General features: G+C 71.5%; 43 protein-coding genes, 1 tRNA gene and 1 pseudogene (1 of these 45 only partly in view). 25 read left to right on the top strand and 20 right to left on the bottom strand.

Annotated elements, in window-relative coordinates; translation table 11 throughout:
- The 4 genes from ACIBK6_RS02000 to ACIBK6_RS01985 form a co-directional block, all read left to right on the top strand.
- On the top strand, positions 1-118 hold the 3' portion of the coding sequence (locus ACIBK6_RS02000) for a CoA-acylating methylmalonate-semialdehyde dehydrogenase (protein ID WP_399047912.1). It extends 1,385 nt beyond the left edge of the window; 118 of the gene's 1,503 nt are visible here — the last part of the coding sequence; its start codon lies off the left edge, out of view; it ends in the stop codon at positions 116-118.
- A gap of 153 nt (positions 119-271) precedes the next feature.
- Entirely contained in the window at positions 272-1,018 is a 747-nt protein-coding gene (locus ACIBK6_RS01995) for a dienelactone hydrolase family protein (RefSeq protein WP_399048451.1), read from the top strand.
- A 787-nt stretch (positions 1,019-1,805) separates the two neighbouring features.
- Positions 1,806-3,203 carry an APC family permease gene (locus ACIBK6_RS01990; protein WP_399047911.1) on the top strand — a complete coding sequence of 466 codons (1,398 nt, stop codon included), beginning with the start codon at positions 1,806-1,808 and terminating at the stop codon, positions 3,201-3,203.
- A 22-nt stretch (positions 3,204-3,225) separates the two neighbouring features.
- Positions 3,226-4,023 (top strand): maleylpyruvate isomerase family mycothiol-dependent enzyme, encoded by a 798-nt coding sequence (locus ACIBK6_RS01985; protein ID WP_399047909.1) that lies wholly within the window; start codon positions 3,226-3,228, stop codon positions 4,021-4,023.
- Between the two features lie 22 nt (positions 4,024-4,045).
- Here ACIBK6_RS01985 and ACIBK6_RS01980 read toward each other — a convergent pair whose 3' ends face one another.
- The gene (locus tag ACIBK6_RS01980) at positions 4,046-4,468 is read right to left on the bottom strand and encodes a GNAT family N-acetyltransferase (RefSeq protein WP_399047907.1); all 423 of its coding nucleotides are present in this window, start codon (positions 4,466-4,468) and stop codon (positions 4,046-4,048) included.
- Between the two features lie 119 nt (positions 4,469-4,587).
- Between ACIBK6_RS01980 and ACIBK6_RS01975 the strand changes: the two genes are divergently transcribed.
- Together ACIBK6_RS01975 and ACIBK6_RS01970 are read left to right on the top strand one after the other, a co-directional pair.
- Complete coding sequence (locus ACIBK6_RS01975) at positions 4,588-7,209, top strand: alpha/beta fold hydrolase (protein ID WP_399047905.1); 2,622 nt, start codon at positions 4,588-4,590, stop codon at positions 7,207-7,209.
- A complete protein-coding gene (locus ACIBK6_RS01970; protein WP_399047904.1) occupies positions 7,206-8,075 on the top strand; it encodes an ABC transporter permease in 870 nt (289 codons plus the stop codon). The genes ACIBK6_RS01975 and ACIBK6_RS01970 overlap by 4 nt, the downstream gene beginning before the upstream one ends.
- 113 nt (positions 8,076-8,188) lie before the next feature.
- Here the strand turns inward: ACIBK6_RS01970 and ACIBK6_RS01965 are convergent, their stop codons facing one another.
- On the bottom strand, positions 8,189-9,460 hold the full coding sequence (locus ACIBK6_RS01965) for an aminotransferase class I/II-fold pyridoxal phosphate-dependent enzyme (protein ID WP_399047902.1): 1,272 nt from the start codon (positions 9,458-9,460) through the stop codon (positions 8,189-8,191).
- Positions 9,461-9,707: 247 nt separating this feature from the next.
- On the opposite strand from ACIBK6_RS01965, the pseudogene ACIBK6_RS01960 reads away from it, so the two are divergent.
- Positions 9,708-9,941 (top strand): annotated as a pseudogene (locus tag ACIBK6_RS01960) (aldo/keto reductase); the annotation flags it as partial.
- 215 nt (positions 9,942-10,156) lie between these two features.
- Here the strand turns inward: ACIBK6_RS01960 and ACIBK6_RS01955 are convergent.
- A complete protein-coding gene (locus tag ACIBK6_RS01955) occupies positions 10,157-10,708 on the bottom strand; it encodes a hypothetical protein (RefSeq protein ID WP_399047901.1) in 552 nt (183 codons plus the stop codon).
- Between the two features lie 190 nt (positions 10,709-10,898).
- Positions 10,899-12,467 (bottom strand): Na+/H+ antiporter, encoded by a 1,569-nt coding sequence (locus ACIBK6_RS01950; RefSeq protein WP_399047900.1) that lies wholly within the window; start codon positions 12,465-12,467, stop codon positions 10,899-10,901.
- Between the two features lie 241 nt (positions 12,468-12,708).
- Between ACIBK6_RS01950 and kdpF (ACIBK6_RS01945) the strand changes: the two genes are divergently transcribed.
- From kdpF (ACIBK6_RS01945) to ACIBK6_RS01930, 4 genes are all read left to right on the top strand, one after another.
- Complete coding sequence (gene kdpF / locus ACIBK6_RS01945) at positions 12,709-12,798, top strand: K(+)-transporting ATPase subunit F (protein ID WP_399047899.1); 90 nt, start codon at positions 12,709-12,711, stop codon at positions 12,796-12,798.
- A 173-nt stretch (positions 12,799-12,971) separates the two neighbouring features.
- Positions 12,972-15,551, top strand: coding sequence for an ATP-binding protein (locus ACIBK6_RS01940; protein ID WP_399047897.1), 2,580 nt, complete (start codon positions 12,972-12,974; stop codon positions 15,549-15,551).
- An 82-nt stretch (positions 15,552-15,633) separates the two neighbouring features.
- The gene (locus ACIBK6_RS01935) at positions 15,634-16,446 is read left to right on the top strand and encodes a DUF4118 domain-containing protein (protein WP_399047896.1); all 813 of its coding nucleotides are present in this window, start codon (positions 15,634-15,636) and stop codon (positions 16,444-16,446) included.
- Positions 16,447-16,866: 420 nt separating this feature from the next.
- The gene (locus ACIBK6_RS01930; protein ID WP_399047895.1) at positions 16,867-18,213 is read left to right on the top strand and encodes a hypothetical protein; all 1,347 of its coding nucleotides are present in this window, start codon (positions 16,867-16,869) and stop codon (positions 18,211-18,213) included.
- Between the two features lie 249 nt (positions 18,214-18,462).
- On the opposite strand, the gene kdpB (ACIBK6_RS01925) is transcribed toward ACIBK6_RS01930, so the two are convergent.
- Entirely contained in the window at positions 18,463-20,643 is a 2,181-nt protein-coding gene (kdpB, locus tag ACIBK6_RS01925; protein ID WP_399047893.1) for a potassium-transporting ATPase subunit KdpB, read from the bottom strand.
- 573 nt (positions 20,644-21,216) lie between these two features.
- On the opposite strand from kdpB (ACIBK6_RS01925), the gene kdpF (ACIBK6_RS01920) reads away from it, so the two are divergent.
- From kdpF (ACIBK6_RS01920) to ACIBK6_RS01895, 6 genes are all read left to right on the top strand, one after another.
- Positions 21,217-21,306, top strand: coding sequence for a K(+)-transporting ATPase subunit F (gene kdpF, locus ACIBK6_RS01920; protein ID WP_063801986.1), 90 nt, complete (start codon positions 21,217-21,219; stop codon positions 21,304-21,306).
- An 8-nt stretch (positions 21,307-21,314) separates the two neighbouring features.
- Positions 21,315-22,979: a potassium-transporting ATPase subunit KdpA gene (gene kdpA / locus ACIBK6_RS01915; protein WP_399047891.1), complete on the top strand. Its 1,665-nt coding sequence runs from the start codon at positions 21,315-21,317 to the stop codon at positions 22,977-22,979.
- Entirely contained in the window at positions 22,976-25,102 is a 2,127-nt protein-coding gene (gene kdpB / locus ACIBK6_RS01910; RefSeq protein WP_399047889.1) for a potassium-transporting ATPase subunit KdpB, read from the top strand. The genes kdpA and kdpB (ACIBK6_RS01910) overlap by 4 nt, the downstream gene beginning before the upstream one ends.
- Before the next feature lie 6 nt (positions 25,103-25,108).
- Positions 25,109-25,783: a potassium-transporting ATPase subunit C gene (locus tag ACIBK6_RS01905; RefSeq protein WP_399047888.1), complete on the top strand. Its 675-nt coding sequence runs from the start codon at positions 25,109-25,111 to the stop codon at positions 25,781-25,783.
- A gap of 130 nt (positions 25,784-25,913) precedes the next feature.
- On the top strand, positions 25,914-26,600 hold the full coding sequence (locus tag ACIBK6_RS01900) for a response regulator (protein WP_399048450.1): 687 nt from the start codon (positions 25,914-25,916) through the stop codon (positions 26,598-26,600).
- A gap of 86 nt (positions 26,601-26,686) precedes the next feature.
- On the top strand, positions 26,687-29,230 hold the full coding sequence (locus tag ACIBK6_RS01895) for an ATP-binding protein (protein WP_399047886.1): 2,544 nt from the start codon (positions 26,687-26,689) through the stop codon (positions 29,228-29,230).
- Positions 29,231-29,360: 130 nt separating this feature from the next.
- Here ACIBK6_RS01895 and ACIBK6_RS01890 read toward each other — a convergent pair.
- Positions 29,361-29,433 (bottom strand) — tRNA-Arg (locus ACIBK6_RS01890).
- 366 nt (positions 29,434-29,799) lie between these two features.
- On the opposite strand from ACIBK6_RS01890, the gene ACIBK6_RS01885 reads away from it, so the two are divergent.
- The 7 genes from ACIBK6_RS01885 (at position 29,800) to ACIBK6_RS01855 (ending at position 38,651) form a co-directional block, all read left to right on the top strand.
- The gene (locus tag ACIBK6_RS01885) at positions 29,800-31,404 is read left to right on the top strand and encodes a dynamin family protein (protein WP_399048449.1); all 1,605 of its coding nucleotides are present in this window, start codon (positions 29,800-29,802) and stop codon (positions 31,402-31,404) included.
- Complete coding sequence (locus tag ACIBK6_RS01880; RefSeq protein WP_399047885.1) at positions 31,401-33,143, top strand: GTPase; 1,743 nt, start codon at positions 31,401-31,403, stop codon at positions 33,141-33,143. The genes ACIBK6_RS01885 and ACIBK6_RS01880 overlap by 4 nt, the downstream gene beginning before the upstream one ends.
- A 326-nt stretch (positions 33,144-33,469) precedes the next feature.
- Complete coding sequence (locus ACIBK6_RS01875; protein ID WP_399047882.1) at positions 33,470-33,982, top strand: single-stranded DNA-binding protein; 513 nt, start codon at positions 33,470-33,472, stop codon at positions 33,980-33,982.
- 304 nt (positions 33,983-34,286) lie between these two features.
- Positions 34,287-35,693: an LAETG motif-containing sortase-dependent surface protein gene (locus ACIBK6_RS01870; protein WP_399047880.1), complete on the top strand. Its 1,407-nt coding sequence runs from the start codon at positions 34,287-34,289 to the stop codon at positions 35,691-35,693.
- 145 nt (positions 35,694-35,838) lie between these two features.
- Complete coding sequence (gene ettA / locus ACIBK6_RS01865) at positions 35,839-37,503, top strand: energy-dependent translational throttle protein EttA (RefSeq protein WP_399047878.1); 1,665 nt, start codon at positions 35,839-35,841, stop codon at positions 37,501-37,503.
- Positions 37,504-37,509: 6 nt separating this feature from the next.
- The gene (locus tag ACIBK6_RS01860; RefSeq protein ID WP_399047876.1) at positions 37,510-37,962 is read left to right on the top strand and encodes an acyl-CoA thioesterase; all 453 of its coding nucleotides are present in this window, start codon (positions 37,510-37,512) and stop codon (positions 37,960-37,962) included.
- Complete coding sequence (locus ACIBK6_RS01855; protein WP_399047874.1) at positions 37,959-38,651, top strand: hypothetical protein; 693 nt, start codon at positions 37,959-37,961, stop codon at positions 38,649-38,651. The genes ACIBK6_RS01860 and ACIBK6_RS01855 overlap by 4 nt, the downstream gene beginning before the upstream one ends.
- A gap of 23 nt (positions 38,652-38,674) precedes the next feature.
- Here the strand turns inward: ACIBK6_RS01855 and ACIBK6_RS01850 are convergent, their stop codons facing one another.
- The gene (locus ACIBK6_RS01850; protein ID WP_399047872.1) at positions 38,675-39,082 is read right to left on the bottom strand and encodes a globin; all 408 of its coding nucleotides are present in this window, start codon (positions 39,080-39,082) and stop codon (positions 38,675-38,677) included.
- A gap of 141 nt (positions 39,083-39,223) precedes the next feature.
- Here ACIBK6_RS01850 and ACIBK6_RS01845 point away from each other — a divergent pair, with 141 nt between their 5' ends.
- On the top strand, positions 39,224-40,207 hold the full coding sequence (locus tag ACIBK6_RS01845) for a methyltransferase domain-containing protein (protein WP_399047871.1): 984 nt from the start codon (positions 39,224-39,226) through the stop codon (positions 40,205-40,207).
- Here ACIBK6_RS01845 and ACIBK6_RS01840 read toward each other — a convergent pair.
- The 13 genes from ACIBK6_RS01840 to ACIBK6_RS01780 form a co-directional block, all read right to left on the bottom strand.
- Positions 40,188-41,384, bottom strand: coding sequence for an FHA domain-containing protein (locus tag ACIBK6_RS01840; RefSeq protein WP_399047869.1), 1,197 nt, complete (start codon positions 41,382-41,384; stop codon positions 40,188-40,190). The two genes, ACIBK6_RS01845 and ACIBK6_RS01840, sit on opposite strands and share 20 nt — an antisense overlap.
- A gap of 120 nt (positions 41,385-41,504) precedes the next feature.
- On the bottom strand, positions 41,505-42,860 hold the full coding sequence (locus ACIBK6_RS01835; protein WP_399047868.1) for a VWA domain-containing protein: 1,356 nt from the start codon (positions 42,858-42,860) through the stop codon (positions 41,505-41,507).
- A gap of 77 nt (positions 42,861-42,937) precedes the next feature.
- Positions 42,938-44,248 (bottom strand): protein phosphatase 2C domain-containing protein, encoded by a 1,311-nt coding sequence (locus ACIBK6_RS01830; protein WP_399047866.1) that lies wholly within the window; start codon positions 44,246-44,248, stop codon positions 42,938-42,940.
- 2 nt (positions 44,249-44,250) lie between these two features.
- Positions 44,251-46,800 carry a tetratricopeptide repeat protein gene (locus ACIBK6_RS01825; protein WP_399048448.1) on the bottom strand — a complete coding sequence of 850 codons (2,550 nt, stop codon included), beginning with the start codon at positions 46,798-46,800 and terminating at the stop codon, positions 44,251-44,253.
- Between the two features lie 50 nt (positions 46,801-46,850).
- A complete protein-coding gene (locus tag ACIBK6_RS01820; protein ID WP_399047864.1) occupies positions 46,851-48,128 on the bottom strand; it encodes a hypothetical protein in 1,278 nt (425 codons plus the stop codon).
- Positions 48,129-48,220: 92 nt separating this feature from the next.
- Positions 48,221-49,156, bottom strand: a complete 936-nt coding sequence (locus ACIBK6_RS01815) for a glutamate ABC transporter substrate-binding protein (RefSeq protein WP_399048447.1) — start codon at positions 49,154-49,156, stop codon at positions 48,221-48,223.
- Between the two features lie 191 nt (positions 49,157-49,347).
- Entirely contained in the window at positions 49,348-50,769 is a 1,422-nt protein-coding gene (locus ACIBK6_RS01810) for a hypothetical protein (protein WP_399047863.1), read from the bottom strand.
- 195 nt (positions 50,770-50,964) lie between these two features.
- The gene (locus tag ACIBK6_RS01805; RefSeq protein WP_399047862.1) at positions 50,965-51,939 is read right to left on the bottom strand and encodes an N-acetylglucosamine kinase; all 975 of its coding nucleotides are present in this window, start codon (positions 51,937-51,939) and stop codon (positions 50,965-50,967) included.
- On the bottom strand, positions 51,936-53,243 hold the full coding sequence (locus ACIBK6_RS01800) for a 6-phospho-beta-glucosidase (RefSeq protein ID WP_399047861.1): 1,308 nt from the start codon (positions 53,241-53,243) through the stop codon (positions 51,936-51,938). Before ACIBK6_RS01800 ends, ACIBK6_RS01805 begins: the two co-directional genes overlap by 4 nt.
- A 5-nt stretch (positions 53,244-53,248) precedes the next feature.
- Positions 53,249-54,127 carry a carbohydrate ABC transporter permease gene (locus ACIBK6_RS01795; RefSeq protein ID WP_399047859.1) on the bottom strand — a complete coding sequence of 293 codons (879 nt, stop codon included), beginning with the start codon at positions 54,125-54,127 and terminating at the stop codon, positions 53,249-53,251.
- A 1-nt stretch (position 54,128) separates the two neighbouring features.
- On the bottom strand, positions 54,129-55,073 hold the full coding sequence (locus ACIBK6_RS01790) for a carbohydrate ABC transporter permease (protein ID WP_399047857.1): 945 nt from the start codon (positions 55,071-55,073) through the stop codon (positions 54,129-54,131).
- A 7-nt stretch (positions 55,074-55,080) separates the two neighbouring features.
- Entirely contained in the window at positions 55,081-56,418 is a 1,338-nt protein-coding gene (locus ACIBK6_RS01785) for an ABC transporter substrate-binding protein (protein ID WP_399047856.1), read from the bottom strand.
- A 47-nt stretch (positions 56,419-56,465) separates the two neighbouring features.
- Positions 56,466-57,668 (bottom strand): ROK family protein, encoded by a 1,203-nt coding sequence (locus ACIBK6_RS01780; protein WP_399047855.1) that lies wholly within the window; start codon positions 57,666-57,668, stop codon positions 56,466-56,468.
- Positions 57,669-57,671 lie beyond the last annotated feature (3 nt).

Raw genomic sequence — 57,671 nt, 5'->3', positions numbered from 1 at the left:
CATCTACGGCAACGACGGCACGCACTTCTACACCCGCGGCAAGGTCGTCACCACCCGCTGGCCGGACCCCGCCGACGCCCCGAGCGGCGTGGACCTCGGCTTCCCGCGCAACCACTGACACGGTGCGTGCTGGACCCCCGCAGGCTTCGGCCGGCGGGGGTCTTCGGTTTCCCGCCCCCGGCGATGCTCATTGGCGAGGAATGTGGTTGACCTCAACTCGTAGAGGCTGTGCACTGGCGTCACTTCAAGATCCAAGGAAGGAAGATCCGCCATTCCCACCAAGACGCTGCAGATTCCCACCGCCGACGGCCGGGCCGACGCCTTCGCCGCCTTCCCCGACGACGGTGAGCGGCACCCAGGGGTGCTCATGTACGGGGACGCCTTCGGCATCCGGCCCGTGCTGCGGGAGATGGCCCGCGAACTGGCCGGGCACGGGTACTACGTGCTCGTCCCCAACTTCTTCTACCGGCACGGCCCGGCACCGGTGATCGAACTTCCCGAGTACATCGGAGAAGAGGCCCGGCCCGCGGTCATCGCCCAGGTGATGCCCTTGATCAAGGCGCACACCGCCGAACGCATCCTGAGCGACGCCGAGGCCTACCTCGGGTTCCTCACCACCCAGCCCGAGGTGAGCGACGGACCGGTCGCGGTGACCGGCTACTGCATCGGCGGCCTCCTGGCGATGCGCACCGCCGCGGCCCACCCCGGCCAGGTGGCCGCCGTCGCCGGATTCCACGGCCCGGTGGGCGCCGACGGGCCCGAGAGCCTGCACCACCTGCTCTCCACGCTCACCGCCGAGGTCCACCTCGGCCACGCCGAAACCGATCTGACGCCCGAGGCCCTCGGCGAGCTCAACAAGGCCCTGGATGCCGCGGGTGTCGACCACACCTCCGAGATCTACCCCGGTACCGTCCACGGCTTCACCATGTCCGACACCGACGCCTTCAACCCCGCCGGACTGCAACGCCACTGGGACCGCCTGCTCCCCCTCCTCGCCCGCACCCTGGCCAACGGCTGAGCCTTCTAGCCACGACCTGCGCGAGCCAACGGGCTCGCCGTCCGCGCGTTCGGCATCGTGCACGCGGGGACGTAGGCCGCGAGCAGGCGTCTCACCGGGACTCCGCGTGGTGGGCCGCCGTCGTGGCCAGGCCCCGGATCAGGGGGTGCGGGCCCGCCGCGCTGACCCGCCCTCGCCGACGCCCTCACGGTGGTGCGCAGGTCCGCCCCCGGACTCGCGGCGACCGTGCGGGTGCTCGGGCACGAGGAGGTGGTCCGGGCCGTCGTGACGGGCGGGCCGACCTGGGTCTGGTGTCCGGCGCCGCCGCCCCCAGGGACCCCCTGCCCCTGCCCGACGCGGGACCGATGGCCACCCTGGGGATCGCCGAGGAGCCCCTCGCGGTGCTGCTTCCCGCGGGCCACCCCCTCGCGGACCGCCCCGCCCTGCGCCTGGCCGACCTCGCCGACGCCCGCTGGATCGACGCTGGGCTGCCGAGCGCCCGCGGCCGAGCGGGGCGGAACCGTCCGCACTGCGGGAAGTCGCGGAAAGTTAAGGACAAACTTCGGCGCGGGCGCTGCGATTCCCGCACCGCCCGATCCTGGTGCCTTGTCGCGCCCTTAACGCCGAAAACCGGGGTTTACGCGTGCCGGATCTTCGGATTCCGCAGGAGAACAGCTATTGACCTGCGGTTCTCCGGAGGCTTCCATGACGTCCACCCGGGAGCCACCGAACCACTTTCACCAGCCGCCTATGGAGGCGATACCGCTCCCGCGCATCGGACACCGCACCAGTCGATCGGAACCGCACGATGACGGAAACGCTCAGCGCCCCCCAGGCGCTCGCCCCCGCGACCGGCCCCACCCCGCAGAAGCTCAAGCGTTCCATCGGCGTCGTGGGCGGTACCCTCCTCACGCTGTCCTGCGTGACGCCCGCCTCCACCCTGTTCGTCGTCGTGCCCGACCTCTTCGCCACCCTCGGCACCTACACCGCCCTCACCATCGCGATCGGCTCGCTGCTCTGTATCGCCGTCGCCTTCTGCTACTCGGAGCTGGGCACCCTCATCCCCAGCGCGGGCGGCGAGTACGCCATGGTGTCCACGATGGCCGGGCGGCTCGCCGGATGGCTGGTATTCGTCCTCTCACTGCTCGTCGTGATGATCGTGCCGCCCGTCATCGCGATGGGCACCGCCGACTACCTCGCACCGATCGTCCACATCCCGGCGCCCGTCGCGGGCGCCGGGGTGATGCTGCTCGCCACCCTGGCCGGCCTGCTCGACCTGCGCGCCAACGCCTGGATCACCGGCATCTTCCTGGTCCTCGAAGTCATCGCCGCCGGTGTCGTCGCGGTGCTCGGCTTCTCCCACAGCGAGCGCGGCGCCTCGGCCCTGGTCCACGGCTCGGTGGCCGGTTCGGGCGGCGCCCCCTCGACGGTGACCACGATGATGGTGATCTCCGGACTCGCCATCGCCCTCTTCATCACCCAGGGCTTCTCGACCGCCGTGTACCTGTCGGAGGAGCTGGAGCACCCCCGGCGCAACGTCGCCCGCACCGTGCTGGCCACCCTCGCCATCTCAACCGCCGTGATCCTGGTGCCCGTTGTGGCGATCACCCTGGGCGCCCCCGACCTCGCCGCCCTCACCGGCGGCGACCTCAGCGGCATGGTCGCCGCCTGGTCGAACTCCGCGGTCGGAACCTTCGTCAGCCTCTGCGTCGCCCTCGCGATCATCAACGCGGGCATCGTCATGGTCATCCAGAACTCCCGCGTCCTGTTCGCCTCGGCCCGCGACAAGGCCTGGCCCGAGCCGGTCAACCGGGGCCTGTCCCGGCTCGGCCGGTTCGGCTCCCCGTGGGTGGCCACCCTCCTCGTCGGCGTCCCCGGCGCGGGCCTGTGCTTCGTCAAGCTCGACACCCTGTACGGCGTCACCGGCGTCTCCGTCACCGGCATGTACCTGCTCGTCGCCGTCGCCGCCCTGCTCTGCCGGCGCGGCTCCCACAAGGACGTCGCGGCCTGGCGCATGCCGCTGTGGCCCGCGGTGCCGGTGCTGCTCATCGCCGTACTCGCCTACATCCTGACCCAGCAGGAGACCCAGTACCTGCTGTGGACCGGCGGCATCACCGCGGTCGCCACCCTGTACTGGGCGCTGTACCTGCGGCCGCGGCGCGCAACCCGGTGGCTGGTCAGCATCCCGGAGGATGCACGGGCCTGAGGCGTTGCCTAGGGTGGCGTTCATGACTGAACTGGATGCCACCGGATACCTGGACCACGCCGTCTACTGCGATGAAATCCTGCGCCAGACCGATGAGTTGAGGTCCCACCTGGCCGGTGCGGACCTCGACGCCACGGTGCCGACCTGTCCCGACTGGAGCCTGCGGGAGCTCGCCGTCCACGTGAGCGGCGCCCATCGCTGGGTCGCCGAGATCGTACGGACCAGGGCCCTGGCCAACATCCCGCCGGAGCAGGTGCCGGGGGGCGGCGGGCCGGCGAGCGCCGAACCGGCCGCGCTGGACGCCTGGTTGGCCGAGGGCGCCGAACTGTGCGCCGGTGCCCTGCGGGACGCGGGCGCCGAGGTGCCGATCTGGACCTGGGTGGGGGACACGACCACGGCGTTCTGGGCGCGGCGGATGGTCCACGAGACCGCCGTCCACCGCGCCGACGTCGCGGGCCTCACCGGCGCCGAGTACCGGCTGGCGCCCGAGCTGGCGGCCGACGCCATCGACGAATGGCTCGGCATCATCGCCTTCATCCAGACCGCCCGGGGCGGCGAGAAGGCGGACGCGCTGCGCCGCGGCGGCCGGACCATCCACCTGCACGCCACGGACGCCCCCGGCGCCGAGTGGCTCATCGAGCTCGCGGACGAGGGCGTCAGCTGGCGCCGCGCGCACGAGAAGGCGACGGTCGCCGTGCGCGGCCCGCTCACCGATGTGATGCGCGTCTTCTACCGCAGGCTGCCCGTCGACACCCCGGCCGTCGAGGTCCTCGGCGACGCGGACGTCCTCGACCAGTGGCTGGCCGCGACGGCGTTCTGAGCCCCTTCACGGCCTGGCGCGGTCACTCGAATGGCCAGGTCAGCATCGCGAACCGGCCCTCGTCGCGCGCGCCCGCCGAGCGGTACGTGGCGAGGGCCGGGTCGTTGTCGGTGTCCACGCCCACCCACATGTCGTAGCAGCCGCGGGCCCGCGCGACCGCCGCCAGCGCGGCGGCCAGGGCCCTGCCGATGCCCCGGCGGCGGTGCCGCTCGGCCACGGCCAGTTCGTACAGGCACATCTCGGTGCCCTTGTCGGGATGGAGCATCTCGATGCCGGAGACGAACCCCGCCGCCTCGGCGCCGACGTACGCGATGAGCATCAGATGGCCCGGCGCGGCCAGGAAGCGGGCCGCCCACTCCTGGCGCGCCGGGCCGTCGAACAGGTGCTGGGCGGCGGTCAGCTCGGCCGCGGTGGTGGCGCGGCGGATCTCGTACGGGGTGTCCACCTCGGGTTCTCCCTACTCCCGCTGCGGTACGGGACAGGGCGACCGTACTCCCCGGGTACAGCACGCACTTCCACCCACCGGCAGGTTCGGTTGTCGTACCCGGCGCATACGGTTGGGGGATGGAGATCAGCATCCGCAGACGCCGTTGGCGGGTGGCCGCGGCGGCGGCCGCCGCCGCAGTCCTGGCCGGCGTCGGCGTCTGGAGTGCCACCGGTGCCTCGGGCGCACCCGCCGTGCACCGCGAGGACCAGGTGCTCGACATGCCCGGCGCGAAGATCGACACCTCGTTCTTCACGGCGGGCGGCGCAGCGGACAAGCGGCCCGCCGTGCTGATCGGGCACGGCTTCGGCGGCAGCAAGAACGAGGTGAAGGGCCAGGCCGAGCAGCTCGCGCGGGACGGGTACGCGGTGCTGACGTGGTCGGCGCGCGGCTTCGGTAAGTCGACCGGGCAGATCGGGCTCAACGATCCGCAGCTGGAGGTCAAGGACGTCTCGCGGCTGATCGACTGGCTGGCGAAACGCCCCGAGGTGCGGCTCGACGCGCCCGGCGACCCGCGCGTCGGCGTGACCGGCGTGTCCTACGGCGGGGCGATCTCGCTGCTCGCCGCCGGGTACGACAAGCGGGTCGACGCGATCGCGCCGGAGATGACGTACTGGAACCTGTCCGACGTCTTCTTCCCCGACGGGGTCTACAAGAAGCTCTGGGCGGGGATCTTCGTCTCCACGGCCGGCGGCTGCAAGGCGTTCGAGCCGCAGCTCTGCGCGATGTACGAGCGGGTCGCGACCGCCGGGAAGCCGGACGAGGCGGCACAGCAGCTGCTTGCGGCCAAGAGCCCGTCGGCCGTGGGCGACCGCATCAAGGTGCCCGCGCTGATCATGCAGGGCCAGACCGACTCGCTGTTCCCGCTCGGCCAGGCCGACGCCATGGCGAAGCGGATCGCCGCCAACGGCGCGCCGGTCTCCGTCGACTGGATCGCGGGCGGCCACGACGGCGGCGACCGCGAGACCGGCCGCACCCAGGCCCGCGTCACCCAGTGGTTCGACCGGTATCTGAAGGGCGACAAGAGCGCCGACACCGGGCCCGCGTTCCGCGTGACCCGCACCGGAGGCGTCAACTCCACTGATGGCGCTGCCCAGTTGAGGGGCGCGAGCAGCGGCAGCTACCCCGGCCTGGAGAGCGGGCGCCGCACGATCGCGCTCACCGGCCGCGAGCAGAGCTTCGACAACCCGCCGGGCGGCGCGCCACCCGCCATCTCCGCGGTGCCCGGCCTCGGTTCGGGCCTGTCGGGCCTGTCCTCGCTGGGCGTCGGCATCTCCCTCGACTTCCCCGGCCAGTACGCGAAGTTCGACTCCGCGCCCCTGACGACCGGCGTCGCCATCACCGGCTCGCCGACCGTCAAGGTCAACGTGAAGTCGAGCGGCGACGACGCCGTGCTGTTCGGGAAGGTGTACGACGTCGGCCCCGACGGCAAGCAGCAGGTGCTGCCCGCCCAGCTCGTCGCCCCGGTCCGGGTCGACGGCGCCAAGGACGGCAGGACCGTCGAGCTGACGCTGCCCGCCGTCGACCACACCGTCGAAGCGGGTCACCGGCTGCGCCTCGTGCTCGCCGCCACCGACCTCGGCTTCGCCTCCCCGGCCGCGCCCGCCACGTACACCGTGTCCCTGGCCGGCGGCGGGCTCGGCGTGCCGACCGTGCCCGCGGCGCGGACCGCGTCGGCGGCGCTGCCCTGGTGGGTGTGGGGCCTGCCGCTCGCCGGGGCCGTCATCGGCGCTGCCCTCCTGGTCACCCGGCGCACCCGCACCCCCGAGCCCGATGCCGAGCTGGCCGAAGTGCCGCTCCAGATCACCGACTTGACCAAGAAGTACGCCAAGTCCGGCGAACGGTACGCCGTCCGCGACCTGTCCTTCACCGTCGAGAAGGGCCAGGTGCTCGGCCTGCTCGGGCCCAACGGCGCGGGCAAGACCACCACGCTGCGCATGCTCATGGGCCTGATCCGGCCCGACGGCGGCGAGATCCGCGTGTTCGGCCACGCGATCAGGCCGGGCTCGCCCGTCCTGTCGAGGGTCGGCGCGTTCGTCGAGGGCGCGGGCTTCCTGCCGCACCTGTCGGGCCGCGAGAACCTGGAGCTGTACTGGCGGGCCACCGGCCGCCCCGACGGGGACTCCCGCATCGAGGAGGCCCTGGAGATCGCGGGCCTCGGCGACGCACTCCAGCGTGCGGTACGGACGTACTCCCAGGGCATGCGGCAGCGGCTCGCCATCGCCCAGGCCATGCTCGGCATGCCGGACCTGCTGATCCTGGACGAGCCGACCAACGGGCTCGACCCGCCGCAGATCCGCGAGATGCGGGACGTGATGATCCGGTACGCGGCGGGCGGGCGCACCGTGATCGTCTCCAGCCACCTGCTGTCCGAGGTCGAGCAGTCCTGTACGCATCTGGTGGTGATGGACCGGGGCCGGCTCGTCCAGGCGGGACCGGTCGCCGAGATCACCGGTGAGAGCGACACCCTGCTCGTCACCACCGCCGAACCGGTCGCCGAGGTGGTCGCGGACAAGGTGGCCGCGCTGCCCGGCATCGGCTCCGCGCTCCGCACCGACGAGGGCCTGCTGGTCCGCCTCGACGGGGCGAGTCCGGCGGCGCTCATCGCCGAACTGGTGCGCCTGGACGTGCCGTTGACCGGCGTCGGCCCGCACCGCCGCCTGGAGGACGCGTTCCTCACCCTGATCGGAGGGTCCGCATGACCACGCTGTTGGAGTCCCCGGCGGGCGAGACGGCCCCCGGCTACCGGGCCCGGCGCACCCTGCCGCTGCGCGTCGAGGCCGTACGGCAGCTGAAGCGGCGGCGCACGCTGGTGATGGGGGCGGTGCTCGGCGCGCTGCCGTTCGTCCTGGTCGTCGCGTTCGCGATCGGCGGCAGCCCGAGCAGCCGCAACGGCCGGATCACCCTGATGGACACGGCGACCGCGTCCGGCGCCAACTACGCGGCGACCTGCCTGTTCGTCTCGGCGGGCTTCCTGCTCGTGGTGCCGGTGGCACTGTTCTGCGGGGACACCGTGGCCTCCGAGGCGAGCTGGTCCTCGCTGCGGTACCTGCTCGCGGCGCCGGTGCCCAGAGCCCGGCTGCTGTGGTCCAAGCTGGCGGTGGCGCTCGGGTTCAGCGCGGCGGCGATCGTGCTGCTGCCGCTGGTCGCGCTCGCGGTCGGCACGGCGGCCTACGGCTGGGGCCCGCTGCAGATCCCGACCGGCGGACAGCTCGGCTCGGGTGACGCGCTGCCGAGGCTCGCCATCGCGGTGGCCTTCGTCATCGTGTCCCAACTGGTCACCGCGGGGCTCGCGTTCTGGCTCTCCACCCGGACGGACGCGCCGCTGGGCGCGGTCGGCGGCGCGGTCGGCCTGACCATCGTCGGCAACGTACTGGACGCGGTGACCGCGCTCGGCGGCTGGCGGGACTTCCTGCCCGCGCACTGGCAGTTCGCCTGGGCCGACGCGCTCCAGCCGCACCTGGAGTGGGGCGGCATGCTGAAGGGCTCGGCGGTGTCGGTGGCGTACGCGCTGGTGCTGTTCGCGCTGGCGTTCCGGGGTTTCGCGCGCAAGGACATCGTGTCGTAGCGGGGACGGTTCGCGGCGACGACGACGGCCGCCTTCGAGACCGCCGAGCCGGTGGCAAGCGGCTCGTACGGTGTGCTCGAAGGCGGCCGCCGTCCTGGCGGGTGCGGAACGGATCAGGCGGCGAGGAGCTTCTCGTACCCCACGAGCCGCACGCAGGCCGTCAGGCCCAGGATCGCCTGCTCCAGCTCGGCGACGCCCGGGTAGCTGGGCGCGATGCGGATGGTGGCGTCACGCGGGTCGCTGCCGTACGGGTGCGTGGCACCGGCCGGGGTCAGGGCGATGCCCGCCTCGGCGGCCCGCGCCACGACGTCCTTGGCGCAGCCCTCCGGGACCTCCAGGGTGATGAAGTAGCCGCCCGCGGGGGCGGTCCAGGTGGCGAGACCGGTGCCGCCGAGCTCGCTGTCGAAGATCCGCCGGACGGTCTCGAACTTCGGCTGGAGCAGGGCGCGCTGGCGCTCCATGTGGGCCCGTACGCCGTCCGTGTCGCGCAGGAACAGGACGTGGCGCAGCTGGTTGACCTTGTCCGGGCCGATCGAGCGCTTGGAGTTGTTGGCGAGCAGCCACCGCACGTTGGCGGGCGAGGAACCGAAGAAGGCGACACCGGCGCCCGCCGCCGTGATCTTGGAGGTGGAGCCGAAGACGAAGGTCCGGTCGGGGTGGCCGGCCGTGGCGCAGGCGCCGAGCAGGTCGGCGATCTCGACGGGCTCGTCGGTCAGGTGGTGGACGGCGTAGGCGTTGTCCCAGAAGATCCGGAAGTCGGGGGCGGCGGTCTCCATCCGGGCCAGCCGCGCCACGGTCTCGTCGCTGTAGCTGACACCGCTCGGGTTGCTGTACTTCGGCACGCACCAGATGCCCTTGATGCCCGCGTCCTCGGCGACGAGCCGCTCCACGACGTCCATGTCCGGGCCCGCGTCGGTCATCGGCACCTGGATCATCTCGATGCCGAACCGCTCGCAGAGCGCGAAGTGCCGGTCGTAGCCGGGCACCGGGCACAGGAACGCGATGCGCTCCTGGTCCACCCAGTGGGACTCGGCACCCGGCAGCACGCTCAGCATCGCGTGCACGAGGCAGTCGTGCATGAGCTCCAGACTGGAGTTCCCGGCGGCCAGCAGCTGCGGGACCGGTACCTGGAGGACCTCCGAGAAGATCTCCCGAAGCTCGACCAGACCGTGCAGACCCCCGTAGTTCCGTACGTCCGTGCCGTCGGCGGAGGTGTGGCGTCCGCCGGGCAAGCTGAGCAGGTCCTCCGAGAGGTCGAGCTGCTCGGGCGACGGCTTGCCCCGGGTGAGATCGAGCCCCAGGCCGCGGGCCGCCAGCGCCGCGTAGTCCTGCCGGGCCTGATCGAGCAGTCCGGCCAGGGCGTCGGAGCTCAGCTCGGTGGTCATGGTGTTTCCTCTCGCGGGGCCGCGCGTGCGGGAACGGCATGGGTGGGGGTGCCCTGCCGAGCTTACAAACCGGCACCTGAGCGGTGGACGACGGGCTTCCGGGGCGGTGCGGAGGCGACATGATCAGGCAGAACGTTCATCGCGGTAAAGGGAGCTGAACGCAACGTGAGGTATCGCGAGCTGGGCACCGGAGGTCCGACGGTTTCGGCCGTTCGGGGTGGTGGCGTACAGCCCGCTCGGCCGCGGCATGCTGACCGGGGGCATCGCCTCCACGGCGGACCTGGACGGCGCGGACAACCGCAGGCGCTGGCCGCGGTTCGCCGAGGAGAACATCGGGCGCAACCTCGCCCTCGTGGCCGCCGTGCGGAACATCGCGGCCGAGATCGGCTGCACACCGGCGCAGGCCGCCCTTGCCTGGCTGCTCGCCCGGGGCGAGGACATCGTCCCGATCCCCGGCACGAAGAAGCGCCGCTACGTGGCGGAGAACGCGGGGGCGGCCGAGCTGTCCTTGACGCCGGAGCAGGTGGCCTCGCTGACCCGGGCGGTCCCGGAGGGGGGCGGTGGCCGGGGGCCGGTACCCGGAGGGGGCGCTGGGGAGGCTGGGGCACTGAGCACGCGGTCGGCTTCCCGCTGCGCGGCTCCCACCCGGGTGGGGACTGTCGGGGCGGCAGCGGACGGCTGCCAGCCCGGAGGCCGTCATTCCAGCCCGGAGACCTTGAACACCGTGTGGGCCGTCTCCTTGTCGACACGGGCCGCGATCTGGCGCAGGGCCGTCTCGCCGCAGCGGAGGGTGCCCCGGCCGGCGCTGGTGCGGGCATCCTCGTCCAGTACGTGCCACAGCGGGGGATTGGCGACGAGCACGTTCGGGTCGAGCTCGGCCCGGTTGCCTTCGATGTCCCGCAGCACCAGTCGCTGGGCGACGCCGTCGGACCAGCGGACCGACACGAGCCGGTCGGTGCGGACCTCGGCCCGCCGCAGCAGCCCGCGCGAGACCAGGCGGCCGGGGCCCGCCGACACCCGGGCGGGCCAGAGCACGACGAGCAGCAGGAGGGCGAGGCCGAGCCACAACAGCGTGCGGAGGCCGCTGAGCGTGCCGGACACGGCGTCGACCGCCAGCAGCAGGGCGAGCAGCAGCGCGGCACAGCCCACCGCCGAGCGTGCCTCGCCGGCCCAGCGGGTGTCGTGCACGGCGTCGTCGGCCGCCGGCGAAGGCCGCCCCGGCGCGCCCTGGATGGTCCGTCGTCCCATGGTTGGGGACGGTAAGGGGGCACAAGCCCCGGAGCGCGGACCTTGATGGAGCGTTGATGGATCGCTAACGGGATGGGTGCGCGGCGACGCCCATCCGGCACGGGAGTCGTCAGACGCCACTCCGGCACAAGCGTGGTCAGGTGCCACTCCGGCTCACGCGTGGTCAGGTGCCCATCCGGCACATGCGTGGTCAGGCGCCCGTCAGCCGCGCCTCCTCCAGGTCCAGGGAGCGCTGGAGCCTGCGGCGGGTGGTGTCGCTTATGCGGTGGCCGTCATAGAGGCGCTGGAGTTCGGCCGCCTCCTCCGCTATCAGGTCGCGGCGCAGCTGGCGGTAGACGTGGTCGGCGGACTCGGACTGGCTGTTGTCGGTGTCGTCGAGGCGCTCGCGGGCGTGCTCCTGGCGCGCCAGCAGAGCGCGGCGCAGCCGGTCGGCCACCACCTCGGGGACGGCTTCCAGCTCGGCGATCTCGTCCAGGCGGCGCAGCCCCGCGTCGGCCAGGCTCAGCCGGGCGCGGGCCTCCTCGCGTTCGGTGCGGTCGGGTTCGAGGGCGATGCCGGAGCGGCGTACGACGGGGGCCAGCGAGAAGCCCTGGACGACGAGGGTGACCACGACCACGGACGTGGTGAGGACCAGGACCAGGGGGCGGCCGGGGAGCAGGGTGCCGTCGGCGGCGGCGACCGGGATGGAGAGCGCGGCCGCCAGCGGCATCACGCCCCGGGTGCCGGCCCAGGACAGCACCACCGGGACCCGCCAGTTCGTCTTGCGCTGGCCGCCCTTCCACTGGAGCAGCGCGGACAGCGGGAAGATCCACAGCATCCGGACCGCGATCAGGGTCCCGGAGAGTGCGAGGGCGTACAGCGGCCAGAGCCGGTCGGCGTCGCCCAGTTCCCGGATCAGGCCGGGCAGGGAGAGGCCGATGAGGCTGAAGACCACGCTCTCCAGGAGGAAGACGACCGTGCCGTAGACGGCGTGCAGTTGGAGGCGGATGCGGGCGCTGGTCAGCCGGTCGGCGTTGCCGCCGAGGACCACGCCCGCCACCACCACGGAGGTGACGCCGGAGGTGTGGGCCGCTTCGGCGAGTACGTACGCCGCGTACGGGGTGACCAGCGCTATCACGGTTTCCAGGACCGGTTCCTCGGTGCGCCGCCGGATCACCACGACCAGTCCGGCGACGGCCGCGCCGATCAGGGTGCCGCCGCCCGCCAGGAGGGCGAACTCGCCGCCCGCGCCCGCCCAGGAGACCGCCGACGCGGCGACGGCGATGCTCACCGCGACCTTGAACAGGACCAGCGAGGTGGCGTCGTTGAACAGGCTCTCGGCCTGCACCAGGACCTGCACCTTGGGCGGCAGCGCCAGGCGCCGCCCGAGCGCGGTGACCGCCACGGGATCGGTGCTGGCCAGCACCGCGCCGAGGACCAGCGCCAGCTGCCAGGGCAGCGGGGTCAGCACCGAGGCGACGTATCCGACGGCCGCGGCCGAGGCGAGGACCAGGCCGATGGCGAGGATGCTCACCGGCTTCCACACGACGCGCAGTTCGCGCCAGGAGATCTCCTCGGCGCTGGCGTACAGGAGCGGCGGCAGGACGACGAGGCCGATGATCTCGGGGGTTATGTGTATCGCGGGGGTGCCCGGCAGCATCGCGACGGCCAGACCCGCGACGACCAGGAGCGAGGGCGCGGGGATCCGCCAGCGCCGGGCGCCCGTGGCCACCACCGTGGCGAGCACCACGAGGAACAAGACCGTACCGACGCCGCGCATGCCGCCCCCTGGACCGAATGCGGGCCCGTATGGCCCACAACGCCGACCAGACTTCCCGGCACACCGCCTTCACCCTATCGATACGTGCATCGTCAAGGCGACGTCAATGAAGTGCGGGCCCGCGACAGAAAGGTGTCAAGACGCATGCCGCGCGACCGCCGGAAGGAGTTCGGTGGGAGGGCGCCCATCGCCGCGCCGCCAGTCGTGGCCGCCCCACATGGCCCCAGGGAGTTGAACGACCGTGAGCTTCGAGAACATCGTCGGACTCTGTGTCGCCGGATGCCTGCTCGGCTATCTGGTGTTCGCGCTGATCCACCCGGACCGGTTCTGACGAACACCGGCCTCCGGCACCAAAGTTGGATCAGGAACACATCAAGGTCGGCCGCCTCGGTCGTGCTGCCCGGCGACGGCCGGTGATGATCAGGAGCACACATCGCGCCCCCGGTCGCGCAGGGCCCCTGCCCGGCGACCGGGGCGCGCGTTCTGCGCGAGGAGGCGTGTGCTGTGGTGCTGGAGCCGGATGTCCCGCCCGGACGGCGGGGTCGGCTGAAGGTCTTTCTCGGGGCGGCTCCCGGGGTGGGCAAGACATACCGGATGCTGGACGAGGCCCGGCGGCGGGCCGGGCGCGGCACGGACGTGGTGGTGGCGTACGTCGAGTGCCACAAGCGGCGGAACACGCTGGCGGGGCTCGACGGTCTGGAAGTGATTCCCCGTTCCCAACGCACGTACCGGGGCGGGAAGTTCGAGGAGATGGACCTGGACGCGGTGCTGGCACGGCGCCCGCGGGTGGCCCTCGTCGACGAGCTGGCGCACTCCAATATCCCGGGCGGCCGCAATGCCAAGCGGTGGCAGGACATCGAGGAACTCCTCGCCGTCGGCATCGACGTGGTGACCGCGGTCAACATCCAGCACGTCGAGTCGTTGAACGACGTGGTCGAGAAGATCACCAAGGTGCCTCAGCAGGAGACCGTCCCCGACGAAGTGGTGCGCCGCGCCCACGAGATCGAACTGGTCGACATGCCCGCCGAGGCGCTGCGCCGCCGCATGGCGCACGGCAACATCTACGCGCCCGAGAAGGTGGACGCGGCGCTGGCCAACTACTTCCGGGTGGGGAACCTGACCGCGCTGCGGGAACTGGCGCTGCGATGGGTGGCCGACAGCGTGGACGAGGCGCTCCAGAAGTACCGCTCGGACCACGGCATCGGCGGCGTGTGGGAGACCCGCGAGCGGGTGGTCGTCGCCCTGACCGGCGGGCCCGAGGGCGAGACCATCATCCGGCGGGCGGCCCGGATCGCCGACCTCTCCCGAGCGCTCAACTCCTCCCCCAAGTTCCCGGCTTCGCCCGAACAGGGCGGACCCCCATGCGCGGGGGAGGCCCCGTTGGCCCGCGGCGACCTGCTCGCCGTGCACATCGCGCGCAGCGACGGCCTCGCGGCGGGCTCCTCGGCCACCGCCCTGGCCCGGCAGCGGGCCCTGGTCGAGAGCCTCGGCGGCAGCTACCACTCGGTGGTCGGCGACGACATCCCGACCGCGCTGCTCGAATTCGCCCGCGCCGAGAACGCCACCCAGCTCGTCCTCGGCACGAGCAGCCGCAGCAGGCTCGAACGCTTCATGACCGGGCGGGGCATAGGCGAGACCGTGGTGGCGCTCTCCGACGACATCGATGTGCACATGGTGACCCACGAACGGGCGGGCCGGGGGCGGCTGTTGGCGTCCCGGCGGCGCACCCTGTCCACACCGCGCCTGATCGCGGGCCCGGTGTCGGGGCTTGTCCTGCCCTGGCTGCTGACCTTCGTCCTTGCCCAGGTGAGGGGGACGCTCACCCTCACCAGCGAGGCGCTCCTCTTCCTGCTCACGGTCGTCGGCGTGGCCTGCGTCGGGGGCGTGGTGTCCGCCGTGGTCGCCTCGGTGACCGCCTCGCTGCTCCTGAACTACTGGTTCATCCCGCCGGTCGGCCAGTTCACGACGAACCTCAACAGCGTGCTGGTGACGGTGGTGTTCGCGCTGGTCGCCGGGATCGTCGCGGCCGTCGTGGACCGCTCGCTCAGGCTCTCGCGCCGTTCGGCCCGGGCCACCGCCGAGGCGGAGACCCTGTCCTCGCTGGCCGGCTCGATCGTGCGGGGCGACCGGGCGATCCCGGCGCTCCTGGAGCGTACGAGGGAGACCTTCGGCATGGACTCGGCCGAGCTCGTGCCGCTCGCCGTCGCGGATCCGGGCGTCGTGCAGGTCCCGGTGGGACCGGATGCCTTCCTGGTGCTGCGGGGCCGGACCCTGCCGTCCTCCGAACGCAAGGTGCTCACCGCGTTCGCCGCGCACGTCACCGTCGCCGTCGAACGGGCCCGGCTCGCGGAGGTGGCCGCCGAGGTCGAACCGGTGAAGGCCGCCGACCGGATGCGCACCGCCCTGCTTGCGGCGGTCAGCCACGACCTGCGTACTCCGCTGGCGGCCGGCTGGGCCGCCATCACCTCGCTGCGCAGCCGCGACGTCGACTTCAGCGACGAGGACCGCGAGGAACTCCTCGCCACCGCCGACGAGTCCATGGCGCGCCTGGGCCGGCTCATCGACAACCTCCTCGACATGAGCCGCCTGCAGGCCGGGGCGCTCAAACTGAGCCTGCGGGCCACCGCGTTGGAGGAAGTCCTCCCGACCGCGCTGGAGTCACTGCCCCCCGGGGCGTCCCCGGTCGACATACAGGGCCTGGACGCCGTCCCGCCGGTTCTTGCCGACCCACCGCTCCTTGAGCGGGTCGTCGCCAACCTCCTGAGCAACGCGGCCCGGCACACCCCGCGCGGTGAAACAGTCCTGCTCACCGCGAGCACCCTCGCTGACCGGGTCGAGGTGCGGGTGATCGACCGGGGGCCCGGCCTGCCGGCCGAGGACCGCGAGCGGGCCTTCGTGCCCTTCCAGCGGCTCGGCGACACCGACAACACCACCGGGGTCGGCCTGGGCCTGGCGCTGTCCCGCGGCCTCACCGAGGCGATGTCCGGCACCCTCGCCCCCGAGGACACCCCCGGCGGCGGGCTGACCATGGTGCTGTCGCTGCCCGTCGCCCAGGGAGCCGTGGGCGCGCAGGACAGGGCGTAAGGAGTCCGTCAGGACAATCGCGGCCCCCGGGCCGGGCAGTCCACGCGGGAGCATGGTGGAAGGCGGAACACTGGAGGTGGCCATGTCCGGGTTCACGCTGCCAGGGGCCTTGCGGCACCACGTCCGGCCCGCGGGGATCTCCCGCCCGACCCGCGACCAGCTCGCGCTGGCGACGGCGGTGGCCGGTCCGCTCGCCGTCGCCGCCGCGCTCACCCCGTTGCGTACGCACGTGGCGGGCACCAATCTGGCGCTGATCCTCGTGGTGGTCGTGGTGGCCGTGTCCGCCAACGGCCACCGGGGCGCCGGGGCGCTGGCCGCGCTCTCGTCGGCCCTCTGGTTCGACTTCTTCCTCACCCGTCCCTACGAGCGGTTCACCATCTCCGGCGGCGACGAGATCACCACCGCCGTACTGCTGCTCGTGGTCGGCCTCGCGGTCTCACAGCTCGCCGCGCGGGCCCGGCGCCTGAAGGTCGTCACCGTCACCGACGCGGGCCATCTCGCCCGCATCCACGAAACCGCCCGGATCGCCCAGCACGCCGCGTCCGCGGACGACGTCGTCAGCCACGTCCGCGACCAGCTCACCGAGTTGCTGGCCCTGGACGGCTGCCGCTTCGAGTACGGAACGCTTCTCGGCCACCCGCCCCAGCTGGGGCAGGACGGAGAGGTCAGCGCGGCGCGTGGTGCCCGGTGGGACGTGGAGCGCCACGGCTGGCCGCGAGGGCAGGAGATCGAGCTGCGGGCCGTCGGCAAGGGGCACTACTACGGCCGGTTCATGCTCACGCCCGGGCCTGGTGAAGTCGTTCCCCTGCAGGCCCGGCTGGTGGCGGCGACGCTCGCCGGGCAGGCCGGGGCGGCGCTGGCGGAGGCAGGGGAGGGCACGGTCCGGGAGGCCTGAACGCCGGGCCGGGTACAAACAGGGCGGCCCCGGATTCCAGCCGTCAAGTAGGCGTTAAGCCAAGGGTCTTGGGCGTCAGGGACGCGTCAACGCGAGCGATCACTCGAACTTCTGCCCCACATGATGGTCAGCGCACGGGAACGTACGAGCGGCCCGTGGCGCGAGGTTGGAGGGCGAGTGGCGATCACCGCCGGTGCCGGGCAGCGTCAGGGAGCGGGGGCCCCGTCGACTGCTGAACCAGACCCCGCGCCGGCCGTTCGGCACGGGGGAACTCCCGAGCCGCGGTCCGGAGGGGGTCCGCGAAGCGGACAGCCGGGGCGACGGCCTCCCACCGCCGTCGCCCGGCTCGTCCGTCTCTTCCGGTACGCTGCCGGCCGCTACTGGGCCAGCACGCAGGGGCGGCTGCGGCTCGCCCGCGCGGTGTGCCTGCTGATCGGCGCCGGACTCGTCGTCCTGATCGCGGTGGCGGCCGGCGGGCTCTCCACCACCTGGGACACGATCCAGCACCGCGCCGCGCCCCGCACGATCGCGGCGACCCAACTCGACCTGGCACTGAACGACATGGATGCCCAGGCCGCCAACATCCTGCTGTCCAGCGGGGATTCGGGCACGGGCAAGGGCCGCCTGGACGAGTCGTACAGCAAGGCGAGCGGCTTCTACGCGGACGCCCAGCAGACCATCAGCCGCTCCCTGCGCACGCTCGGTGCCGCTTCCGAGGGCGACCGGGCGACGGAGGACACGGTGGTCGCCCTCACCGACGACTTCGCGCACTACCAGGAGCTGGTCGGCCGGGCCCTGGAGAACGACGGGCACGTCGGCGGCAAGGAGGCCGCCCGGGCCGACTACCGGCGGGCCACCGAACTCCTGGCACAGCGCCTGCTGCCGCAGGCCCGCCAGCTCGTCGACGCCAACAGCGCGGTGTACGAGGGCGAGTACGAGGCCGCGCGCTCGGACCTGTCCGTCCAGCTCGTCACCGAGGCCGTCCTCGGGGTGCTGCTGCTCGTCGTCCTGGTGGTACTCCAGGTCCGCATCGCCCGCAGCTTCCGGCGTGTCTTCAACCCCGCACTCCTCGCGGCCACGCTGTGCGCGGTCGTCGCGGTGGTGTGCGGCAGCCGGCTCCTGACGGTCTCCGAGGAGCAGCTGAAGATCGCGCGCCACGACTCCTTCGACTCGGTGGTCGCCCTCTCCCGCTCCAAGGCGATCGGCTACGACGCCAACGCGGATGAGAGCCGCTTCCTGCTGGACGCCGCACGCAGGGACGCGTACGAGGAGTCGTTCTTCAACAAGTCGCAGGAGCTGTACGGGCTCGACGGCGTGAGCCTCGGCACGTACGACGCGAAACTGGCCGAGACCTGGTCGGCGTATCAACGCGACCACGGCGACAAGCAGTTCACCGGCGAGTACCGGCGCGAGCTGGACAACATCACCTTCGCCGGGGAGCGCGAGGCGGCCGAGCAGACCGTCGATGCGTACGCCGTCTACCAGAAGGACGACCGGACCTTCCGCCGGCTCGTCGCCGAGGGCAAGGTGCAGGAGGCCACGGTCTTCTGCATCGGCTGGGCGTCCGACACCTCCAACGCTCACTTCGGCGTCTGGATGAAGGCCCTCGACCAGGTGACCGCGATCAATGCCGCCCACCACGAAGCGGCCATCACCGCCGGTCGCGACGCCGTCGACACCCAGGCGTCCACGGCCGCCGGCGCCCTGCTCCTGGCGGCCGGGCTCCTCGTCGTGGGACTGCGGCCGCGGCTGGCCGAGTTCCGCTGAGGGGGCGCGGGCGCATGGCCCGGCACCCTGAGCGGACGGCCAGGAATGAGCCGGGCCGCCCCGAACACGCCCGGATCAGCCGCCAGCAGGCCATGTACCGCCACGTGCTCGGTACCTTGGCCCCGCAACTTCCTGCGGGCCTTCGAAGAAGGCGCCCTCGACTACTTCACGGTCACCGCGGCGCGCCCCACGGCGGCGTGACGGCCCCGGGTCGAGTCCAAGGACGACCCGGGGCCCCGCTGATCCCGGTCAGCCGAGCCCGGGGATCATCGACACGACCACGTCGATGAGCTTGATGCCGACGAAGGGCAGCACGAGTCCGCCGAGACCGTAGATCCCCAGGTTGCGGCGGAGCAGGTCGTGGGCGGAAGCCGGGGTGTAGCGGACGCCGCGCAGGGCGAGCGGGATGAGTGCCACGATGATCAGGGCGTTGAAGATGATCGCCGAGGTGATGGCGGACGTCGGGCTGTGCAGGCCCATGACGTTCAGGGCTTCGAGGCCCGGATACGCGGAGGCGAACATCGCCGGGATGATCGCGAAGTACTTCGCCACGTCGTTGGTGATGGAGAAGGTGGTCAACGCCCCACGGGTGATGAGGAGTTGCTTGCCGATCTCGACGATCTCGATGAGCTTCGTCGGGTTGGAGTCCAGGTCCACCATGTTCCCGGCCTCCTTCGCGGCCGAGGTCCCCGTGTTCATCGCCACGCCCACATCGGCCTGAGCCAGCGCCGGGGCGTCGTTCGTCCCGTCGCCCGTCATCGCGACCAGCTTGCCGCCCTCCTGCTCCTTCTTGATCAGGGCGAGCTTGTCCTCGGGGGTGGCCTCGGCGAGGAAGTCGTCCACCCCGGCCTCCTGCGCGATGGCCCGGGCGGTGAGCGGATTGTCCCCGGTGATCATGACCGTGCGGATGCCCATGCGGCGCAGTTCCGCGAAGCGTTCCGCGATGCCGTCCTTGACGACGTCCTTGAGGTGGATCACGCCGAGGACGCGGGGCCCGTTCCAGTCGTGCACACCGACGAGCAGCGGGGTGCCGCCGGATGCCGAGATCGCTTCGCTGAACTGGAGCGCCTCGGGCGGGACTTGGCCCCCATACATCGTGACCCACTCGATGACCTGGGCAGTCGCGCCCTTGCGGATGTGGGAGACGGCGCCGTTCTCCCAGCGCAGGTCCACACCGCTCATCCGGGTCTGGGCGCTGAACTCCACGAACCGGGACCCGACGAGGTCGCCCTCCGCGGGTTCGCGCAGCCCGTAGCGCTCCTTGGCGAGGACGACGACCGAGCGGCCCTCGGGCGTCTCGTCGGCGAGCGAGGCGAGCTGGGCGGCGTCGGCGAGGTGGTGCTCGCGCACGCCGGGCATGGGCAGGAAGGCGGCGGCCTCGCGGTTGCCGAGGGTGATGGTGCCGGTCTTGTCGAGCAGCAGGGTGTTCACGTCGCCCGCCGCCTCAACTGCCCTGCCGGACATGGCCAGTACGTTGCGCTGCACCAGCCGGTCCATGCCCGCGATGCCGATCGCGGAGAGCAGCGCGCCGATGGTGGTCGGGATCAGGGTCACCAGGAGTGCCACGAGCACCGTGGTGGACTGCGCGGCCTGCGCGTACTCGGCCATCGGCTGGAGCGTGACCACGACCAGCAGGAACACGATCGTGAGCGCCGCGAGCAGGATGTTGAGCGCGATCTCGTTCGGCGTCTTCTGCCGGGACGCGCCCTCGACCAGCGCGATCATCCGGTCCAGGAAGGAGTTCCCGGGGCGTGAGGTGACGCGGACGACGATCCGGTCCGAGAGCACCGTCGTGCCGCCGGTGACGCCGGAGCGGTCGCCGCCGGACTCGCGGATGACCGGCGCGGACTCGCCGGTCACCGCCGACTCGTCCACCGCGGCGACCCCGTCCACTACATCGCCGTCCGCCGGGATCAGCTCGCCCGCCTCGACGAGGACGAAGTCGAACGGCTTGAGGTCGGTGGCGGCGACCGCCTCCGTCCGCGCCCTGCTCAGATCGGTGCCGACCCGCCAGTTGTCGCGAAGGCGCAGTGCCACCGTGTCCGTACGGGCCCGGCGCAGCGACTCGGCCTGCGCCTTGCCGCGGCCCTCCGCGACGGCCTCGGCGAGGTTCGCGAAGATCACCGTGAGCCACAGCCAGACGCTGATCACCCAGGTGAAGACGGACGGGTGGATGAGCGCGGAGAGCGTGGTGAGCACCGCCCCGACCGAGACCACGAAGAGGACCGGGGTACGCACCAGGGCCCGCGGATGCAGCTTGCGCAGCGCGTCGGGGAACGACGTGACCAGCTGTACGGGCTCGAAGAGGCCGCTGGGGCGGCGCGCACGCCGGTGCGGGGGCCCGCCGGGCCGGGGCAGCCGGGGATTGCGGGGCGGCGGACCACTGGGGGCGGGGACGGTCTGGGCCTGCTGGGGGGCGGCGGGAGGCATCGAGGGTGACCTTCTGGTGGGGACGCGATGCGGCGAGACATCGCCGCAGGTCACCGCTCATGCCGGGACTCTGGAAGAGCACGGCCCGAGTGCGGGCCGGCCATGGATGTCCGCGACTGTCAGTGAGCGGCAGCACACGAATCTAGGCGACGGAGAAGCCGCTCTCCGCCCGATGAGCGGAGTTTTACGCCCCTCTGACGGCGCCTCGCCGCCCGGGTGTCAGTGTCCTGTCAGGATCCCGTACACGGGGGTTTGGCCGACCTTCGTCCATCCGGCTGGAAAGCGGTGAGACCCCCTCGGGAAAATGACCGGTTCGGCGTAGAGCGTGCCGATATATCCCCAGGTCGGTGGGTGGCTGTTCGTACCGGCGTAAGAGTCCCGTCAAAGGGACGCCAATGGCCGTAAGAGGCCCGTCAACGGAACGCGCAAACGCCGTCGGAGGCGGTTTCCTCATGGCGTCCGTTCTTTTTCGAACCTCTCTCAGGAGTTCACGATGGCCGACGTGGCCTTCGTCGTCACCACGATCGCGGTTTTCGCGCTGGTGGCGCTCATCGCCAAGGGGGTGGCAAAGCTGTGACTGCCGAGAACATTGTCGGTCTGATCGTGGCCGTCGCCCTGCTGGGTTACCTCGTCCTCGCCCTCGTTTACCCGGAGAGGTTCTGAGCCCCGACATGTCACCTGTCCTCTCCGGTGTGCTCCAGTTCCTCGCGCTCGCTGTGGCGCTGGCCCTGGCATACCGTCCCCTCGGCGACTACATGGCCCGCGTCTACTCCTCCGACAAGCACCTGCGTGTCGAGAAGTGGATCTACAAGGCCATCGGCGCCAACCCGTCCACCGAGATGCGCTGGCCCGCCTATCTGCGCGGTGTCCTCGCCTTCTCCGCGGTCAGCGTCCTCTTCCTCTACCTGATCCAGCGGGTGCAGGGCTCGCTGCCGGGCTCGCTGGGCTTCGTGTCGATCGACCCGTTCCAGGCGTTCAACACGGCCGCCTCCTTCGTGTCCAACACGAACTGGCAGTCGTACTCGGGCGAGCAGGCCATGGGCCACGTCGTGCAGACCGGTGGTCTGGCGGTGCAGAACTTCGTGTCGGCCGCCGTCGGCATCGCGGTCGCCGTCGCCCTGGTACGGGGCTTCGCCCGCTCGCGCACCGGTGAGCTGGGCAACTTCTGGTCGGACCTGGTGCGCGGTGTCGTACGCATCCTGCTGCCGATCTCGGTGATCGGCGCGATCGTCCTGGTCGCCTGTGGCGCGATCCAGAACTTCGCCGGGATCCACGAGGTCGGCCAGTTCCTGGGCGGCTCGCAGCAGTGGAACGGCGGCGCGGTCGCCTCGCAGGAGGCCATCAAGGAGCTGGGCACCAACGGCGGCGGTTACTTCAACGCCAACTCGGCCCACCCCTTCGAGAACCCCAACGGCCTCTCGAACCTGTTCGAGATCTTCCTGATCCTGGTCATCCCGTTCGCGCTGACCCGGACCTTCGGCAAGATGGTCGGTTCGGTCAAGCAGGGCTACGCGATCCTCGCCACGATGGTCACCATCTGGGTCGGATTCACCGTCCTGATGATGTGGACCGAGTTCCACCACGGCGGCCCCGCCTTCAACGTCGCGGGCGGCGCGATGGAGGGCAAGGAGACCCGCTTCGGGATCAGCGGTTCGGCGATCTTCTCGGTGGCCACGACCCTGACGTCCACGGGCGCGGTCAACTCCTTCCACTCCTCCTTCACCGGCTTCGGCGGCGGCATCCAGCTCCTGGGCATGCAGCTCGGCGAGATCGCGCCGGGCGGTACGGGCTCCGGTCTCTACGGCATGCTGATCATGGCGATCATCGCGGTGTTCATCGCGGGTCTGATGGTCGGCCGCACGCCCGAGTACCTGGGCAAGAAGATCGGCACCCGCGAGATCAAGTTCGCGGCCTGCTACATCCTCGTCACCCCGGCGCTTGTCCTTATCTTCACGGGTATCGCGATGGCCATGCCGTCGACCCTGGACTCGATGGCGAACTCGGGTGCGCACGGCTTCTCTGAGGTGCTGTACGCCTACACCTCGGGCGCCAACAACAACGGCTCCGCGTTCGCGGGCCTCAACGCGAACACCCCGTGGTTCAACACCTCGATCGGTCTGGCGATGCTGCTCGGCCGGTTCGTGCCGATGGTGTTCGTCCTCGCTCTGGCAGGTTCGCTGGCCGAGCAGAAGCCGATCCCGGAGACCGCGGGCACCCTGCGTACCAACAAGCCGCTGTTCACGGGCCTGCTGGTCGGCACCATCCTGATTGTCACCGGTCTGACCTACTTCCCCGCGCTCGCGCTGGGTCCGCTGGCCGAGGGGCTGGCGTCATGACCACCAACCTGAAGCACGAGGACGAGATGTCCACTGCCACTCCGACCCGGGCCCCGCACAGCGACGTCCCGACGGGTCACAAGGACCAGGGCAAGGTCGGCGGGGGTCTGTTCGACCCGAAGGCGCTGGTCAAGTCCTTCCCGGACGCGATCAAGAAGCTCAACCCGAAGACCATGATCAAGTCTCCGGTCATGTTCGTGGTGGAGATCGGCTCGGTCCTCACGACCGTCCTGGCGATCAAGAACCCGAGCGACTGGTTCGGCTGGGCGATCGCGGCCTGGCTGTGGTTGACCACGATCTTCGCCAACCTGGCGGAGGCCGTCGCCGAAGGCCGCGGCAAGGCGCAGGCCGACACCCTGCGCAAGGCCAAGACCGACACCATCGCCCGCCGTCTGAACGGGAGTTCAGAGGAGCAGGTGCCGGGCACCGAGCTCAAGATCGGCGACCTGGTCGTCTGCGAGGCCGGCGACATCATCCCCGGCGACGGTGACGTGGTCGAGGGCGTCGCGTCGGTGGACGAGTCGGCGATCACCGGCGAGTCCGCTCCCGTCATCCGGGAGTCCGGCGGCGACCGCTCGGCCGTCACCGGCGGTACGAAGGTGCTGTCGGACCGCGTGGTCATCAAGATCACGACGAAGCCGGGCGAGACGTTCATCGACCGGATGATCAACCTGGTCGAGGGCGCGTCCCGGCAGAAGACGCCCAACGAGATCGCGCTCAACATCCTGCTGGCGTCCCTCACGATCGTCTTCCTGATGGCCGTCGTCACGCTCCAGCCGTTCGCGATGTACGCGAAGGCCGAGCAGTCGATGATCGTCCTTGCCGCGCTGCTGATCTGCCTGATCCCGACGACGATCGGCGCGCTGCTCTCCGCGATCGGTATCGCGGGCATGGACCGCCTGGTCCAGCGCAACGTACTGGCCATGTCCGGCAGGGCGGTTGAAGCAGCGGGCGACGTCTCCACGCTGCTGCTCGACAAGACCGGCACCATCACGCTGGGCAACCGGCAGGCATCCGAGTTCGTGCCGGTCAAGGGCACCACGGAGGCCGAGGTCGCGGACGCGGCCCAGCTCTCCTCGCTGGCCGATGAGACGCCCGAGGGCCGCTCCATCGTGGTCCTCGCCAAGGAGAAGTACGGCCTGCGCGAGCGCCACCAGGGCGAACTCGCCGGCGCCGAATGGGTGGCCTTCACCGCCCAGACCCGTATGTCGGGTGTGGACGTGGACGGACGCAAGACCCGTAAGGGCGCCGCCGGTTCGGTCATCACCTGGGTCAAGGAGCAGGGCGGCCAGGTCGCCGAGGACGCCGACGTACTGGCGAACAAGATCTCCGAGGCGGGTGGCACGCCGCTGCTCGTCGCCGTCCAGGACGAGCAGGGCGCCCGTGTCCTGGGTGTCATCCACCTCAAGGACGTCGTCAAGGAAGGCATGCGGGAGCGGTTCGACGAGCTGCGCCGGATGGGCATCAAGACGGTCATGATCACGGGTGACAACCCGCTGACCGCGAAGGCCATCGCCGAAGAGGCGGGTGTGGACGACTTCCTCGCGGAGGCCACTCCCGAGGACAAGATGGCGCTGATCAAGCGGGAGCAGGCCGGCGGCAAGCTGGTCGCGATGACCGGTGACGGCACCAACGACGCCCCGGCCCTCGCGCAGGCCGATGTCGGCGTGGCGATGAACACGGGTACGTCGGCCGCGAAGGAGGCCGGCAACATGGTCGACCTCGACTCGAACCCGACCAAGCTGATCGAGATCGTCGAGATCGGCAAGCAACTCCTCATCACCCGGGGCGCGTTGACGACCTTCTCGATCGCCAACGACGTCGCGAAGTACTTCGCGATCATCCCGGCGATGTTCGCGGTGGTCTACCCGGGCCTGGACAAGCTCAACATCATGAGCCTGCACAGCCCCGAGTCCGCGATCCTGTCCGCGGTCATCTTCAACGCGCTGATCATCATCGCGCTGGTGCCGCTCGCGCTGAAGGGCGTGCAGTACAAGCCGACCAGCGCCGACAAGATGCTCCGCCGCAACCTCGGCATCTACGGCCTCGGCGGCCTGATCGCGCCCTTCATCGGCATCAAGATCATCGACCTGCTCATCTCCCTCATCCCCGGAATCGGCTGATCGGTCATGAATAACTCGCTGGGAAACACCGCCCGTCTGCTGGGCGCAGGTCTGCGCGCGCTGCTGGTCCTGACGGTCGTGTGCGGGGTCATCTACCCGCTCGTCGTGACCGGCATCGCCCAGGCCGCGTTCGGTAACAAGGCCAACGGTTCCGAGATCAAGTCCGGTGGGAAGGTGGTCGGTTCGGAGCTGATCGGGCAGAGCTACAACCTCCCGAAGAAGGACCCGAACAACGCCGACGAGCAGGCGCAGCCGGACCTGAAGTGGTTCCAGCCGCGCCCCTCCAACGGGCTGGCCGCGAACACGGTCAACACGCAGTACCAGTTGATCGTGTCGGGTGCGACGAACCTGTCGGGTGACAACGACAAGCTGATCAAGCAGGTCAAGGACGCCAAGGACGCGGTCGTCCAGGACAACTCCACCGCCGACTACAAGGTGAACCCAGCCGACGTGCCCGCCGACGCGGTCACTTCCTCCGGTTCGGGTCTGGACCCGCAGATCTCTCCGGAGTACGCGAAGATCCAGGTCCACCGGGTGGCCGAGAAGAACCACCTCGACGTCAAGCAGGTGGCGAAGCTCGTCGACGAGAACTCGGACGGCCGGATCCTCGGCTTCATCGGGGAGCCGCGCGTGAACGTCCTGAAGCTCAACATCGCGCTCAAGGAACTCGTCCAGAAGTGATCGGCTTACCGCGAGGGGCGGGGGCCGGCGGTCCGGGAACTTCCCGCCGCGGGCTCCCGCCCCTCGGCACACCCGCGCCCGTTCCCGGGCTCCCTCTGGACGCATGGCACAACAGGAAGGCGGCACACCGATGACCCGGGTGCTGGTGGTCGAGGACGAACCACAGCTCGTACGGGCTCTTGAGATCAACCTCAGGGCGCGAAAATACGTCGTCGATGCCGCGTCCGACGGGCAGACGGCGCTCCGCCTGGCCGCCGCGAGTCAACCGGACGCGGTGCTGCTCGACCTCGGGCTTCCGGACATGGACGGCCTCGACGTGATGAAGGCGCTGCGTCGCTTCTCCCGGGTGCCGGTCCTGGTGGTCTCGGCCCGCAACACCTCCGACGAGAAGGTCGCCGCGCTGGACGCGGGCGCCGACGACTACATCACCAAACCGTTCAGCATGGACGAACTCCTCGCCCGGCTGCGGGCGGCCACCCGGCGCACCGGCCCCGAGACCCAGGCCGAAGCGGAGCAGGGCGTCGTCACCACCAAGGGCTTCAGCATTGATCTGCTCGCCAAGAAGGCCAGGCGCGGCGGCAAGGAGATCCGGCTCACCCCCACCGAATGGCATCTGATCGAAGTCCTCGTCCGCAACCGCGGCCGACTGGTCACCCAGCGCGAGCTGCTCCAGGAGGTGTGGGGGCCCAGCTACCGTACCCAGAGCAACTATCTCCGGGTCTACATGGCCCAGTTGAGGCGCAAACTGGAGGTCGATCCGTCCCATCCGCGCTACCTCATCACCGCCCCCGGCATGGGGTACCGCTTCGAGGTGTGACCCGGATTCAGTAAACAGGGCTCAGCAGCAATGAGGCAGGGACCGGCCTGGCCCCGCCATCCGCAGCGACCACAGAGATCGGAACAATGGCACGCGGCAAGCTCCGCATCTACCTCGGCGCGGCGCCGGGTGTCGGCAAGACGTACTCGATGCTGTCCGAGGCACACCGCAGGATCGAGCGCGGCACCGACTGCGTCGTCGCCTTCGTCGAGCACCACAGCAGGCCGCGCACCGAAGTGATGCTGCACGGTCTGGAGCTGCTGCCCCGGCGCGAGATCGAATACCGCGGAACCGTCTTCACCGAGATGGACGTGGACGCGGTCCTGGAGCGCCGCCCGTCGGTGGTCCTGGTGGACGAGCTGGCGCACACCAACATCCCGGGCACGCGCAACATCAAGCGCTGGCAGGACGTCGAAGAGCTCCTGGCGGCCGGCATCGACGTCGTCTCCAACCTCAACATCCAGCATCTGGAGTCGCTCGGCGATGTGGTCGAGTCGATAACGGGCGTACGGCAACAGGAGACCGTCCCGGACGAGTTCGTCCGGCGGGCCGATCAGATAGAACTTGTCGACATGTCGCCGCAGGCGCTGCGGCGCCGCATGGCGCACGGCAACATCTACAAGCCGGAGAAGGTCGACGCGGCCCTCTCCAACTACTTCCGGCCCGGAAACCTCACCGCACTGCGGGAGTTGGCGCTTTTGTGGGTCGCCGACCGGGTGGACGAGTATCTGACGGAGTACCGCAGCGAGCACCGGGTCAACAAGATCTGGGGCTCGCGCGAGCGCATCGTCGTCGGTCTGACCGGTGGACCGGAGGGGCGCACGCTCATCCGCCGCGCGGCCCGGCTGGCCGAAAAGGGCGCGGGCGGTGAGGTGTTGGCCGTATACGTCGCGAGAAGCGACGGCCTGACCGCCGCCTCACCGAAGGAACTCGCCGTCCAGCGCACCCTGGTCGAGGACCTCGGCGGCACCTTCCACCACGTGGTGGGCGACGACGTGCCGCCGGCCCTGCTCGACTTCTCACGCGGGGTCAACGCGACGCAGATCGTGCTGGGCACGAGTCGCCGCAGAGCTTGGCAGTACCTCTTCGGGCCGGGCGTCGGCGCCACGGTCGCCCGCGACTCCGGTCCCGATCTCGACGTACACATCGTCACGCACGAGGAGGCCGCGCGCGGGCGCGGTCTGCCGGTGGCGCGCGGGGCGCGGCTCGGCCGGACCCGGATCCTGTGGGGCTGGCTGACCGGAGTCATCGGCCCGGTGCTGCTCACCGTGCTGCTCACCCGCATCAGCATGGACCTCGGCCTCGCCAACGAGATGCTGCTCTACCTCTCGCTGACGGTCGGGTCGGCGCTGCTCGGCGGTCTGCTGCCCTCGTTGGCCTCGGCGGCGCTGGGCTCGATTCTCATAAACTGGTACTTCACCCCGCCGGTCCACGAACTCACCATCGCCGACCCGAAGAACATCGTCGCCATAGCGATCTTCTTCCTGGTCGCGGTGTCGGTGGCCTCGGTCGTGGACCTGGCCGCCCGGCGCACCCACCAGGCCGCGCGGCTGCGCGCCGAGTCCGAGATCCTCTCCTTCCTCGCGGGCAGCGTGCTGCGCGGCGAGACCAGCCTCGACGCCCTGCTGGAACGCGTCCGGGAGACCTTCGCCATGGAGTCCGTGGCCCTTCTGGAGCGTACGAGCGAGGTCGAGCCGTGGACCCGCACGGGCAGCATCGGACCCGCTCCGGCCACCCGCCCCGAGGACGCCGACGTGGACATGCCGGTCGGTGACCGCATGGCCCTCGCGCTCTCCGGGCGCGTCCTGCCCGCCGAGGACCGGCGCGTGCTGGGCGCGTTCGCGGCCCAGGCCGCGGTCGTCCTGGACCGCCAACGCCTCCAGGAGGAAGCCCACCAGGCCCGTCTGTACGCCGAGGGCGACCGCATCCGCACCGCGCTGCTCGCCGCCGTCAGCCACGACCTGCGCACCCCGCTCGCCTCCATCAAGGCGTCGGTGACGTCGCTCCGCTCGGACGATGTGGAGTGGTCCGAGGCCGACGAGGCGGAGCTGCTCGAAGGCATCGAGGCGGGCGCCGACCGCCTGGACCACCTGGTGGGCAACCTCCTGGACATGTCGCGGCTCCAGACCGGCACGGTCACCCCGATCATCCGCGGGATCGACCTCGACGAGGTCGTGCCGATGGCGCTGGGCGGCGTACCCGAGCACAGCGTGGTCCTTGACATCCCGGAGGACCTGCCGATGGTGGCGGTGGACGCGGGGCTGCTCGAACGCACGGTGGCCAACATCGTGGAGAACGCGGTCAAGTACAGCCCGCCCGGCGAACGGGTCCTGGTGTCCGCGAGCGCCATGGCCGACCGGGTCGAGGTCCGCGTCGCCGACCAGGGCCCGGGCGTCCCGGACGAGGCCAAGGACCGCATCTTCGCGCCGTTCCAGCGCTATGGCGACGCCCCGCGCGGCGCGGGAGTCGGCCTCGGCCTCGCGGTGGCCCGCGGCTTCGCCGAGGCCATGGGCGGCACGCTGGCGGCGGAGGACACCCCGGGCGGCGGCATGACCATGGTCATCACCCTGAAACAGGCCCCGGACCACCCACCCGTCAGGCCGGACCTGCCTACGACGACTACGTCGTAGGCCCTGCCGGTAAGGGCGGGACCGGGGGCTCAGCCAGGTCTTACGCCCTTGCTACGCCATGCCCGCTAGCCTGCCCCCACCAGCAAAAAGGCCCTCCCGAAGGAGGGCCGGACGCTCGGTTGCACATGAGCGCCCCCGGCAGGACTCGAACCTGCGGCCAAGCGCTTAGAAGGCGCCTGCTCTATCCACTGAGCTACGGGGGCCGAATGGTGGCCTCGGTGGCCTGGAGCCCCGGGCGGGCAAGGGGGCGGGTCCGGGACGGGGTCCCGGGCCGTTGACCTTGCCGGGACAAGGATAGGGCTCCTGTCACCCAGTCCCGGTTGCTTCACCTGCGTGGCACGATGTGGAGGTTCGGTGAAGCGAACCGATAATCGCAGGCAGGTGCGAATCCTGCAGCGCTTTTGACGCTTGTGGCGCAGGGTGTTGTGCACTCGTTATGCCTGCGTCCTACTCGTCCCCTCTGCCCCATGTGTCCGTCCGGTATGCCCTGGCGGTGGATGGACGCGCGCGGAAGTGGCCATACGCTTCAAAAAGCCGCCAAAGTTGGGCATTCTTCGCATGTGGTGACCTTGGACGTACGGCCTCAGCTCATCGACGCACTCTCCGCCCTGCGCGACAGTGTCGCCGCCGTGCGTCTCCCGCTGCCCCTGCCGGGTGCTCCACGCGCCCGGCAGACGCGCAGCGAGCTGCTCGCACAGCTCGACGACTATCTGCTGCCCCGGCTCCGAGATCCCGAAGCGCCCCTGCTCGCCGTCATCGGCGGTTCGACCGGTGCGGGGAAGTCCACGCTCGTCAACTCCCTTGTGGGGCGCCGGGTCAGCCAGGCGGGCGTGCTGCGGCCCACCACCCGTACGCCCGTGCTCGTCTGCCATCCCGACGACAAGGACTGGTTCGCCGGGCCGCGCGTACTGCCCGAACTCACCCGCGTATGGCTGCCGCAGCAGCAGGAGGACGCCGAGGGGGGCGACCTGCCCGGCGGGGACGACGTCGGGGCGGTACGGGTCGAGACCGTCGCCGCGCTGCCGCGCGGGCTCGCGCTGCTCGACGCGCCCGACATCGACTCACTGGTCGTCAGCAACCGCATCCTGGCCGCCGAACTCATCTGCGCCGCCGACGTATGGGTCATGGTCACCACCGCCTCCCGGTACGCCGACGCGGTGCCCTGGCATCTGCTGCGTACCGCCAAGGAGTACGACGCGACGCTCGTCACCGTGCTCGACCGGGTGCCGCACCAGGTGCTGGCCGAAGTGTCGCGCCAGTACGGGGCGTTGCTCACCAAGGCCGGGCTCGGGGAGGTGCCGCGGTTCACCGTGCCCGAGCTGCCCGAGTCCGCGGGGGCCTCGCACGGGCTGCTGCCCGGCACCGCCGTCGCCCCGCTGCTCGCCTGGCTCACCCACCGCAGCCAGGACCCGGCCGCCCGCCAGCAGGCCGTGGCCCGCACCGCCTCCGGCGCGATCGAATCGCTCAACGCGCGGATGCCCGAGCTGGCTTCGGCCGTCGCCGCCCAGTACGCGGCCGCCGTACGCCTCACCGGCGCGGTCGAGGACGCGTACGCCAAGGAGGGCGCCCGGGTGCGGCGCCGGGTGCGGGCGGGCGAGGTGCTCGCCGGGGACGCGATCACCCGCTGGCGCGCCCACCCCGGCAGTGCCACTTCCGCGGAACTCCTGGACGCGCTCGTGGACAGCCTCGCCGAACTGCTGCGGTGTGCGGCCGCCGCCGCCGACGAGCGGGTCAGGGAGGCGTGGGCGCGCGAGCCCGCCGCGGGGCGGTTCGCCGAAGCCGTACGCCATGAGGACCCGGAGGACCGGATCGGGCTCGCCGTGCGGCGCTGGCGCAGGGTGCTCGAAGAGCTGGCCGAGGACGAAGTGCGGGAGATGGAGCGGTCGCTGGCGCCCGATCCGGAGACCGTGGCGGCGCTGCTCGCCGCGGCCCTGCTCGGTGGCCGGCGGGCCCGCCGGGCGGGCGAGCGGCTCGCCGAGCGGATCGGCGCCCAGGGTGCGCTGCGGCTGCGCGACAAGGGCGGTGAGCTGGTCACCACGTACGTCGACCAGGTGCTCGGCGCCGAACGGGAACGGCGGCTCGCGCCGCTGGACGCGCTGGAGGTGACGCCCGAGCCGCAGGCCGGGCTGATCGCGGCGCTGTCCGTAGTGCAGAAGGAGAGGAAAGCGGCATGACGCAGGAGGCTGAGGACCGCTGGGACGACGGGCTGATCGCGCGGCGCGCCGCCGAACCCGGCGAGGGGGCGGAAGCAGCCCTTCCGGGAGAGGGAGAGAGGGAAGGAGAGGGGCAGGACGAGGAGGATGCCGCCGAGGCCGCTTTCGAGCCCATCGGCGGGCCGTACGTCGGTGCGCTGCGGGGCCGCCTGGACGCGCTGAGCGAGCTGGTCGGCCTGTCCCGCACCCGCCTGGAGGGGCGGACCCTCGCCGAGGCCGGCCGCGTACTCGACGAGGCGGCGGCCCGCCAGCGCCTCTCGTCGCGGCACACCGTCGTCGCCGTCGCGGGCGCCAGCGGAAGCGGCAAGTCCACTCTCTTCAACTCCCTTGCCAAAAGCCAGATTTCGGACACCGGGCTGCGTCGTCCGACCACCGGTGCGCCCATCGCGTGCAGCTGGACCGACGGCGCCGCCGGTCTGCTCGACCGGCTCGGCATCCCCGGCAGGCTGCGCCGCAGACCGGTCGACAGCGCCGAAAGCGACCTGGAGGGCCTGGTCCTGGTCGATCTGCCCGACCTCGACTCGGCGGTCGTCTCGCACCGCCACGCCGCCGACCGGGTCCTCGCGCTGGTGGACGCGATCGTGTGGGTGGTGGACCCCGAGAAGTACGCGGACGCCGTGCTCCACGAGCGCTATCTGCGCCCGCTCGCCGGGCACGCGGAGGTGAGCTTCGTCGTGCTCAACCAGGTGGACCGGCTGCCCGGCGAGGCCGCCGACCTGGTCCTCGACGATCTGCGCCGGCTGCTCGACGAGGACGGCATGGCGCTGGGCGAACACGGCGAGCCCGGCGCCTCGGTGCTCGCACTCTCCGCGCTGACCGGCGAGGGCGTGGGCGAACTCCGCGAACAGCTCGGCCGGTTCGTGCAGGAACGCGGCGCCGCGGCCCGCCGGCTGGCCGCCGACCTGGACTCCGCCGCCGCCGAACTGCGTCCGCTGTACGTCGCGGACGGCCGGCCGCGCCTCGGTGAGCGGGCCCGCAAGGACTTCGCGGAGCGCCTGGCATCTGCGGTCGGCGCCGGCGCGGCGGGCGAGGCCGCCGAACGCGAGTGGCGGCGCAACGCCGGGCGCGCCTGCGGGACTCCGTGGCTGCGGCTGTGGCGCTGGTACGACCGGATCCGCGTCCCGGCCGTGCTGCGGCCCCGCTCCGAGGTCCGGGTCGAGGAGCAGGTCACCGCGCGCCAGCGGGTCGAGCAGGCGGTCCGCACGGTCGCCGACGAGGCCGCGTCGGGGCTGCCCGCGCCCTGGGCCCAGGCCGTGCGCGAGGCCGCGGTGCGCGGCGCCGAAGGGCTCCCCGAGGCCCTGGACGAGCTCGCGGCCCGGGAGGAACTGGAACGCGGCACCTCACCCAGGCCCCCCTGGTGGCCGGCCGCCGTGCTGGCCCAGATGCTCATGACCGGCGTTCAGATCGTCGGCGGGCTGTGGCTTTTCGGCCAGATCGTCGGGGTGCTGATGCCGGGTCTCATCGTGCCCGCGCTGGTGATGCTGGGCGGGATCGTCGGCGGTCCGCTGGTCGAGTGGGCGTGCGCGGTGGCGGCGCGCGGCCCGGGACGGCGCTACGGGCAGGAGGCCGAACGCCGGCTCCGGGAGGCCGCGGGGGCCTGCGGCCGGGCCAAGGTCCTCGACCCGGTCTCCGCCGAACTGCTGCGGTACCGCGAGGTGCGCGAGCAGTACGCGGCGGTGGTGGGGGTGGGGGCGCGGTGAGGGGGTTCAAGCGGGCCGTCAAGCGGGCCGTCAAGCGGGCCGTCACGCGGGCCGGGGCGGCGGGGTTTCACGCGGGTCCGCGTGACGGGCGCCGGGTGAGCGGGTTGTCCACAACCGGGCGGTAGTCCACAGGCCTGCACGCGGACTCCCCGTCCGGTCCAGCATGGAGATCGACAGCGCAAGGGTTCGATCGACGGCCGGGCCGGACGGGGCTCTTCTTTGCGCTGCGGGAACGCAGGGTCTGAAGGCAGGGCTCGGACACACGGTCCGGCGCAGGGTCCGGACGCACCGTCTATGAGCTACGAGGCACACGGGGGTTGAGGGCAGTGAACGACACGATGGTGACGCTGGTCGGCAATGTGGCGACGCAGGTGGAGTGGCGGGAATCGGCGACGGGCGGGGTGGCGAGGTTCCGGCTCGCGGTGACCGCGCGCCGCTTCGACCGGGAGAAGCAGTGCTGGGTGGACGGCGCCACCAGCTTCTACACGGTGTGGGCGGCGCGGGCGCTCGGGATGAACCTGACGGGCTCGGTCTCGATCGGTGAACCGCTCGTGGTGCACGGGCGGTTGAAGGTACGGGACGAGGAGCGCAAGGACGGCCCGCGCTGGTTCTCGGCGGATGTCGACGCGCTGGCGATCGGACACGACTTGTCGCGCGGAACCACCGCGTTCCGGCGGGTGTTCAAGGGCGAGGCGAGCCCGGCCGGGCGGTCCGGGACGCAGGGGGCGGAGGGGGGCCCGGCGCCGGGAGCCGAACCGGCGACACCTGATGGACTCTCGCCGGTGGTATGGGAGTCGGCCCCGGCGGCGGCTCCGGCCGGGGCTCCGGTGGGTGCCTAGGCGGGCGCACTTGAGCGGAGGTCGCGCGGAGGCGGGTGCGGTGGCGGAGCACGGCGGGTGTCCGAAACTCCCTTTCTGTGCCGGGGATTTGTCGATATCGCTGGCTGGAATGCATAGCCTGGGATAACGATTCCGAATCAGAATGGTTATCTGATGTCATCGCTGCGGATCGTTGACTTCCGTATCCCTAGGATTCCCGCGTACTCACGGGGCACTTGAGTCTGCCGGCGAGGCACTTCCCCCAACGCGCACCTCCGTGCACGCGCACCACCTTGCGAAAGAGCCTCGCCCGAAGGGGAATTCTGTGTTTTCAGCCGTTCACGGGCCTTCTGCCCGCAAGCGGGGTGCGCTGCGCCTCGTCACCGCCATAGCCGTCTCGGGACTCGTCGCGGCCGGTGCCGTAGCGGGCGCCGGTGCGGCCGTCGCGGACACGCCTGACCAGCAGGGCCAGGGCGGCGCCACCGCCACCATCCAGGGCCTGGAGCCCGGCTCGTACGACCAGGCCGTCATCACCGGCGACAACAACAGCAAGGAATCCGTCCGCGCGGGCCTGTTCCGGATGAACGTCGACGGCGGCGGCACGCTGCGCACGTACTGCATCGACATGCACAACCCGACGCAGTCCGAGGCGAAGTACAACGAGACGCCGTGGAGCGGCACCTCGCTGAACAGCAACAAGGACGCCGGGAAGATCCGCTGGATCCTCGAGAACTCCTACCCGCACCTCAACGACCTCGACGCGCTGGCCAAGAAGGCGGGCATCACGGGCAAGCTCACCAACGGCCTCGCGGCCGCGGGCACCCAGGTCGCCATCTGGCGCTTCTCGGACGGCGCCCACGTCGACGCCACCGACCCGAGCGCCGAGACGCTGGCGGCCTGGCTGGTCAAAAACGCCCAGGACGCCGGGGAGCCCAAGGCCTCGCTGACCCTCGACAACCCATCGGTGGCCGGCAAGGTCGGCAAGCAGCTCGGCCCGGTCACGGTGCACACCAACGCCGACAAGGTGACGGTCACCCGTTCCCAGGAGCTCACGGACGCCGGAGTCAAGGTCGTCGACAAGGCGGGGCAGGCCGTAACCACCGCCGCCAACGGCAGCCAGCTCTTCTTCGACGTGCCCGCGACCGCCAAGCCGGGTTCCGGCTCGGTGCACCTGCAGGCCGCCACCCAGGTGCCGGTCGGCCGCGCGTTCGCCAGTGACTCCAAGAGCCAGACGCAGATCCTGGCCGGTTCCAGCGACTCGACGGTCCAGGCGGACGCCAAGCTGACCTGGGCGAAGCAGGGTGCCATCCCGGCCGTGTCGGTGAAGAAGGACTGCGCCAAGGGCGGCGTGGACATCACCGTCAGCAACAAGGGCGACGAGGCCTACCCGGTGAAGGTCGGCGGCAAGACCATCGCGTCGATCCCGGCCGGCGGCTCGCAGACCGTGCTGTTCCCCGTCGCGGAGAACGAGAAGTACGACTTCACCATCGCCGGTCAGCACTTCTCCGGCGTCCTTAACTGCAAGACCGCCGGTTCCGGTACGCCCACCCCGTCCTCGAAGCCCAGCCCGGCCTCGGCCGGCGGCAGCTCGACCGGGACCAACGGCACCAACCTCGCCGAGACCGGCAGCTCCAGCGCCACCCCGATGATCGCCGGTGCGGCCGTCGTCCTGGTGCTGCTCGGCGGCGGCGCGGTGTTCTTCCTCCGCAAGAGGAAGAGCGCCGGTCAGTAAGGCACGTGCTGAGCACAGAGTGACCGCCCGGTAACGGGCAGCGGCCCCGGTACGCCTCGCGTACCGGGGCCGTTTCCGTCGGGGTGTGGACGACTGGCAAGATGGGGTGTATCTGCCCACACATCAATCTGCCGGACGGTTTCTCTTGGCTGAGTACATCTACACCATGCGCAAGACGCGCAAGGCGCACGGCGACAAGGTGATCCTGGATGACGTCACCCTGAGCTTCCTGCCCGGCGCGAAGATCGGTGTGGTCGGCCCGAACGGTGCCGGTAAGTCCACCGTTCTCAAGATCATGGCGGGACTTGAGCAGCCCTCCAACGGCGACGCCTTCCTGTCGCCCGGGTACAGCGTCGGCATCCTCATGCAGGAGCCCAAGCTCGACGAGTCGAAGACCGTCCTGGAGAACGTCCAGGACGGCGCGGCCGAGATCATGGGCAAGCTCAAGCGCTTCAACGAGGTCGCCGAGCTCATGGCGACCGACTACTCGGACGCGCTGCTCGACGAGATGGGCAAGCTCCAGGAGGACCTGGACCACGCCAACGCCTGGGACCTCGACGCCCAGCTGGAGCAGGCCATGGACGCCCTGGGCTGCCCGCCCGGCGACTGGCCCGTGGTCAACCTCTCCGGTGGCGAGAAGCGTCGCGTGGCGCTCTGCAAGCTGCTCATCGAGGCCCCGGACCTGCTCCTGCTCGACGAGCCCACCAACCATCTCGACGCCGAGTCGGTGAACTGGCTGGAGCAGCACCTCTCGAAGTACGCGGGCGCCGTGGTCGCGGTCACCCACGACCGGTACTTCCTGAACAACGTCGCCGAGTGGATCCTGGAGCTCGACCGCGGCCGCGCCATCCCGTACGAGGGCAACTACTCCACGTACCTGGACAAGAAGTCGTCCCGCCTGAAGGTCGAGGGCCGCAAGGACGAGAAGCGCGCCAAGCGGCTCAAGGAAGAGCTGGAGTGGGTCCGCTCCAACGCCAAGGGCCGTCAGACCAAGTCCAAGGCGCGTCTGGCCCGCTACGAGGAGATGGCCGCCGAAGCCGACAAGATGCGGAAGCTGGACTTCGAGGAGATCCAGATCCCGCCGGGCCCGCGCCTCGGTTCCATCGTCGTGGAGGTCAACAACCTCTCGAAGGCCTTCGGCGACAAGGTCCTCATCGACGACCTCAGCTTCACCCTGCCGCGCAACGGCATCGTGGGCGTCATCGGCCCCAACGGCGCCGGCAAGACCACGCTCTTCAAGATGATCCAGGGCCTGGAGACGCCGGACTCCGGCAGCGTCAAGATCGGCGAGACCGTCAAGATCTCGTACGTCGACCAGAGCCGCGCCAACATCGACCCGAAGAAGACGTTGTGGGCCGTCGTCTCGGACGAGCTGGACTACATCAACGTCGGGCAGGTCGAGATGCCGTCGCGGGCGTACGTGTCCGCCTTCGGCTTCAAGGGCCCGGACCAGCAGAAGCCCGCGGGCGTGCTCTCCGGCGGTGAGCGCAACCGCCTCAACCTGGCGCTGACGCTCAAGGAGGGCGGCAACCTGCTGCTCCTCGACGAGCCGACCAACGACCTCGACGTCGAGACGCTCTCCTCGCTGGAGAACGCGCTCCTGGAGTTCCCCGGCGCCGCCGTCGTGATCTCCCACGACCGCTGGTTCCTGGACCGGGTGGCCACCCACATCCTCGCCTACGAGGGCGAGTCCAAGTGGTACTGGTTCGAGGGCAACTTCGAGTCGTACGAGAAGAACAAGGTCGAGCGCCTGGGTGCCGACGCGGCGCGGCCGCACCGCGCCACGTACAAGAAGCTCACCCGGGGCTGAGTGACCGTGGCCCGTCATATCTACCGCTGCCCGCTGCGCTGGTCGGACATGGATGCCTTCGGGCACGTCAACAACGCGGTCTTCGTCCGGTACTTGGAGGAAGCCCGCATCGACTTCATGTTCCGGCTGGCGCCGGGTGACGGCTCGCCGTCGTTCCAGGGCGGGTCCGTCGTGGCCCGGCACGAGATCGACTACAAGCGGCCGCTGGTGCACCGGCACGAGCCGGTGACCATCGAGTCGTGGGTGACGAAGATCGGCGCGGCGTCCCTGACCATCTCGTACGAGATCAAGGACCCGGGTGAGGGCGGCCAGGTGTACGTCGCGGCGTCCACCGTCGTCGTGCCCTTCGACCTGGCGGCGGGGCGGCCGCGGCGGATCACCGCCGAGGAGAAGGCCTTCCTCCAGGAGTACGTGGACGACGGCGTCCGGGGCGACGGGCCGGAGCGGGCCGCGGCGTGAACGCCGTGCTGCGGTTCGCCGATGCCAGGGAGGTGGCGGATCTCGCCGCCTTCCTCGGCCGGCTGATCCACTACGACCGGGCCGCCGCGGTACGGCTGCAGGCGGGCGGCGGGGCGCTGGCCGTCTTCGGCCGGCCGCCTTCCTTCGAGGTGCTCGCCATCCGCACGGCCCGGCTCCGGGACGAGTCCGTCGCCCTCGACGTGACCGTCTCCGCCGGTGAACTCCTGGAGTCCCTGGACGAGCCGGCCTCCACCGCGCGGGTTCCGGGGGCCGTCACCGGGCCGCCGTGGGCCGGGGTGCTGCCGCCGCGCGGCGGCTGGCAGCCGGTGCCGGGGCTGCCGGCAGCCGAGCAGATGCGGGGTGCGGTCGCGGCCGCCGTCGCCGAATTCCGGGCCCGGGACGAGGCGCTGCCCGAGGCGCGGCGCAACCGGGCCGAGCGCGATGTGATCGGGCACGAGATCTGGTCCCGGACGCTCGGCTCGACCGAACTGCCGCTGCGGGCCGTGCACGCGGCCCAGTCACTCGGCTTCCTGCGGCCGGTGCGGGTGCTCGCCCCGGCGGGCGCGCCGTCCGCGCCCGAGCCGGTGGCCCTTTTCGCCTCCGGCCCGTGGCTGCGGCTGCGCACACCGTACGGTTCCGTCGCGGTACGCCGCGCGGGGCTCGGCGGGCTGACCGTCAGCCCGGTCTGACCCCGGGACGGATGCCGGAGGGCTCAGCCCTCCGCCGAGTTGACCATCGACGCGGCCGCGTACGTCAGATAGTTCCAGAGCGTCTCCTGGTGCTCCGGGGAGAGGCCGAGGCCGTCGACCGCGGTGCGCATGTGGCGCAGCCAGGCGTCGTGCGCGGCCCGGTCGACCGTGAAGGGGGCGTGCCGCATCCGCAGCCGCGGGTGGCCCCGGCCGTCGCTGTAGGTGCGCGGGCCGCCCCAGTACTGCATCAGGAACAGGGCGAGCCGCTCCTCGGCCGGGCCCAGGTCCTCCTCGGGGTACATCGGCCGCAGCAGCGGGTCGTCGGCGACGCCTTCGTAGAAGAGGTGGACGAGCCGGCGGAAGGTCTGCTCGCCGCCGACCTGCTCGTAGAAGGTCTGCTCCTGAAGCGTGCCGCGCGGAATCTCGGTCACGTTGAACACCCTCGCAATGTCATTCGGCCTGCCCCACTCTGCCGGCGGTCCGGCACCCCTCCATGGTCTCAGACCCGGTGGCCGAGGACCGGGGGCGTAGGACCACTCGCCTCCCGGGCTCCGGCGCAGCACAGTGGACGTATGAGTGCGTACGGTGCGGACCGGGTGCTGCGGCGGGCCCTCGTGCGGGAGATCGTGGCCGGCGGGGCGCTGGCGGACCCGGCCTGGCGGGCCGCGTTCCAGGAGGTGCCGCGCCATCTCTTCGTGCCGTACTACTACGAGAGCGCCTGGGGCGAACACGACCGGCTGTGGGGCGAGGACCCCGACCCCGGGCGGCGCGAACGCTGGCTGACGGGGGCCTACGCGGACGCCCCGCTGGCCACCCGGCTGCGCGACGGCGACCTCGTCTCCTCCAGCAGCCAGCCCTCGCTGATGGCCCGGATGCTGGAGGCCCTGGACATCCGCGACGGCGACCGGGTCCTGGAGATCGGCGCGGGGACCGGATACAACGCGGCGCTGCTCGCCCACCGGCTCGGCGACGACAACGTCACGACCGTCGATCTGGACCCCGAGATCACCGAGTCCGCGCGGGCCCATCTGGCCGCGGCCGGGTACCACCCCGCCGTGATCACCGGGGACGGGGCGCGCGGCTGTCCCGCGCGGGCGCCCTTCGACCGGATCGTGGCGACCTGCACGGTGGGCTCAGTGCCGTACGACTGGGTGGCTCAGTGCCGGGCGGACGCGGTGATCCTGGCCCCGCTCGCGACCGGCCTCATCCGGCTGCGGGTGAGCGAACCCGGCCGCGCCGAGGGCCGGTTCCTGCACACGCCCGCCTACTTCGTGCCGCTGCGCGGTACGGGATGGCAGGCGCGGCGGGTCCCTTACGCGGGCGGGCTGCCGCGCGAGACCGTGGCCAACGAACTGTTCCGCTTCCTGCTCGAACTGACGGCGGGCAGCCTCGACCCGTACGAGGCGTACGCGCTGTGGCGCCGCGAGAAGCGGCCCCGGCGCGAGCGCTTCGGGGTGACCGTGGACGGCACCGCCCAGTGGGCGTGGCTGGACGATCCGCAGGGGCCCTACATCTGGCCCCTGCGGGAGACGCCGGTCAGCCGCGCCGGACCGTGATGGTCGTCCAGGCGCCCACGTGCACCTGGTCGCCGTCCTGCAGCGGCACCGGAACGTACGGCTGGATCGGCTCGGCGCCGCCGTTGAGCGTGGTGCCGTTGGTTGAGTTCTGGTCGACCACCGCCCACGTGCCGTCCGGCTGCTGCACGAGCACCGCGTGCTGGTGCGAGACGCCCGGGTCCTCCGGCGGCACCGACAGGTCGATGTCGGGGGCCTCGCCCGTGGAGTGCCGGCGGCGGCCGATGGTGATCTGGTTGCCGGCCAGCGGGCGCTGCTGCTCGGGCGAGTACGCGGGCAGGTTGAGCCCGGCCGCCTCGGGGCCGCTGCGCTGCATCATCGCCAGGAAGTAGTCCCGGTCCGGGCCGATGGTGATGGACCAGGCGGCCGGCGGGGGTGGCGGCACGGCCTGCGGCCAGTCGTCGTCGCCCTGAGCGGGCCCCGTCTGCGGCCAGTCGTCACCGCTCTGCGCCGGTCCGCTCTGCTGCGGCCAGTCGTCGTTGCCCTGCGCCGGGCCGGTCTGCTGCCGCGTGCCCGGTACGGGCTGGGACGGCGGCGGCAGCATCCAGTCGTCCTCGCCCTGCGGCTGCGGGACCGGCGGCGCGGGCGGCGCCGGCTGCTGGAAGACGGGCGGCGGCGGAGGCGGGCCGCCCTGGCCGCCACCGAAGGACGGCGCGGGCGGCTGCTGCTGGAAGGCGTTCGGCGGCAGCGGCGGCGCGGAGCGCTGCGAGGGCTCGGCGGCCAGCGGTTCGGCGGGCCGGTTCACCTGCGAGGGCCGCGAGCTCTGGTACTCGAACGGGTCGCGGGTCGCGGGCGGCGGGCCCTGCTGGAACCCGGGCGGCAGATTCAGGCCGGGGCCGGGGCCGGGAACAGGGCCGGGGCCGTTCGCCGGGCCGGGGGGCTGCGGCATGGGCTGCTGCGGGGCCAGCGGGGTGTACGAGGTCGCCGTATTGGTGAGGAAGTTCCAGCGGCACTCCTCGCAGAAGGGCGCCCCGGCCTCGCGTGGGGTGCGGCACTGCGGGCAGAGCTCCGCCTGGGCGGTGGCGTTCGGGTCCCCCGGGCCCGGGTGGCCGTACGCGGGCGGTGGCGGGGGAGGCGGCGGCACGGCACCCATGCGATGGCCGCAGATCTCGCACCAGTCGTCGGAACCCGACTGGTGTCCGTTCGGGCAGGTCGGCATGGAGTCGCTTCCCCCTCTCATCGTCCGGCCCGGTGGGCCGCGGTATTTCGGCGGTTCTGGGTGGTTCTCTGTGGTTCTCGGGTGTAGCTACTTCTGTGGCTACTTCTTGTTCGCTTCTGGCTACTTCTTGACGCGAACGGTCTTGGTGGAGCGCGTTTCGAGGGTCATCTCGTCCGCTTCCGCGACCTTCGCTTTCAGTCGCACAGTACCGGTCACCTCGTCCACGACGTCCACCACCTTCGCAAGCAGTTTCGCAGTATCCGCGTTCCCCGAGGCGGCGGCCAGCTGCACCGCCCGGCCCAGCTTCGCGGTCGCCCCGTCGACATCTCCGGACTTGCGCGCATCCAGCCCCTGTTGGATGACTTGTGCCAGTTCGGCCTGGCCGGTGTAGTGCGCGACCTGGGGGTTGATGGAGGTGGACGCCGCCATGTCGTCGGTCCACACCGCCCGCACCAGACCCTGTGACAGCGTCTGCGCCGGACCGCCCTCGCGGTCGGGGACGACGAGCGAGACGCGGGCGGCGAGCATCTCCTGGCCGACGCCGGCCTCGGGGACCTGCACGCACACGTGGTAGTCGCGGGACTCGTCGCCCCAGGAGCCGGTCGGATAGTCCCCGGCGCGCGGGCCCGCCTCGGTGCGACGGTGCGTCAAGTCCTCGACGGTGGGCGCCACTTGCTTGACGAACTTGATCTCCACGCCGACCGGGTTCCACAGCCGCAGCGCCACGTCCGCGACCTCCTTGCCCATCGCGTTCTCCATCATCTGCGTGAAGTCCGCGGCGAGGTTGGCCGGATCGGCGACGATGTCGGCGGTGCCGAGCAGTGCGGAGGCGATCCCGGTGACCTCCTTGACCTCCCAGTCGGTCCCCACGCCCCGGGCGTCACAGGTGAACCGTCCCGCGCAAGCCTGCAGCGCGGCCCGCAGGTCCTCGGGCGACTCGTGCTCGTTGCGCCCGTCGGTGAGCAGGATGCCGTGCCGGATCGGGACGTCGGCGGCCCCGAGCAGCCGGTCGGCGAGCCGCAGCCAGGTGCCGATCGCGGTGCCGCCGCCCGCGCTCAGCTTGCGCAGCGCCTCCTTGGCCTGCGCCCGGGTCTGGCCGTCGGCGGTGGCGAGGCGGCCGTTGCCCGGGTAGACCTCGCGGGCCAGGTGCGTACCGGCGACGACCGCGAAGGCGACCCCGTCGCGCAGGGTGTCGATGGCGGCGGCCGTCGCGTCCCTGGCATTGCGCATCTTGGTCGGCGGATAGTCCATCGAGCCCGAGCAGTCCACCATGATCACCACCGCGGCGGTGGGCGGCCGGCCGGGTATGTAGGAGGGCGCGGCCGAGGCCCCCGTGAAGGGGGCGCCGAGGGTGCCGCCGCCCGTGGAGGTCACCGTGACGATCGCGTTGACCTCGCGGCCGCCCTCCGGAAGGAACTCGTTCTGGTACACGTCTACCGAGAACTGCGGCACGGTGGACTTGGAGAAATTGGCCATCGGAAAAGGCTCCTTGAGGCTCCGTGGACCCGAAGTGAAGTAAGTGCGAGAAATGGCGAAATAGGGTCGGACACCCGCTAGTAGGCGGATCCTGCCCCTTGCGGGTCCACCGCGAACGGCAGCACGGCCACTGTTACGTTGTCGTGGCCCCCGCCGTCCAGGGCGTGCCCGACGAGCACCTGGGCGCTGTGCAGCGGCCGTGCGGCGGCGTCCGCGGGAATGACGCGGGCCATCTCCTCGGCGGCTTCCGCGTAGTTCCACAGACCGTCCGTGCAGACCACCACCACACCGGACCGGTCCGGCTTGAACGAGGCGGTGTGCGGGTCCAGTTCGTACGCGTCGGCGCCGAGCCAGCCCGTGATGGCGTGAGCCCGCTCGTCGGCGTAGGCGTCGGCCTCGCTCATCAGGCGGGCCGCCACCATCTGCGCGGCCCACGAGTCGTCCTCGGTGAGCCGGGCGGGCGCCGTCCTACGGTCGTCGGGCACCCAGTACGCCCGGCTGTCGCCGACCCAGCCCACCACCAGCAGACCGCCCGCCGAGACCGCCCCCACCAGGGTGCAGGCGGGCGCGTTCTGGTGCCGGTGCGGATCGTGCTCGACGGCCGAACTCGACTCGGTGGCAAGGGAGTTGACCGCACCGGCGGCGGCCAGGATCGCGTCGTGCATGGCCTGCTGCGGATGCGTGCCCTGCGGCAGTGCCGCGAGCAGCGACTCGTTGGCGGCGACCGCCGCGGCCGCGGACGCCTCGTCGGGGCGGGTCGCCGACGACACCCCGTCGCAGACGATCGCCACGACGGCGGGGGAGCCGTCGGGCAGCGCCGTCGAGGACAGCGCGAAGGAGTCCTCGTTGCGGTGGTGGCGCAGCCCGCGGTCGCTGACCGCGCAGACCGAGTCCAGCTCCTGCTCCATGTGGTCGCGCTCGCGCGGCTGGGCGTGCCCGCAGTTCTCGCAGTAGCCGTCGTCGTCCACCCGGCCGGCCCGGCACGCCACGCACACCTTGGCACCGGCCGCGGGGGGCCTTGCGACATGGGTGTCCGGGGCCGGCTCCGCGGCGCGCGGGTCGGGCGCGGGGGGCGCGTACTCCTCGGGCCGCTCCTCGCCCACGCCCGGCGGGCCGAACCCTGCGGGCGGCTGCGGCAGTTGGCCGCCGCCCGAGTCCGTACCCGGCAGATCCGTCGGCAGCTGTACGGGCGCGGGCTGCCCGGCGCCGTCCGCCTCGTGGGCGGCCGGCCACCCGGGAGTCTCCCCGCCCATGACGATCGTCGGGTGGTCCCGCGGCGGCTCGGGCACGGCCGACAGGTCGTACCCGCAGGCACCGCAGAACAGGTCCCCCGGCTCCAGCGGCTCTTCGCAGCCGGGGCAGGCGGCGAGCTGATGCGTCTGCGACATCGTCACACCCAGGTCCGTGGGCGGAATCGGTTGGCCCGTTCCACCAGGTCGATCCTTTCCTCGCCGCGCTGCGCGAGCCGGGCGAGCACCCGGTACGAACGTTCCAGACCGAAGCGCAGGCCCCGCTCGTCGACTTCGCTGCCGAGCAGTGCGGTCTTCGCCTGCCCGGCGCCGGTGCTCCCCGACAGTACCCAGTCCAGGGCGGTGCCCAGGACCTCGGTCGCCAGCTGTTCACGCCGTACGGCGTCGAGCCCGAACGCGTCGAGCGCCTCGACCTGGGCGGCGGCCGCCCGCAGGTCCTCGATCAGCGGGTCCCGCGGGGCGCGGCTGCGCAGCCGCGCCCGGACCGCGGCGACCCGCGCCGCGGTGTAGTGGATCGACGCCTCGGGCACCGACTCCAGCGTCCGTACGGCGCTGACGCGGTCGCCGGCCGCGAGCTGCACCCGGGCCAGGCCGAAGGCGGCGCTGACATAGCTAGGGTCGGTCGCCCACACCAGGCGGTAGTACTCGGCGGCGTTGTCGAGCTGGCCGAGCACCTCCGCGCACACGCCGAGCGCCAGCTTGGGGGCGGGCTCGCCGGGGAACGCGTCGTAGATCGCGTCGAAGGAGAGCGCCGCGTTCTCGTTGTCGCCGGCGGCGAGCGAGGCGAGGCCGCGGTACCAGACCACCCGCCAGTCGTCGGGGTGGTCGTGCTCCAGGGACTCCAGCGCCTTGGCGGCGGACACCCGCTCGTCCATGTCGAGCCGGGCCCGCAGCTCGCGCAGTCTGAGCTCGACGGAGCCCGTCGGCGCCGAGCGCAGCGCGGCGATCAGCTCGGCGGGGGCCGCGGCCATCAGACCCGCGAGGAACCCGGCGTTGGGGTCGCTCGCGACCACGTGCGGCACGGGCAGCGCGAGCGAGGTGGCGCGCGGGTCCAGGGCGGCGAACAGCGGCGAGGCCGCGTACTCGCCTGCGCCGCCCGGGGCCCCGGTGCGGGGCAGCGGGATCGCGGGCTGCGTCGGCGGGTGGCCGGGGTCCGGCGCGAGGGCGGGCAGCGGCGGGGCGCCGGCCGGGACGGCCGCCGTCGCCGGGGCCGCCGCAGCCGCCAGGGCCTTGCGGCCGCGGCGGCCGACCGGCGCCACCCGCGCCCCCAGGCGCGAGGCGTCCCCGCTCAGCTCCGCGAACAACTTGGTGTCCGTGACGCGCAGTTCGGTGCCGAACAGCGTCGAAAGCGCGGGCCTGGGCCGACCCGTCTGGAGCGCCACGACCTCCCGCAGCACCCCGGTCAGCTGCTCCGCCATCTCCTGCGCGGAGGCGAACCGGCGCGCCGGATCCGGGTCGGTGGCCCGGACCAGGAACCGGTAGAACGACTCGTACCTGCGGAACACCTCGATGGTGTCGGGGTCCGGCAGGCTGTCCGCGTACACATTCGTGTAGCCCTGGAAGTCGAAGGTGAGGACGGCGAGCGTGCGCGCCACCGTGTACAGGTCGGAGGCGGTCGAGGGGCCGAGGTCGGCGACCTCCGGGGCCTGGTAGCCGACCGTGCCGTAGATCGCCGACTCGTCGTCGTCCATGCGGCGCACCGCGCCCATGTCGATCAGCTTCAGCTGGTCCTCGGTCTGGATCGCGTTGTCGACCTTGAAGTCGCAGTACAGCAGGTTGCGGCTGTGCAGGTGGCCGAGCGCCTCCAGGGCCTCGATCCCGTACGCGCAGGCCTGCTCGACGGGCAGCGGATCGCGCTTGCCGTCGCTCGTGCGGCGCTCGTTGGCGATCTCCTTCAGCGATTTGCCGCCGACGTACTCCATGACGATGTAGCCGTCCAGCGAACCGGTCCGTTGGTCCAGGTGCTCCACGAAGTTGTAGATCCGCACGATGTTGGAGTGCTCGATCTCGGCGAGGAAGCGCCGCTCGGAGATCGCCGCGGCCATCGCGTCCTGGTCGCCGGTGTCGAGCAGGCCCTTGAGGACCACCCAGCGGTCGGAGACCGCGCGGTCGACGGCGAGGTAGACCCAGCCGAGCCCGCCGTGCGCCAGACAGCCCACCACCTCGTACTGGCCGTGCACGATGTCGCCCGCGTGCAGCTTCGGTACGAAGGAGTACGGATGGCCGCACTTGGTGCAGAAGCCCTCGGTGCGCCCCAGCCGCTCGCCGCGTGAACGGCCCACCTGCGCCCCGCAGTCCGAACGCGAGCAGAATCGCTTCCGCTCGGGAACCTCGGGGTTTTCCATCACCGCGGAGCGCGGATCGGGGCGCGGCACCTCGGGCACCGACACCAGGCCCGCGCCGAGCCGGCTGCGCGCCGAGGCGCTCGCCGCCGCGCCCGAGCTGCGCACCGACACCGACCGCGAGTGCGAGCCGCTGCCGGTCAGCGAGGACAGCCGCCCCGACACCGAGCGGCGCGAGGTCGAGGACCGCGAGGACCGCGACGAACTGCGCGAGGACGAGCGCGAGGACTGCGAGGCCGAGCCGTGCCCGCCACCGGTGATCCCGGTCGGCGGCGACGACAAAGTCCCGTTCGGGGACACCACCGGCGCCAGCCCGCAGGTGTCGCAGTACAGCTCACCGCCGCCCATGTCCTCGTACGAACCCTCGCAGCCAGGGCGCTGGCACTTGGCGTTCTCGCTCACGAATCCCCCCTCTGGTCAACGGGCCCGGGCTGTCGCGGGACCAGTACATCGGCCGCCGCCCGCTGATAACGCAGCACCGCCTCTTCGGCGACGCGCAGATCGCAGGGCGCCGACCACAGCATCCGGCGGGCCGCGTCGTACCGCTCGATCAGGAGCGGATCCTCGGCCATGCCGTGCCGGGCCACCTTCGCCTTGTAGGCGTCGAGCCGCCCGCGCAGCTCCGCGCGGACCGCCAGCGGCGCGGTGACCGCCGTCAACGACTCGCGGGCGCGCAGCAGTTCGTCCTCGGCCTCCCGCTCAAGGGATTCGAGCAGCGGCGAGAGCCGGTGCCACTGCGCATGCCTGCGGTACTCGGCGGCGGTGGCCAGCTGCTCCTGGAGCACGATCGACGGGCCGCTCACGGCGGGCACCTCGCTGGCAGCGATCTTCGCGAGGACCTCGCCGCGCGCCGACCGGGCCTCGGCCAGCGTGCGATCCGCTCGCGACAGTACATCGCGCAACCGGACGAGCCGCTGCTCGGCGTCCTGCCGGACCGTCAGGACCGCGTCAATTTCGCGGCGTACGTCCTCCAGGGCGCGCGCCGCCCGGTCGTAGCGCCCGGTGTCGGGACGGCCGCCGCCCGGTGCGGAGCTGCCCGGCGCGGGCACCCAGAACGCCAGCGGGTCGGACACCACCTGGGCGCGCAGCTCGGCCAGTTCGGCCGTGATCGACTCCAGATCGTCGCCCGAGGGGTGCTCGCCGGGGCGCACCCCGACCGAGTGCGCCAGACCCCGGGTGCGGTGCAGCTCGGCGGCCAGGAGGTCTATCCGGGCGGGCAGCGCCGACCACACCGCGTCGGCGGCGACCACCAGGTCCAGCGAGTGCGCGTACAGCTCGTTCATCCGGTTCACCAGCTCGCCCAGGGTGAACCGCTCGGTCAGCCGGGCCGGGCCGGTCAGCGTCGGCGCGTTGTGCAGCGCCGCCCCGGCCAGCGTCACGGACTCGCCGCGCAGCCGCTCGGTGAGCTCCGCCAGATCGTCCCGGGTGGGCCAGCGGCGCCGGTCGCGCAGCTCGCGCGCGGACTCCAGGGCCGCCGTGTACGCGTCGAAGTACGCCCACAGCAGGGAGATCGACTGCTCGGCGGCCGCCCAGCGCTCCTTGGTGACCCCGGTCAGCCCCGCGCCTTCGAGGAGCCGGCGCCCGGCATGGTCCTGGAGGGCGAGCAGCGAGGTCTCGACGGCCTCGTGCTCGGCGCCGAGGCGGGCCAGCGCACGGTCCACCTCGTCCCGGTCCATCACCGGCCCCGGGGGTCCCCCGGTGGAGCTGGGGGAGGATCCCGCGCCCATCGATCACGTCTCCGCTCTGTGGTTCGCCGTCATGAACTCGCTCATCCTGCCCGGTACTTGGGGGCGGGCGGCCCGGATATCCCGGGCAGGTCCGCGGCGAGCCACTTGCGGTACGCCGTCATCCAGGGGCTGCTGTCCCCGCCGTTGCGGTAGTCCACCAGGACCTGGTTGATCCGCTGCACGAGGTCGTCGTTGCCGAGCTTGACGGCGACGCCGTAGTACTCGGTGGTGAACGGGCTGCCCTTCAGCTGGACCGCCGGGTCCTGCGCGGCCTGTCCGGCGGCCAGCGCGTTGTCGGTGACGACCGCGTCCACCAGGTTCTGCTGGAGCCGGACCAGGCAGTCCAGCTGGTTGGGGACCGTGAAGTCCTGGTAGTCCGTGCCGTGCGGGTCGGCCTTCAGCGCGTCGAAGGCGGTGGAGCCCGCCGCCACACAGACCCGCTTGCCGTTCAGCGAGGAGTCGAAGCCCTTGATGCCGGAGACCTTGGGCGCGAGCACCTGCTGGCCGGCCTCGAAGTAGGCGGTCGAGAACGACGCCTGCTTGATACGGGTGCAGTTGACGGTCATCGTCCGTACGACCACGTCGACCGTGCCGTTCTGGAGCGCGGGGATGCGCTGACTGGTGGGAATGGCGCGGTAGATGACCGCGTTCTCGTCGCCCAGGATGTTCTTCGCGATCGCCTTCACCAGGTCGATGTCGAAACCTTCCAGGGTGCCCGTCGCCGGGTTGCGGTACCCCCAGCGGAAACTGTTCTGGTCGACGCCCGCGATCAGCTTGCCGCGCTTCTTGATGGCGTCGAGGTTCGGCCCGCCCGCCGCCGACGGGGGCAGGCTCGCCTCCGGGTCCTTGCAGCTGTCGGCCTTGGCCTGCAGGCCCTGCGCGTATCCCGGGCCCGCGACCGCGGCCGCGGTGTCGGCGCCGCCGTGCCGGGTCAGCGGGACCAGCGCGGAGGCGGCGACCGCGAGTGCGAGCGCCATTCCGGCGACACCGCCCCAGCCGCGCAGCCGCCCGGCCCCGCGACGCGCGGTGCGGCGGGTACGGCCGCCGGACGCGTCCGTGCCGGGGGCGGTCGGCTCCGCCGGATCCGCCGAGCCCTTCGCGCCGCTCATCGCGACCCCTCTCGCCCGTCCGCCGTCGGCGGCACGTCCGTTGCCGCTGTCCATGCCGCTCACCTGTACTCCGCGAGGCGGCGGCTGATGCCGAGGCCGGCGCCCGCCGCGGCGAGCACCGCGAGGAGCGCGGCACCCACCGGCAGGCCGGTCAGCGCGTCGCGGCCGTCGCTGGCGGCGGTGGTGAACTCCTGCTGCTCGTGGGCGAGCGCCGAGTCCAGGGCCGCGTCCACCTTGTCGAAGCACTCCCCGGTGGAGCCCGTCGCGCCGATGACCTGCTTCAGCGCGCCGTCGTAGTCACCGCTGTCGTCCGTCTTGCGGGCCGCCGCGTGGCGGCTCTGCCACTGGGCCATGTTCGCCTGGGCGTCCTTCACCGGGGCGTCGCCCGCTTTGTCGTCCGCCAGGTTCACCGCGGCGCCGAGCTTCGCGGAGAGCGTCGACATCTCCTTGGTGAAGTCCGCCTCGTACTTGTCCTTGCCGTCCTCCAGCACCGCGCCCCGGGCGACCAGGGTCAGGTTCTCGTTGGCGCGGGCCTGGAGCGAGCTGATCCGGGCGTCGTTGAGCACCTTCAGCGACTCCTGGCCGTGCGAGCGCGAGGTGGACAGGTCGTGGGCGGCCACCGCGTGCCCCACCACCAGCCAGAGCAGCACCACCGTGGAGGCGGCGGTCGCCGCGAGCAGCCCCTGGTTGAACACCCGGTTGGTACGCCGGTAGTTGCGCCGCTGGGCCCAGCCGAGCCCGCCGAGCGCCACCACGCCCAGCGCGGTCGCGATGTACGGCCAGGTGTCGGCCTGCCCGTAGTCCTCGTACAGCCGTCCGGTCTCCGCCTCGTACAGCTTCTGGGCGGCCGGCAGCAGCTCGGTGGTCATCTTCTGGTTGGCGAAGCGCAGATAGGCGCCGCCGACCGGGAAGCCCTGCCGGTTGTTGGCCCTGGCCTGCTCCACCAGGCCGTTGTAGAGCGGGAGTTGCTCGTTGATCCTGGCTATCTGCTGGGCGGACTCGGCCGAACCCGAGGTGTTCCCGGCCGCCTTGACGAGCAGCCGGGACGCGGTCGCGATGTCCGTGTCGTACCGCTTGCGCACATCGAGGGGCTCCTGGCCGCCCGCGAGGAATCCGCTCGCGGCGGCCGTGTCGGCGTCGGCGAGGGAGCGGTAGATGGATGCCGCGTCGGCGCTCAGCGGCTGGCTGCGGCTCACCACGTCCTGGGCGGCGGCCGAGCGGTCCGAGACCTCCCAGGCGGTGATGCCGCCGAACGCGACGACGAGCACCGCAACGACCGTACCGATGATCCACAGGCGGCCGGGCTCGGTCTTCGCGGCGGCGCTCAGCCGCCCCCGGGTCCCGGCCCAGCTCTCGCCGAGCCCCCGGCCCCGTTCGAGCAGGGGGGACCCCGCTCGGCGGATGCCGGGGCGCGGCTGCGCCGGCACCTGAGCCGCGGGCTGCCGCGACCCCGGTTCGCGCACATTCGGCGGATTCGCCACCTGACCTCCCCCTCGGTCGCTGCGTAGGCAGTATGGCGGCAGGCACCGACAACCATCCAGGGTTGTATGGATCTTGTTACCTGCCGCGCCCCGTCTCTGCCACCTGCCCCGCCTCCCCATCATGTATACGCGGACCGGATCCGTTCGGTTCCCCAGGGACCCGAACGCACCCGAACGGAGGCCGAACGGCTGCGGCTACGCGTACTGCGCGCGCAGCCGGGCGTAGGCCGACTCCGGGGCGGCCACCTGGTCCAGGCCCAGAAGGGCCGCACCGAGCACGGGAGATGTGGTCACCACCAGCGGCACCGCCTTGGGGGCGCGGGCCGCGAGGAGCTCGCGTACGCCGTCGTCCAGCTGTGGATGGCGGGCGGCGAGCACGCTGCCGCCGAGCAGCACCGGCGTCTGAGCGCCGAGCAGGCAGAGCCGGTCCAGGGCGACCACCGCCAGGGCCACGATCTCCTCGGCCTGCCGGTCGACGACGGCCCGCGCCACCCGGTCCCCCGCCGCCGCCACCGCGAACAGCACCGGAGCGAGCTCGTGGCGGCGCGCGGCCGGGATCTTCTCCAGGTGCAGCGCCTCGATCAGCTCGTACATCGAGGCGAGCCCGAAGTGGGCGGGCAGCGCGGCCGCGAGCCCGGTCGGCTCGCCGCGGCCGTCCTCGGCCCGCGCCGCGAAGAACAGGGCCTCCTCGGCGAGCCCGCCGCCCCCGCCCCAGTCGCCGGAGATCTTCCCGAGCGCGGGGAAGCGGGCGGTGCGCCCGTCGGGCGTCATGCCGACGCAGTTGATGCCCGCGCCGCACACCACCGCGACCCCGCACGGCTCGGCGCCGCTGGGCAGCCCGGCACGCAGGATCGCGAAGGTGTCGTTGTGCACCCGCACGGAGTCCCCCCAGCCGCGCGCCCGCAGGGCCGCCGCCAACTCCCTTTCCTCGACGGGCAGATCGGCGTTGGCCAGACAGGCCGACACGTGCTCGACCCGCAGCGGTGCGGTGATCCCGGAGGCGAGGTGGGCCTCCTCCACCGTGCCGGCCAGCATGTGCACGGCCACCTCCACGCCCACCGACGGCGGCTGGAAACCGCCGCCCCTGGCCGCGCCGAGCACCGCTCCGTCCGCCCCGACGATCGCCACGTCGGTCTTGCTGTTGCCGGCGTCGATCGCCAGCACACTCATGCCCACGCGAGGTGCTCCCGGTTGTGCGCGATCAGCCGGTCGGTGAGCCCGTCGGCGTACTCGTACTGCCCGACCAGCGGATGGGCGAGCAGCGCCCGGAACACCCGGTCGCGCCCGCCGCGCAGGGCGGCTTCCAGTGCGAGGTCCTCGTAGGCGGTGACGTGCGCGATCAACCCGGCGTACAGCGGGTCGAGTTCGGCCACCGGCAGCGGCACCGCGCCGCGCCCGTCCACCCGGGCCGGCACCTCGATCACCGCGTCGTCGGCGAGGAAGGGCAGGGTGCCGTTGTTGTACGTGTTGACGACCTGCACGGGGCTTCCCCCGCTGCCAAGCAGCGAGGCCGCCAGGTCGACGGCGGCCTCCGAGTAGAAGGCGCCGCCGCGCTGGGCGAGCAGCTCGGGCTTCTCGTCCAGCGCCGGGTCGCCGTACATCGCGAGCAACTGCCGCTCCATCTCAGCGACTTCGGCCGCGCGCGACGGCTTGGTGCCGAGCTCGCGCACCACCTCGTCGTGCGCATAGAAGTAGCGCAGGTAGTACGAGGGGACCACGCCGAGCCGGTCGAGCACCTGGCGGGGCAGCCGCAGGTCGTCGGCGATGGCGTCGCCGTGCTCGGCGAGGAGCTTCGGCAGCACGTTCTCCCCGGCGGGCCCGCCGAGGCGCACCCCGAGCTCCCAGGTCAGGTGGTTGAGGCCGACGTGGTCCAAGTGGACCTCGGACGACGCCACGTGGAGCAGGGCGGCGAACTTGCGCTGGAGGCCGATGGCCACGTTGCACAGCCCGACCGCCTTGTGCCCGGCCTGGAGCAGGGCGCGGGTCACGATGCCCACCGGGTTGGTGAAGTCGATGATCCAGGCGTCCGGGTTGCTCCGGCGCACCCGCTCGGCGATGTCCAGGACGACCGGCACGGTCCGCAGCGCCTTGGCCAGGCCCCCCGCGCCCGTCGTCTCCTGGCCGACGCAGCCGCACTCCAGCGGCCAGGTCTCGTCCCGCTGGCGGGCCGCCTGCCCGCCGACGCGCAGCTGGAGCAGTACGGCATCGGCGTCCGCGACACCCGCGTCCAGGTCGGAGGTGGTGACGATCTTCCCGGGGTGGCCCTGTTTGGCGAAGATGCGCCGGGCGAGCCCACCGACCAGCTCCAGGCGGTCGGCGGCCGGGTCGACCAGGACGAGCTCACCGACCGGCAGGGTGTCCCGCAACCGGGCGAAGCCGTCGATGAGTTCGGGGGTGTATGTGGACCCGCCCCCTACCACTGCGATCTTTTTCGGCCGGGGGTTCGGGGGTTGTCCCCCGATCGACTGCGGCATGCGGATCAGCCCTTCACTCCGGTCAGTGTGACGCCCTCGACGAAAGCCTTCTGTGCGAAGAAGAAGACGAGGATCACGGGGGCCATGACCAGAACGGTCGCGGCCATGGTCAGGTTCCAGTCGGTATGGTGCGCGCCCTTGAAGGACTCAAGGCCGTAGCTGAGCGTCCAGGACGCCGGCGTGTCGGACGCGTAGATCTGCGGTCCGAAGTAGTCGTTCCAGGCGTAGAAGAACTGGAAGAGCGCGACGGCGGCGATGCCGGGGCGCGCCATCGGCAGCACCACCTTGATCAGCGTCCTGAGCTCCCCGCACCCGTCGACCTTCGCGGCGTCGAGGTACTCGTTCGGGATGGTCATCAGGAACTGCCGCAGCAGGAAGATGGTGAACGCGTCGCCGAACGCCAGCGGAATGATCAGCGGCCAGAGCGTGCCGGACAGGTCCAGCTGCTTCGCCCAGAACAGGTACATCGGGATGATGATCACCTGCGGCGGCAGCATCATCATCGAGATGACCAGCATCAGCGACAGATTGCGGCCGCGGAAGCGGAACTTGGCGAGCGCGTAGGCGACCGGCACGGACGACACCACGCTCAGCACGGTGCCGAGCCCCGCGTACAGCAGCGTGTTCTTCCACCAGGTCAGAAAGCCCGGGGTGTCGAACACCTTGCGGTAGTTGGACCACGCCCAGTGGTGCGGGATCAGGTCCCGGGTGAGCGTCTGCTGGTTGTCCATCAGCGAGGTGAGCAGCAGGAAGACGAAGGGCAGCACGAAGAACAGCGCCGCCGCGACGCCGAGCGAGTGCACCGCGATCCATTGGAGCGCGGCCTTGCGGCGGGCCACCTTGGCCGCCGGGGTCGTGACCGCTGCCTGAAGGGCGTACGTCATGTCACTCACCTGCCTGGATGAGTCCGCCGCGGCGCTTCATCAAAAGCGCCGTGAAGGCCATGGAGAGGGCGAACAGGACAAGGGCGACCACACAGGCGGAGCCGTAGTCGAAGCGCTGGAAGCCCAGGTTGTAGACGAGCTGGGGGAGCGTCAGCGTCGACTTGTCGGGATAGCCGGGCTCGAACTGCTGGCCCGAGTTGCCGATGATGCCGGAGGCGACCTTCCCCGCCACCAGCGGCTGGGTGTAGCTCTGCATCGCCTGGATGACCCCGGTGACCACCGCGAACATCACGATCGGCGAGATGTTCGGCAGGGTGACGTAGCGGAACCGCTGCCAGGCGGACGCGCCGTCCAGCTCGGCGGCCTCGTACTGCTCCTTGGGGACGTCCAGGAGCGCGGCCATGAAGATGACCATGAGGTCGCCGACGCCCCACACCGCGAGCAGGGTGAGTGCGGGCTTGGACCAGGTGGGGTCGGTGAACCAGTCGGGGGCCGGGATGCCGAGGTCCCCCAGGATCGAATTGACCGGCCCGGTACCGGGGTTGAGCAGGAACACGAAGCCGAGGGTGGCCGCGACCGGCGGCGCCAGGTAGGGCAGGTAGAACAGGGTGCGGAAGACGCCCACACCCGTTTTGATCTTCGTGATGAGCATGCCCACGCCCAGGCCGAACACGACCCGGCAGGCCACCATCACGATCACCAGCCACAGCGTGTTGCGCAGCGCCGGCCAGAACAGCGGGTAGTGGTTGAAGACGTACGACCAGTTCTTGAGGCCGTCGAAGGTGGGCGCGGCGAAGCCGTCGTACTGAGTGAAGGAGAAGTAGACCGTGGAGATCAGCGGATAGGCGAAGAAGACGCTGAAGCCGATCAGCCACGGCGACAGGAAGGCCAGGGTGCGCAGCGCCGACCTGCGGTGCTTGGCGCGCAGTGGGTACGTCGAGCTCATGGCGCGGCTACTTCGCCTGCGCGATCGCGGCGTCGATCTCCTGCGCGGTCTTGGCCAGACCCGCCTTGATGTCGCCCTGCTTGCCGCTCTCGACGTCGTAGCCGAGGTTCTGCAGGGACACCAGGTACTGGCCGCCGTTGACGGAGGCCGGGGTGGTGGTGGAGTTCGCGTTCTGCGCGATGTCCAGGAAGGTCTTGAAGCGCGGATCGACCTGCAGCTTCGGCGACTTGAGCGCCTCGAAGGTGGACGGCACGTTGTGGATGGCGTTGGCGAAGCCGACCACCGCGTCGGTGTTGGTGGTCAGGAACTTGACCAGCTCCCAGGCCGCGTTCTGCTTGTTCGAGGTCGCGGCGATGCCGGCGATGGTGCCGGTCAGATAGCCCTTGCCGTACGTGCCCACCTGGTCGTCCGGCACCGGCAGCGCGGCCACCCCGATGGTGAACTTCGGCTTGCTGTCCATCGCCATGCCGAGCCGCCACTCGCCGTCCATCGACATCGCGACCTGGCCGGTGTTGAACGGGTTCGTGTCGCCGTACTCCTCGCCGAAGGAGCTGCGGAACTTCTCCAGCTTGGCGAAGCCGCCCAGGTCGTCGACGAGCTGCTTCTGGAAGGCGAGGCCCTTTTCGAAGGCCGGGTCCTTGGCGATGTTCGACGTGCCGCTCGCGTCGAAGTACGTCGGCGACCACTGGGCGAGGTAGTGCTCGGTCGTCGTCTCGTAGGCGTGGTAGTTCGGCATGAAGCCGAGCTGCTCGAACGAGTCGCCCTTGGGCTTGGTCAGCTTCTTGGCGTCCGCCTCGAACTCCGACCAGGTCTTGGGCGCCTCGGCGATCCCGGCCGCCGTGAAGGCGTCCTTGTTGTAGTAGAGCGCGTAGGAGTCGCCGAGCAGCGGCAGGGTGCAGCGCCTGCCCTGGAACTGGGTGTACTCGTTCATGGTCTTGGGGAACGTCTTCGCCGGGTCGATGCCGTCCTTCTTGAGGAAGGGGGCGAGGTCGACGAAGGCGTTGGAGGAGCAGAACTTGCCGACGTTGTTCGTGGTGAACGACGACACCACGTCCGGGGCGCTCGAACCGCCCGCCCGCAGCGCCTGGTTGATCTTGTCGTCGTTGATGTTGCCGACGACCTTGACGTGGATGTTGGGGTGCGCCTTCTGGAAGGCGTCCACGTCGGCCTGGATGGCCTTGACCTCGTTGGGGGCGCTCCAGCCGTGCCAGAACGTGATGGTCGTGTCCTTGGACGCGTCGTCCTTCGCGCTGGTGCTGCTCTGGCCCGTACAGGCGGAGGCGAACAGGGCTATCGAGGCGGTCGCGGCCAGTGCGACGGCCGACTTCCGGCGGATTGCGGGCATGGAGGTGTCTCCCGACGAGGGGGTGGAGGGGGTGAGGTGCGGGTTATTCAGCGTGCGGTGTCGAAGACTTCGTCGCGGGTGGCGGCGAGGGCGGCCTCCAACGCGCCGCGCAGTACGGGGAGTCGGGTGACCTCCCCGACGACGAGCCGGGGCCGGGAGGCGGCCAGCTCGCTCAGTTCTCGCTGGACGAGCTCGCGCAGCGGCTCGCCCCCGGCGGAGATCAGCCCGCCGGACAGCACCACGAGTTCGGGGTCGAGTACGGCGACCATGGAGGCGAGTCCGGTCGCGAGTCCGGTGGCGAACGCCTTCAGGAGGTCCTTTTCGGGGCCTTGCTCGGCCTCGGCGCCCCGGGCGATCAGGACGGCGGCCACCTCATGGGCGGCCCCGCCTGGGATGTCGCCGACCCCGAGCTCACGGGCGAGCCGGGGCAGCGCCTGCCCGCCCGCCAGCTCCTGGAAGCCGCCGGAGTTCGCCTTCGTCACATGGCGCACGAGGGGGGCGCCGGGCACCGGCAGGAAGCCGACCTCGCCGGCGCCGCCGGTGAACCCGCGGTGCAGCCGCCCGCCGATGACCAGGGCGGCGCCGAGCCCGCCCTCGTTCCACAGCAGGACGAAGTCGTCGTGGCCACGGGCCGCGCCGAGGCGCTGCTCGGCTATGGCGACCAGGTTCACGTCGTTCTCGTACTCGACGGGCATCGGCAGGGCCGCCGCGAGTTCGTCGAGCAGGGTGGGCGAGTGCCAGCCGGGCAGGTGGGAGGCGTAGCGCAGCCGGCCGGTGCCGGGGTCGAAGGCGCCCGGGGTGCCGATGACGACCCGGTGCAGATCGGCCCGCGAGAGCCCGGCGGCCTTCACCGCGCCGTCGAGGGCGTCGGTCACCTGCCGCACCACGGACTCGGCGCGCCGTCCGGGCGTGGCGACCTCGAACTCCCCGACGACACTGCCCGCCACATCGGCGACGGCGGCGCGGATCCGCCCGGGCGTCACATCGAGCCCCGCCACGTGGGCGGAGTGCGCGTTGACCGCGTACAGCTGGGCGTTGGGTCCCGGGCGCCCCTCGGTCGTGCCGGTGGCGACGACGAGCCCGGCCGCCTCAAGACGGGCGAGCAGCTGCGAGGCGGTCGGCTTGGAGAGCCCGGTGAGCTTGCCGATGCGGGTCCGCGAGAGCGGCCCGTGCTCCAGGAGCAGATCGAGCGCGGCCCGGTCGTTCATGGCGCGGAGTACGCGCGGCGTTCCCGGGGTAGTACCGGCCACGAC

Origin of the sequence: Streptomyces sp. NPDC050485 (genome assembly GCF_044458185.1) — a bacterium.
In the GTDB taxonomy this organism is placed as follows: Bacteria; Actinomycetota; Actinomycetes; order Streptomycetales; family Streptomycetaceae; genus Streptomyces.
The sequence above is the reverse complement of the archived record's forward strand: the minus strand, read 5'-3'. Positions and strand labels throughout refer to the sequence as shown.

Coding starts and splice junctions, on each gene's coding strand:
- ACIBK6_RS01785 (WP_399047856.1), bottom strand. CDS start 56,418: ATGCCCGCAATCCGCCGGAAGTCGGCCGTCGCACTGGCCGCGACCGCC.
- ACIBK6_RS01965 (WP_399047902.1), bottom strand. CDS start 9,460: ATGACCACCGAGCTGAGCTCCGACGCCCTGGCCGGACTGCTCGATCAG.
- ACIBK6_RS01820 (WP_399047864.1), bottom strand. CDS start 48,128: ATGGACCGGGACGAGGTGGACCGTGCGCTGGCCCGCCTCGGCGCCGAG.
- ACIBK6_RS01825 (WP_399048448.1), bottom strand. CDS start 46,800: ATGGGCGGCGGTGAGCTGTACTGCGACACCTGCGGGCTGGCGCCGGTG.
- ACIBK6_RS01955 (WP_399047901.1), bottom strand. CDS start 10,708: ATGGGACGACGGACCATCCAGGGCGCGCCGGGGCGGCCTTCGCCGGCG.
- kdpB (WP_399047889.1), top strand. CDS start 22,976: ATGACCACCAACCTGAAGCACGAGGACGAGATGTCCACTGCCACTCCG.
- ACIBK6_RS01805 (WP_399047862.1), bottom strand. CDS start 51,939: ATGAGTGTGCTGGCGATCGACGCCGGCAACAGCAAGACCGACGTGGCG.
- ACIBK6_RS01845 (WP_399047871.1), top strand. CDS start 39,224: ATGAGTGCGTACGGTGCGGACCGGGTGCTGCGGCGGGCCCTCGTGCGG.
- ACIBK6_RS01970 (WP_399047904.1), top strand. CDS start 7,206: ATGACCACGCTGTTGGAGTCCCCGGCGGGCGAGACGGCCCCCGGCTAC.
- ACIBK6_RS01840 (WP_399047869.1), bottom strand. CDS start 41,384: ATGCCGACCTGCCCGAACGGACACCAGTCGGGTTCCGACGACTGGTGC.
- ACIBK6_RS01950 (WP_399047900.1), bottom strand. CDS start 12,467: ATGCGCGGCGTCGGTACGGTCTTGTTCCTCGTGGTGCTCGCCACGGTG.
- ACIBK6_RS01905 (WP_399047888.1), top strand. CDS start 25,109: ATGAATAACTCGCTGGGAAACACCGCCCGTCTGCTGGGCGCAGGTCTG.
- ACIBK6_RS01815 (WP_399048447.1), bottom strand. CDS start 49,156: ATGGCGCTCGCACTCGCGGTCGCCGCCTCCGCGCTGGTCCCGCTGACC.
- ACIBK6_RS01895 (WP_399047886.1), top strand. CDS start 26,687: ATGGCACGCGGCAAGCTCCGCATCTACCTCGGCGCGGCGCCGGGTGTC.
- ACIBK6_RS01795 (WP_399047859.1), bottom strand. CDS start 54,127: ATGACGTACGCCCTTCAGGCAGCGGTCACGACCCCGGCGGCCAAGGTG.
- ACIBK6_RS01900 (WP_399048450.1), top strand. CDS start 25,914: ATGACCCGGGTGCTGGTGGTCGAGGACGAACCACAGCTCGTACGGGCT.
- ACIBK6_RS01830 (WP_399047866.1), bottom strand. CDS start 44,248: ATGTCGCAGACGCATCAGCTCGCCGCCTGCCCCGGCTGCGAAGAGCCG.
- ACIBK6_RS01985 (WP_399047909.1), top strand. CDS start 3,226: ATGACTGAACTGGATGCCACCGGATACCTGGACCACGCCGTCTACTGC.
- ACIBK6_RS01880 (WP_399047885.1), top strand. CDS start 31,401: ATGACGCAGGAGGCTGAGGACCGCTGGGACGACGGGCTGATCGCGCGG.
- kdpA (WP_399047891.1), top strand. CDS start 21,315: ATGTCACCTGTCCTCTCCGGTGTGCTCCAGTTCCTCGCGCTCGCTGTG.
- ACIBK6_RS01935 (WP_399047896.1), top strand. CDS start 15,634: ATGTCCGGGTTCACGCTGCCAGGGGCCTTGCGGCACCACGTCCGGCCC.
- ACIBK6_RS01800 (WP_399047861.1), bottom strand. CDS start 53,243: ATGCCGCAGTCGATCGGGGGACAACCCCCGAACCCCCGGCCGAAAAAG.
- ACIBK6_RS01835 (WP_399047868.1), bottom strand. CDS start 42,860: ATGGCCAATTTCTCCAAGTCCACCGTGCCGCAGTTCTCGGTAGACGTG.
- ACIBK6_RS01990 (WP_399047911.1), top strand. CDS start 1,806: ATGACGGAAACGCTCAGCGCCCCCCAGGCGCTCGCCCCCGCGACCGGC.
- kdpB (WP_399047893.1), bottom strand. CDS start 20,643: ATGCCTCCCGCCGCCCCCCAGCAGGCCCAGACCGTCCCCGCCCCCAGT.
- ACIBK6_RS01975 (WP_399047905.1), top strand. CDS start 4,588: ATGGAGATCAGCATCCGCAGACGCCGTTGGCGGGTGGCCGCGGCGGCG.
- ACIBK6_RS01790 (WP_399047857.1), bottom strand. CDS start 55,073: ATGAGCTCGACGTACCCACTGCGCGCCAAGCACCGCAGGTCGGCGCTG.